This is a genomic window from Streptomyces sp. NPDC037054 (assembly GCF_055606745.1).
Genome location: NZ_JBVJSJ010000006.1, coordinates 57,672 through 115,342, shown reverse-complemented (window position 1 = coordinate 115,342; position 57,671 = coordinate 57,672). Strand labels below are relative to the sequence as shown.

Sequence of the window (57,671 nt, the reverse complement as noted above, 5' to 3'; positions counted from 1 at the left end):
CGCGCAGGGCACGCAGGATGCCGGGGCCGACGGCCACGTAGTACCGGGCGAGGTCCAGCTTGGTGTAGCCGCGCTCCGGGAAGAACACCTTGTCGGGACTGGACAGGCGTACCGTGCGCCCGCCCGCTTCCAGTTCCACCGCGTCACCCATGCGGCCACGGTAGGCGCAGGGGACGGACCTCGCACACCGGGCGGACGGGATGCTTCGGGCGCAGAATCGGACCATGGATCTCCCGGTGATGCCGCCCGTGAAGCCGATGCTCGCCAAGTCCGTGCCGAGGATTCCCCCGGACATGCACTACGAGGCGAAGTGGGACGGGTTCCGCGCGATCGTGTTCCGCGACGGGGACGAGGTGGAACTGGGCAGCCGCACCACGAAGCCGCTGACGCGGTACTTCCCGGAGCTGGTCGCGGCGCTGCGGGAGCGGCTGCCCGGGCGGTGTGTGCTGGACGGGGAGATCGTGATCGCCCGGGAGGGGCGGCTGGACTTCGACGCGCTGACCGAGCGGATCCATCCGGCCGCCTCGCGGGTGCGGACGCTGGCGGAGCGGACCCCGGCCTCGTTCGTCGCGTTCGACCTGCTGGCCCTGGACGACGAGTCGCTGCTGGACGTGCCGCTCACGGACCGGCGGGCGCTGCTGGTGCGGGCGTTGTCCGGGGTGACGGCGCCGGTGCACGTGGCGCCGGCGACGACGGACGCGGCGGTGGCGGAGCGGTGGTTCGAGCAGTACGAGGGCGCCGGTCTGGACGGGGTGGTGGCGAAGCCGCTGGGGGTGCGGTACCTCCAGGACGAGCGGGCGATGTTCAAGGTCAAGCACGAGCGGACGGCGGACGTGGTGGTGGCGGGCTACCGGCTGCACAAGAGCGGGCCGGTCGTCGGTTCGCTGCTGCTGGGTCTGTACGACGACCGGGGGGCGTTGCAGCACGTGGGGGTGTCGGCGGCGTTCTCGATGAAGCGGCGCGCGGAGCTGGTGGCGGAGCTGGAGCCGCTGCGCATGGACGACGTGGCGGGGCATCCGTGGGCGGCGTGGGCCGAGGAGGCGGCGCACGAGACGGCGCGGCTGCCGGGGGCGCCGTCCCGCTGGTCGGGGAAGAAGGACCTGTCGTGGGTGCCGCTGCGGCCGGAGCGGGTGGCGGAGGTGGCGTACGACCACATGGAGAACGGGGCGCGGTTCCGGCACACTGCGCGCTTTCGCCGCTGGCGCCCGGACCGCACCCCGCAGAGCTGCACGTACGCGCAGCTGGAGGAGCCGGTGCGCTACGAACTGGCGGAGATCTTCGCCCCGCCAAAGACCCGCTGACCGCCGGCTCCGGCCGGCTCAGGGTTCCATCAGCACCTTCACCGCGCCGTCCTGCTTGCGCTGGAACATCTCGTACGCGTGCGGCGCGTCCGTCAGGGGCAGCCGGTGGGTGGCGAAGTCGTCGACGCCGAGCGGGTCCTCGTCCGTCAGGTAGGGCAGGATGTCGTCGCTCCAGCGGCGCACGTTGGCCTGGCCCATACGGATCTGGAGCTGTTTGTCGAACATGGTGAGCATCGGCATGGGGTCGGCCGTGCCACCGTAGATGCCGACGAGGGAGAGGGTGCCGCCGCGCCGGACCAGTTCGATGGCGGTGTACAGGGCGGCGAGCCGGTCGACGCTGAAGCGCTCGGCGAGCGGTCCGCTCAGGCGGCGGGGCATCATCGCGGCGGCCTGCTGGACGAGGCGGGCGGCGGCGCTGCCGTGGGCCTCGCTGCCGACGGCGTCGATCACGGCGTCGGGGCCGCGGCCGTCGGTCTCGTCCTGGATGGCGGCGACGAGTTCCTTCTCGTTGTCGAAGGCCCGCAGGTTGTACGTCTCGACGCCCCGGGCGCGCGCCCGGCGCAGGCGTTCCGGTACGAGGTCGATGCCGAAGACGCGTCCGGCGCCGCGCACCTGGGCGATGCGGCAGGCCATGTCGCCGATGGGGCCGAGGCCGAGGACGGCGACGGTGCCGCCCTGGGGGACGTCGGCGTAGGCGACGGCCTGCCAGGCGGTGGGCAGGACGTCGGAGAGGTAGACGAAGCGGTCGTCGGGCGGGCCCTCCGGGACCTTGATCGGGCCGAAGTGGGCCTGCGGGACGCGCAGGTACTCGGCCTGGGCGCCGGGGACGGCGCCGTACAGGCGGGTGTAGCCGAAGAGGGGGGCGCCCATGCCCTCGCTGGTGACCTGGGTGGTCTCGCACTGGGTGGGCAGTCCGGTGGAGCACATGAAGCAGTGCCCGCAGGCGATCTGGAAGGGGACGACGACGCGGTCGCCGGGTTTGAGGTTCGTGACCTCGGCGCCGACCTCCTCGACGATGCCCATCGGCTCGTGTCCGAGGATGTCGCCGGGTGTCATGAACGGCGTGAGCACCTCGTACAGGTGTAGGTCGGAGCCGCACAGGCCGGTGGACGTGATGCGGATGACCGCGTCCGTCGGCTCCTGGATCTTCGGGTCGGGCATGTTCTCCACGCGCACGTCCCGCTTGCCCTGCCAGGTCACTGCCCTCATCGCGCCCGCTCCCTCCGCCGGCGTCCGGTTCCGGTCCTCGGTCCTCGGTTCTGAGGTCCTCGGTTCTGCGGCGGCACCCGGGTACCCGGCGCCCCGGCACCGAACCTCTCCGCCCGCCGGACCCGCCGTGGGCCGTTCGGCCCATCCACCGGGCGCGACCGAAACCGATCGGGTATGGCCACTTTTGACCTGACAAGCGCACAATCAAGGGACCAGGACAGGGTGGGCGACGGTGGCCAAGGGACGAGGGACGCGCTTCGGGCGCGCCAGGACGACGGCGGTGCTGGCCGCGGCGGTGACGGCCTCGCTCGCGGCGGGCTGCACCGCGGGCCCGGGCCCGGCGGACGACGGCCGGGCGTCGAGCCGCGCCCCGTCGCGCGGCACGGCGGACACCGCCGCCTCCGTCCTCGCGGTGAAGATCGACAACGCCCGCGCCGCCCGGCCGCACACGGGTCTCGACGCCGCGGACGTGGTGTACGTGGAGCAGGTCGAGGGCGGGCTGAGCCGGCTGATGGCCGTGTACGCGACGAAGCTGCCGGAGGCGGTCGGGCCGGTGCGCAGCGCGCGCGAGTCCGATCTCGAACTGCTGGCGCAGTTCCGGCGCCCGACGCTCGCCTACTCGGGGGCGCAGGGCAAGCTGAAGCCGCTGATCGAGGACGCCCCGCTGCGGGACGCGTCACCGGCGCGGGAGAAGGACGGGTACTTCCGCGAGCGCGGGCGGGCCGCGCCGCACAACCTGTACGTGCGGCCGGACCGGCTGGTGCCGTCGGCGCCGGGTGCGGACGCGCTGACGACCGGTTTCCGGTACGGGGCGGCTCCGGCGGGCGGCCGGGCCGAGGACTCGCTGACGGTGCGCTACCCGGCGGCCCGCTTCACGTTCACCTGGTCCGGGGGCCGGGGTGGCTGGCTCGTCGGGATGGACGGCGCCGCGGCCGCGCGGCAGCCGGCTCCGGCGACCGTCGTCGTGCAGTACGTGACGGTGCGCCCGTCCGGCTTCCGGGACTTCCTCGGCAACAACACGCCGTACACCGAGACGGTGGGCTCGGGGCGGGCGACGGTGCTGCGCGACGGGCGCGCGCACGAGGTCGCCTGGAAGCGGCCGTCGGCCACGGCGGGAACGTCGTTCACGCAAGAGGACGGCACGCCGGTGAACTTCGCCAAGGGCCAGGTGTGGGTGGTGTTCGCGCAGGCTCCCGGCGAGCGGTGAGCGGTGAGCGGTGAGCGGTGAGCGGTGAGCGCAAGCGGGTATGTCGTCGGGCGGCGCCCGGCGGGCGTTCGGGTCAGGGCCGCGCGGCGAAGGGCTCGCCGGGGTCGCGGAGCTTTTCGGCCGCGTCGGCCACGCGGCGGACGCCGGGACGCGGAAGCGAAGGAGCCAAGACCCGCCCCGCCCAGGTCAGTGCAGGCCCGCCCCGCCCGAGTCAGCGCAGGGCCGCCCCGGCCGCCAGGAGTTCCTCCGCGCGGGCCACCAGTCCGTCGGCGCCGCAGGAGCGGGCCAGTGCCAGGCCGCGCTCCAGCTCGGCCGTCGAGCGGGCGGCGATGCCGTACTCGACCCTGGCCACGGCGTGTTCGTACTGGCAGGGCGAGGCCTCCAGGCGGGCGACCGCCTGCCCGGCGAGCTGCACCGCCCGCCGGCCCGACTCCAGGGCGGCGGCGCAGCGCAGCGCCTCCCCTATGGCGGTGTCGGTGCCGAACCGCTCCGCGTGCCGGCGGGCCTCCAGGGCCAGGTGCGCGGCGCGGGCCGGGTCCTCGACGGCCAGCGCGCGGGCGAGGTCCGCGGCCCACGGCATGAGCACCGGGTTGTGGTGGCCGCGCGAGGCCGCCGCCTTCCCGGCCGCCTCCAGCTCGTTGACGCCCTCCTTCGTGCGGCCGGTCGCCAGCAGCAGCCTGCCGCGCACCGAACGCGGGTCCGGCATCACGATCGTCGACGGGTACGGCGGGGCGAACTCGTAGCGCTCGGCGATGTCCCAGGCCTCGTCGACGTGGCCGCGGGCGAGGAGCGTGTCGACGAGGTTGCAGGTGGCCGACCAGTACAGGGGCAGGCCGCGGCCGACGCTCTCGGCCAGGCGCAGGGACTCGCGCAGCGACTGCTCCGCCTCCCTGAGACGGCCGCGCCTGCGGTGGCCGAGGCCGACGTAGGCGTGCGCGAGGGCGAGGTGGCCGCCGCGCCAGCCCGCCGACTCGTAGGCCCTGAGCGCCTCGTTGTAGAGGCTCTCGGCGCGGTCGAGGCGGTCGGTGTAGGCGTAGGCGGTGGCCAGCATCAGGGGCAGTTCGATGCCCCACTCGGTGTCCGTCCAGCCGAGGCCCGGTGCCAGGCGGCCGTTGACGAGGGCGCGGTCGCACAGTTCGGCGACCTCCTCGGCGTTCTCCCCGTGGGTCATCGCGTCGAAGCCGCGCAGCATCAGCAGGGCGCGCTCGGAGTTGTCGCGGCCGAGGCAGGTCGCGGCGAGGTCGGCGAGCCGCTCGCTGCGGCGGGGCGAGGTGACCTCCCCGGCGTGGATGCCCTCCCACATGAAGTGCACGGCCTGCAGCCGCATCCGGGCGGGGCCCGGTTCGTGCCGGGCGGCCTCGGCCTCGACGGTGCGGACGGCCTCCTCCACCTGGTTGTTGTGGAGCAGCGCCTGGGAGAGGCGGACGACGGCGTCCACGCGGGCCTCGCCGTCGAGTCCGGGCATGCCGAGCGCGGTCCGCAGGTGGCCGATGGTCTTGGCGGGCGCGGTGAGGAGGGTGGCGCAGCCGAGTTCGTAGAGGACGCGCGCGTGGACCTCGGGGCGGGGCGGTTCCGCCAGGGCGCGTTCCAGGCAGCGCAGGGCGGCGTCGGGGGCGCCGACGGCGAGGTGTTCGCGGGCGGCCTCCCGCAACTGCTCGACGACTTCCTCGTCGTCGTCCGGGTGGACCTCCAGCAGGTGCCGGGAGGCGGCGGCGACGCCCCGGCCGGAGTCCAGCAGGAGTTGGGCGGCGATGCCGTGCATGGCGGTGCGCAGCGCGGCGGGGATCGACTTGAGGACGTCGGTCGCGATCAGCGGGTGGACGAACTCCAGGTCGCCGTCGTCCACCGGGCCGTTCGCCGGGTCGGGCGGGGTCAGGATGCGGGCCTCGGAGAGGAGTTCGGCGCAGCGCAGGGCGTCGGCCCTGGTCATGGTGGCGAGCCGGGCCGCCAGGTCGACGGTGATGCCGTTGCCGAGGATGGCGGCGGCCCAGGCGAACCTCGTGGCGTCGATGCCGAGTTGCTCCAGCCGGGCGACGAGGCCGCCGCCACGGGCCGCGCGGTTCAGGGCGCGCAGTTCGGCGGCCTGCGCCTCGGTGGGCTGGAGTTCGCTGTCCCGGACCTTGGCGAGGAGTTCGACGGTCTCGTACGGGTTGCCGCCGGTGACGGCCCACACCTCGCGGCAGAACGCGGCGTCGGCGTGCTCGCCCAGGGTGGCGCGGGTCAGGCCCGCGGTGGCCTGCGGGGTGAGGGCGCTCAGCGCGGCGCAGGGCCGGTCGGAGACGGCGGTCACGGCCTCGAGGTGGCGGGCGCTCTCACCGGCGGCCTCGCCGGGGCGGCGCGCCACGACGAGCAGCACGGACAGGTCGGTGACGCGCTCGGCGAACGCGGCCAGCCAGCGCAGCGTCTCCTGGTCGGCCCAGTGGGCGTCGTCGATCAGCAGCACCAGCGGCCAGTCGCGCCGGGCGAGCCGCCGTACGGCGACGACGAGGCCGTCGCACACGGCCTGCGGGTCGGCCTGCCGCTCGCCGGGTTCCGCTATGCCGAGGGCCGGTCCGGCGATGTCGTACCAGTCGCCGAGGTACTCGCGGGCCTCCTCGGGGAGCATCGACACGAGCGCGGGCTGGAGCAACTGCCGTACCACGTTGAAGGGGACGGACTTCAGCGTCTCGCCGCCGCGCGCCGACCACACCGTGCATCCGCGGGCCTCCGCGATGCGGCGGGTCTGTGCGAGCAGGGCGGTCTTGCCCAGTCCGGCCTCGCCCCGGAACACCAGCACGCTGCCCGACGAGGAGCGGTCCGCGCACAGGATCCCGACCGCCTTCTCCACGGCGGCGACTTCCTCGTCGCGCTCCCACAGGGAAGCCGAGGCGGCGGCCGTGGGCCGTACCTCCGTCATCCCGCTACCTCCCCAAGTCGCCCGAACGACGTACAGAACCCGAGCGTAGCCGCCCGATCGGCCCAGTGGTGCGTCCTCCGCGCAGCAGTTGCCGTGACGGGTGACACCTGGTATCGGCGAAGCGACGCCCCCGGCTCACCACCAGGGGGCCCGGATTCCGGGTTCCGCCAACGGGCCCCGCCCCGCCGGGGGTTGGCGCGGGACGTTCACGAAAGCTTCACGGGTGAGGGCCAGGGGGACCCGGAGAGGTCTCGGGGGTGGTCTCGGGGGTGGTCTCGGGGGGTGGGGCTCTCATCCGGCTTTCACCGTCGCCTCATACGGTGGGGCCATGACGCAGGCGACTCCTCCCGGGTGGTACCCCGACCCCGGGCAGACAAGTGACGGTCCGGCCACCGAGCGCTGGTGGGACGGCAACGCATGGACGGCGCAGACCCGGCCCGCGGGCGGGGCGGCCGCGTGGGGTCCCCCGGGGCAGCCGCAGACCGGCGGGGCGTATCCGGTGCATCCCGGGTACGCGGGGTATCCCGTGCGCCCGTCGTCCCGGCGCGGGCTGCGCGCCGGGACGGCCGTGGTGCTGGCCGTGGTGGTGCTGGCGTGCATCGGCGCCGGTGTGTACGTGCTGAACGACGACGGCGGCACGGGCGGCGGCACCGCCGCCTCGCAGGGCCCGGACGGCCGGCGGCCCGGCGACACCGGGGGTTCCGGGGGCTCCGGCGGCGACGGCGGGAAGGACGGTCCGTCGCCCGACGGGTCCGAGCCGCCGAAGGTCGAGAGCGGCTCCGTCACCGACGCGATGAGCGGGATAAGCCTGCCCATACCCGACGGCTGGTACGGCCAGGCCCTCGACGTCGGCGCGTCGGTGACGTCCGAGGACGCGTACGAGTGCCCCGGCGACACGTCCAAGACGTGCACCAAGGGCGGCGCGTACTCGGCGCCCGCGATCGCGCTCGGCACGAGGGGCGACACCCCGGAGGAGGTCGCCAAGGCGGACATCGCGAAGAACGCCGAGGAGTCCTACGGCGGCAAGTCCTACGGCGCGATCACCTCGCACGACGTGCTCGCCTCCAAGGCCGTCGCCGTCGCCGGGCAGAAGGGATACCTGGTCCGCTGGAAGGCGGTCACCAGCAAGGGGGCCGACGGCTACGTGCAGTCGCTGGCGTTCCCCTCCCCCACCGTGCCCGGGAACATCGTCGTCGTCCGCTTCGGCGTCGACACCGACCAGTCCGAGGCCGTGATCGACGAGATCACCGAGGGCATCGAGAAGGCGTCGGGCGGCGGCAGCGGCCAGGAGGTCTGAGGACCGTGCCGTGAGGCCGCCGTCGGCCGGTGGCGGCCGGCGGCAGCCGGCGCGCTACTCGGTGGCGGTCGCCGGGTCGCTCACGCCCGGCCGGCCGTTCTCGACGTGGCCCGCGAACCGGCGCAGGAAGGACGGGTCGGAGTCCGACGTGACCGTGAGGTCGTACCAGCGGCGGCTCGGGGCGAGGCCGACGGTGTGCCGCACGGTGGCGCCGGGGCGCACCGCGACCGTCGCCGGCGCGCCGCCGTAGCCGTTGGTGATCCTCAGGCGGACCGTGCCGGGGCCCGTGTTGGTGAGCGTGAGCCGGATGTCGTCGCCGCTGGGGCGGGCGGTCGCCTCGGGGCCCGCCGCGCGGCCCCGGCCCCGGAAGGCGCGCAGGAAGCCGTTCGGGCCGTGCACGGTGAGGTCGTGGACCCCGTCCGAGAACGCCGAGTTCCACGTGTCCGAGACCGTCCGGCCGGCGGCGGTCGTGTACGTCCAGGGACCGTCCGCGCGGTTGCCGGACGTCACGAGGAACGCGGCGCCCGCCTCGGCGCCGGAACCGAAGGTGAGCGTCAGCGTCCCGGCGCCGGCGTCGGCCGAACCGTCCACGTGCGGCGCGTACTTCAGCGGGCGAGCGGGCCGCAGGCCGCGCTCCTGGCGGGGCAGCCTCGGGTCGGCGGGCGGCGTCGGACGGTAGTCGGGGTGCCGTTCGCGGTCCGGCGGCTCGTACGCGTCGGTGTCCGGCAGCGCGGCCGGCCTGCTGTCCTTGCGGGAGAAGTCGAACGCGGACGTCAGGTCGCCGCAGATCGCCCGCCGCCACGGCGAGATGTTCGGCTCGCGGACGCCGAACCGGCGCTCCATGAACCGCAGGATCGAAGTGTGGTCGAAGGTCTCGGAGCACACGAACCCGCCCTTGCTCCACGGCGAGACCACCAGCATCGGCACCCGCGGACCGAGCCCGTAGAAGCCCTCCACATGTGTCCTGCTGCCCGGGAAGACGTCCAGGGAGACGTCGACCGTGGACCTGCCCCGCGCGGCGGACTTCGGCGGCAGCGGCGGCACGACGTGGTCGAAGAAGCCGTCGTTCTCGTCGTACGTGATGAACAGCGCGGTCCTCGCCCACACCTCCGGGTTGGCGGTGAGCGCGTCGAGGACCTGCGCGATGTACCAGGCGCCGTAGTTCGAGGGCCAGTTGGAGTGCTCGGAAAACGCCTCGGGGGCGGCGATCCAGGAGACCTGCGGCAGCGTCCCGGCCGTCACGTCGGCCCGCAGCCGGTCGAAGTAGCCGTCGCCGCTCTTCACGTCGGTGCCCGTGCGGGCCTTGTCGTACAGCGGGTCGCCGGGCCGGGCGTCGCGGTACTTGTTGAAGTACAGCAGGGAGTTGTCGCCGTAGTTGCCGCGGTAGGCGTCCTCGATCCAGCCCCAGTGGCCGGCGGCGTCCAGGCCGTCCCCGACGTCCTGGTAGATCTTCCAGGAGACCCCGGCCGCCTCCAGACGTTCGGGGTACGTCGTCCAGTCGTAGCCGAGTTCGTCGTTGCCGAGGACCGGGCCGCCGCCCTCGCCGTCGTTGCCCGTGTGCCCCGACCACATGTAGTAGCGGTTGGGGTCGGTGGAGCCGATGAACGAGCAGTGGTAGGCGTCGCACACGGTGAACGCGTCGGCGAGGGCGTAGTGGAAGGGGATGTCCTCCCGCGTCAGGTACGCCATGGTCGTCGTGCCCTTCGCGGGCAGCCACCTGTCGTACTTGCCGTCGCGGTAGGCGGCCTGGCCGTCCGGCCAGCCGTGCGGGAGCCCTTCGAGGAACTGCATGCCGAGGCCGTCGGCGTCCGGGTGGAACGGCAGCACCTCGCGGCCGTCCTGCTCCTGGTGCCACACCGACTTGCCGCTGTCGAGCCGCACCGGCCGCGGGTCGCCGAAGCCGCGGACGCCCCGCAGCGTGCCGAAGTAGTGGTCGAACGAACGGTTCTCCTGCATGAGGACGACGATGTGCTCCACGTCCTCGACGGACCCCGAGCGGTGGTTCGCCGGGAGCGCGGCGGCCCGCTGGATGCTGGCGGACAGCGCGGAGAACGCCGCACTCGCGCCCGCGACCTGGAGAAAGCGACGCCGGTTGACTTCGGGCATGACGGAGGACCTCTCGCCGGGTAGGGGGACGGGACCGGCCGGGTGTGACGGAACGCGCGCGAAAGGAGTGTTCCAGGAGCACGGAACGTCGGGAAAGGGCGCGATGGCGTCGGCGTGAAGGTCGTCGGTACGGCGTGTGCCGTGCCGGTTCACGGCACGGGTCTCGTCGGCGCGGCGTGTGCCGGGCCGACGGACCGGGTCACTCCGAGGGGACGACCCTGAGGTGCGTGGCGGCGCGGCGGGTGCCGCGGTCCCTGGAGGCCGGGGCGCGGCGGGGCTCGCGCAGGACCAGCGTCAGGCGCGTGTATCCCATGTCCCGCAGTGCCGCCGGTGTCTCGACGACGATCCGGCACTCGGTGCTGCCCCAGCGCGGGTCGGGGTGCACCAGCGGGCGCACCGCGCCGTCGTGCTCGACGGCACCCTTGCCCACGGCGCGGATCCAGTGCGGCAGGCCCTGCCGGTAGGCGGCCTCCATGATCGGGTCCTGGGCGATCTCGCGGCGCACGGCTTGCAGGACGTGGTCGTGTCCGTGGCGCTCCACGGCGTCCGCGAAGTGCGCCAGCATCGGCAGGCACCAGCTCGACTCGTGCTCGCCGAGGACCGTGCCCGCGTCCGGGTGGAAGAGCACGAACCGGAGGAAGTTGTCGCCCGGCATGGCGGTGGGATGCGGGCCGATGTCACGGAAGAGCGACCGGAAGGCACCATTGGCCAGGACCACGTCCCAGCGGTGGTCGACCACGAGGGAGGGGAAGGGCACGGCCTCCAGATAGCCGGCGTAGTCCCGCACGTACGCCTGGTCCTCACAACCGTCGGGGACGGGCCGCGGTGCCGGCCGCTGCCCTCCTGCCTGAAACGCCATCGGGAGGTCACCCCTCTTGCCTATGCGGCCTTCACGCGGCGCCCCGATCCTGCTGCCCAGAAGCTTGCCATGTCAACTATCGTGGCATTTCATGCCCGTTGACGGCTGGAATTGGCCACAGTTGTGGCGAGACCTGGATGTGAGTTCGAGACACGGGCTACTCTCCGGGAAGTTCACGGCAACCGCTTGTGAGAAGCCTGTGAGAGACGTAGGAGATCTGGCGGTGACGGATGGCTTCGAGGGTCCGGGCGTCACGCCCTCGGCCGCGCTGACGGCCGTCGTCACCCGCGTCACCGCACTCGCCGACCGGCTCGGGGTGCCGCACGCCGAAGTCTTCGACGTCGGCCGTCTGTCCGTCGCCTCCGGCGTCCCGGAGTCCGTCGTCAAGGCGCTGCTCGCCGGCCGGGACGCGGGCGAACCCGATGTGCAGGCCCGCTTCCTGCAACGCCTCGACCTGCTGCGCCGCACCCGGCTGAAGCCGAACGGCCGCAAGTACACCCAGCAGGAGATAGCCGACGGCGCCGGCATGTCGCGGCAGCAGGCGGGCGCCCTCATCAACGGCGACCGGCGTCCCACCATGGAGCACTGCGACGCCATCCAGCGCTTCTTCCGGGTGCACGCCGGTTTCCTCACGGCCGAGGACCCCGAGGCGCTCACCGGCGCCCTCCAGCGCACCGAGCAGGAACTGCTGCAGAAGTTGGCCGACACCGAGCGCCGCGCCGCCGCGGTGGCCGACGACCCGCTGGAGAGACTGCTGCAGGACCACGGCGTCCGCGGAATAGCCTGGCGCGCCGCGCAGTTGCCCACCGACCAGCACCGCGACAAGGTCGCGGAGTGGCTGGACATGCTCCTGGAGAGCGTCAAGCGGCCCGAATCCTGACCGTGGGGAGAAGTGTGGGAACCGCAAGGGAAATGCGCCGCCTGTGCGGCGAGTTGGTCGCGGAGCTGACGCTTCCCGCACCGGCGCGGCCGAGCGACCTGTACGGCGCGCTGTGCGACGCGATGAGCAGACGCCGCGGCCGTCCCGTGCTCTTCCGAACCGCCGCCTTCCCGCCCGGCACCGCGAGCGGGCTGTGGCTCGACATGGCGGAGCAGGACCTCGTCGTGATCGAGGAACGCACCGCGCCGGACCACCAGTTGGTGATCCTGGGCCACGAGCTGTGGCACATGAAGGCCGGGCACTGCGCGCACCACGTGGAGGGCGCGGCGGTCGCGGCCCGGCTGCTGGACGACGACGCCGATCTGCACGCGACGGTCCTGAAGGTGGCGGCGCGCACCCGGTTCGACGAGGCGGACGAGAAGGAGGCCGAGAGCTTCGGCCTGCTGCTGGCCAGCAAGTGCCGTACGTGGCTCGCCGGTTCGTCGCTGCGGGCGCCGGTGCAGCGGGACCGGCTGGCCGGCCGCATCGAGGCTTCCCTGGGCTACCTGGGCCGCCAGCAGAACTGAACGGGGACGGTTCAGTGCGCGTCGGCGCCTATCTCGCCCATCCGCGGCCGGGGAGCTTCAACCACGCGGTGTTCGACGCCGTCGTCGCCGAACTGCGCGACCGCGGCTGCCAGGTGCTCGCACACGACCTGTGCGCCGAGGGCTTCCCGCCGGGTGCGGACGTTCTACGACCGGTCCCAGAAGATCGAAGAGGTGCTGTCCGCCGACGGGACGGAGACCGTACGGGAGGCCGCCGACGCCGGTGACGAGCCGGTGGCACTGCACCGTGGTCGCGACGCTGGACGCGCTGGTGTTCGTGCACCCCAACTGGTGGGGCATGCCGGCGCGCCGTGCTCACCGGCTGGGTGGGAGGCGGCGGCGCTGATCTCCTGACGGGGCCGGCCCGGCGGGAGGGCGGTGGACTGGGGGCGCGAGGGCGGGAGGCGGTGCCCCGGGGGTGCGGGACGGCTGGAGGTCTCAGGTCCGGGGCCTGCGGTTCCGCAGGGGCGCGTGGCGTGGTCGCGAGCCGTGTCGCGCTGCCGTGAGCCCCGGCGCACTGTTCCCCGGGGCGTTTCAGCTCGGCTGAGCGGGCGAACCGACGTGCAGCGCGGCCGGATTGTCAGTGGTGGGCGGCAAGCTGGGAGTGCGCCGCCGTACGGAGGCGTACGCGCCACGGCGCGGGACACGACGACGCCGACACGGGGAGAGCCGACCGATGCCCACTGCCGTACTGACCGACCGCGAGCGCACCGCGGTCCAGGCCTACCTCCGACTCCTGCACACGGTGCGAGCCACCCTCGACGCGGCATCGGGCCCGCCGGACCCCCGTCACGGGCCCGGCGCCGGGCCCGACGTCCCGATCCCGCCCGTGGTTCCTCCCGTGGTTCCCCCCGTCGTCCCGCCGTCGGTCCTCGCGGAGGCCGAACTGGCCCTGGCGGAGGCCGGTCTGAGCGGAAACGAGGAGGCGTTCTTCCGGCTGCTGCGGGAGTGGTGCCCGGAGGCCTGACACGCGGGGTCGGGCAGGTCGGGCGGGGCACCGCACCCGGCGGTGAGACGGCGCTCGGCCCGGCCCGCCAGGCCCTGCCCGCCAGGCCCGCTGGTCTCCGTCCGTCAGGCCGGTGTGATGGACACCGCGGTGGCCAGCAGCCCGTCCCGGTACGTCCAGCGGCCGTCGAAGTGGTCGACGCGGCGGTCCCCGACCCACGGGCCCGGGACGAGGAGCGCGGCGCGGAAGGTGCCGCTCGGGCGGTCGCCGGGGTCGACGGAGATCTCGATGTCGGCCTCGCTGAAGTCCAGCCACTTCCGGGTCAGCGGGAACCACGCCTTGTAGACGGACTCCTTGGCGCTGAACAGCAGCCGGTCCCAGTGCACTTCGGGCCGCTCGGCGGCCAGCCGGCGCAGCCGCTCCGCCTCGGCGGGCAGCGCCACGGCGGGCAGGACGCCGTCGGGCAGCGGCCCGGCGGGCTCGGCGTCGATGCCGAGGGAGGCCAGGTCGCCGGCGCGGGCGAGGGCGGCGCCGCAGAAGCCGGCGCAGTGGGTCATGCTGCCGACGAGGCCGTCCGGCCAGCGGGGGGCGCCGCGTTCGCCGGGCAGCACCGGCTGCGGCGGCACGCCGAGCTTCTCCATGGCACGGCGCGCGCAGGACCGTACTCCCGCGAACTCCCGGCGGCGCTTCTCGACGGCCCGCGCGACGAGCGCCTCCTCCTCCGGGTACAGCGGCGCCTCGCCGCCCTCGCCGCCGTGGGCCTCCACGACGACGGCGGTGTCCGGCAGCAACTCCTCGATCACGGCGTCTCGTCCTCTCCGGGCAGGATGCGCTTGAGCCGTCCCGGCGGCTGGGGCCGCTTGCGCCACTCGCGGGGGTATCCCACCGACACCTCCTCGAAGCGGACGCCGTCGCGCCAGGTGGTCCGCGGGATGTGGAGGTGGCCGTAGACCATGGTGTGGACGGGGAACCGGCGGTGCCAGTCCGCGGTCAGCCGGGTCCCGCACCACATGGCGAACTCGGGATACCAGAGGACCTCCGTGGGATGCCGGTCCAGCGGATAGTGGTTGACGAGGACGACCGGCAGGTCGTCGGGCAGTTCGGCGAGCCGGCGTTCGGTCGCCTCGACCCGTGCCCGGCACCAGTCCTCGCGGGTGGGGTACGGGTCGGGGTGCAGCAGGTACTCGTCGTTGCACACGACACCCGTGCCGTGCGCGTAGGCGAGCCCCTCCTCCTTGGTCGTGGACCCGGCCGGCAGGAACGTGTAGTCGTACAGCAGGAAGAGCGGCGCCACGGCGACCGGGCCGCCCGGGCCCTCCCAGACGGGGTACGGGTCCTCGGGGGTGACCACGCCGAGGTCGCGGCACATGTCGACGAGGTGGTCGTAGCGCTCGACGCCGCGCAGGGCGACGGAGTCACTGGGATGGGTCCACAGTTCGTGGTTGCCGGGCGCCCAGACGACCTTGCGGAAACGGCCCGCCAGGGTCTTCAGCGCCCAGCGGATGTCCGCCACCTTCTCGGAGACGTCACCCGCGACGAGGAGCCAGTCGTCGTCCGAGGCGGGCCGCATCCGCTCGACGATCTCGCGGTTCTCCGGATAGCCGATGTGCAGGTCGCTGACGGCCCACACCTGTCCCACACCGTCGGTCGTCGACGTCACGCCCTCGCCCCCTCCGAGCACACGTTCGGCATTACGAGATCACATCCCGCGCCCCCGGACAAGGTCGGCCGGACGCCTCGGCCACAAGGTGCAACGACACCGCGCGATCTCCTGGAGAGAGCCCTGGGGAAAGCCCTGGGCAAAGCTTTGGAGAGGGCCCGGGGAGCTCCTGGGGAGAGCCCCGGCGGCGACGCCCGGGAGCGGCACGGCGCGATCGCGTGAATCCGTAACACACGCGTTGCACGCGGCACCCCGCGAACCCCTATGATCGCCCCAACACCACCGTCTCGATTTGCCATCGCGCAGGGCGGTTTGGTGTACCTCCATTCGACCTGCCCGGGCACGGGCCGCTCAGCCCTGCCCGCGAACCCTGAAAGGCGGCCTGCATGGTCTCTCGCGTACGCGTCTGGCTCAACCGCACGTACGCGGAGAACGTGTTCTTCATGGATCAGCTGCGGAGAAATCCCAGCGACCGGGCCGTCGAGATCCATGCCACGCACGGCGACGCCGACTCACCCGTGCTGGCCGCCGCCGACACCGCCGAACTGGAGCCCGAGGGCCTGTCCCCGGCCGCCTACGTGGAGTTCGCGCTCGACCAGTGCACACGGCGCGGCATCGACGTGTTCGTGCCGCGGCTGCACCAGGCCGCGATCGTGGCGCACCGCGCGGAGTTCGAGTCGGCCGGTACGGCGCTGCTGGCGCCGCCGCCCGAGGCGGTGGCCGTCTTCCAGGACAAGGTGGTCGCCTACGAGGCCGTGCAGGCGATCGGGGTGCCGGTGCCGCCGTGGTGGCGGGTCCGGTCCGCCGACGAACTGCTCGCCGCCGTCGAGGAGTTGGAGGCGAACGGGCACCGGGCCTGCTTCAAGCCGGCGTCCGGCGCGGGCGGCGTGGGCTTCCGCGTGATCACGCGCACCCCCTTCTCGATGACGCACCTGAGCGGCTTCCCGAGCCCGCACGTGCCGCTGGACCTCGTCCTCGACGCGCTGCGGACGGCCGACGAGCCGGTGGACTGGCTGGTGATGCCGCGTCTGGAGCAGCCCGAGGTGTCGGTGGACTGCCTGACCGGCCCCGACAACCGCGTCCGGATGGCCGTCGGCCGCACGAAGAACGGCCGGCGCCGGGGCTTCACCCTGCACGAGCGCTGGCTGGAGCCGGCCCGCCGCATCGCGGAGGGCTTCGGGCTGCACTACCTGTCCAACATCCAGTTCCGGATGTACGGCGACGAGCCGGTGCTCATGGACGTCAACACCCGCCCGGCCGGCGGGCTGCACCAGCTGTCGCTGTGCGGGATCAACGCACCCTGGGCGGCGGTGCGGCTGGCCCTCGGCGAGGACCCCGGCGAGGTGACGCCGCCGTTCCTCGGGCCGGACTACACGGTGGTCTCCGGACCGCGTCAGCTGCGTCCGGTGTCGCTGCCGCAGCAGCACCGCGAGGAGGACACGGGCCACCTGCTGCCGGCCCTCCCGGCCCCCGCCGACTCGGTCGAGCCGAACACGGCGCAGGCGCTGCCGCTGTAGCCCACGGCAACCCGTCAACTGGTGCTCCTCCTGGCAGGAAGCCGCCCGTGCTCCGGACCACGCGGGGCACGGGCGGCCCTCAGGCTGATCGGCCCGCCCTCTCCGAGGCGACCACAGGGGTCTCGCACCTGGCCGGATCACTCCGCGCCTCAGCCCTCACCGACCGCCAATGGCGTCGGCCGCGGCTCAGGGACAGATGTGGTGGTACGCGATTCCGTCGGGAACGTAGCGGTCCCATTCCCGTTCGGTCAGGGACCTGCCCGCGATCGTGCACGCCCGGTCGGTGAGAACGGCGAGGTCGCGGAAGGCGTGGGTGTCCCACAGCCGTACGGTCAGATCGGAGCTTCCGGTGACGAGGGTCTTGCCGTCCGGGGAGAAGGAGGCCGAGTCCACGGGACTGGTGTGACCGGTGTACAGGGCCAACTGCCGGTGGGTCTCGATGTCCCAGAGGCGAATGGTGCGGTCGTCACCGAACGTCGCCAGGGTCCGTCCGTCCGGGCTGACGACGGCCGACCAGACGACGCCGGTGTGGCCCGTGAGGGTGGCGAGCCGACGGTGAGTGCGCGCGTCCCAGAGTCGCACCGCGCCGTCCCGGCCACTGCTGACGAGGGTTTTCCCGTCCGGGGTGAAGGAGACCGACTGCGCCATGTCGGTGTGCCCCTCGAGCGTCGTCGTGAGGCGGCGACTGCTGACGTCCCACAGCCTGAGCCTGCCGTCACCGCTCGCCATGGCGAGGGTGCCGCCGTCCCGGCTGAAGGCGACGGAGTGGATCGACTTGTTGACCGCGTCGAGGGTGCCGAGACGGCGGTGGGTCCGGACGTCCATCAGGAGCACGGACGAGGACTGAAAGCCACCGGTCACAAGGATCCTGCCGTCCGGGCTGAAGGCCGTCCAGCCGGCCCCCGCGGCAATGGACGCCAGCTCCGAACGGGTCCGTACGTTCCACAAGCGGGTCGTCCCGTCGATGTAACTGCTGGTGGCGAGAGTGCGGCTGTCCGGGCTGAAGCTGACGGACTGCACAGGCCTGCTGTGGCCTGCGAGTGAGGCGAGGCGACGATGCGTGCGCGCGTCCCACAGGACGACATCCGGACTGTCGTGGCCGCTCGCGGCGACGAACCTGCCGTCCGGGCTGAACCGTACGGAGCTCACCTCGCCGCTGTGCCCGGTCAGCCGGCCCAGCAGGCGCCGCGTACGGGCCTCGTACAAGCGGACGACCCCGGTGTCGTCACTGACCGCCAGCACCTTCCCGTTCGGGCTGTACACGGCTTGCGGTGGCGAGATCACTTTCTGTCGTGGCGGACTGTCCGTGGCTATCGTGGTGAGCGGTCGCCCGACCCGCATGCCCCACAGCCGGACAGTGGCATCCGCGGACCCGCTGGCCAGTATGGCGCCGTCCGGGCTGAACGCGAGTGCGTTCACAGCCCCGGTGTGGCTGTTCAGCACGGTCACGGCCGCGCGCTCCGCCACGTCCCACAGCCAGATGGAACGGTCATGGCTTCCGCTCGCCAGGGTCCGGCCGTCCGGGCTGAACGCCACGGCCCACACGGTGTTGCTGTGGCCCGTGAACGTGGCCAGTGGGCGGTGGCCACGGACGTCCCACAGGCGCGCCGTGGAATCGCTCGCCCCCGTGGCCAGCATCTGGCCGTCCGGGCTGAACGCCAGCGAAGTCACCTGTGCCGTGTGGCCTTTCAGCGTGGCCGTGCGCCGCTTGTCCCGCACGTCCCAGAGCTGAACCTCGGACTGGTCGCTCTTGCTGGTGCGGAAGCCGAAGACGGTGACGGCGAGGGTCGCGCCGTCCGGGCTGAACGCCAGGTGGTGGGGCAGGGCGCCGTCGTCGCTGCGGTGCACCCGGAGTTCGTCGATCTTCCGATGAGTACGGGCGTCCCAGAGCAGGACCTTTCCCCGATCGCCTCCGGTGGCGACCGTGCCTCCGTCCGGGCTGAAGAGGACCGGGCTTCCGGCGCGGGCCAGGACGGCGTGCGGCTTTCGGGTGCGGGCGTCCCACAGTCGTACTTCCCACCCGTCGTGGCTGGTGGCGAGGGTCCTGCCGTCCGGGCTGAACGTCACCGTGTGCACCTGGCTGCTGCGGCCGTCGAGCGAGGCCCGTTCCCGGCGCCCCGCCACGTCCCACAGCCGTGCCGTGCCGTCGTCACCGCTGGTCGCGAGGGTCTTGCCGTCCGGGCTGAAGGCGACCGACTCCACCGCTTTGGAATGCCCCGTGAGGGTCGTCCGCACGGGCGAGTACACCGTGGACAGGAGCTGCGCACGGGTGTGCGGAGTCGGGGAGATGTGCTGAGCGGCCAGGGCGAGGCGGGCCGCCAGGGCCGGGTCGGCGTTGGCCTGCTGCCGGCTCTGCTCCGTCAGGCTCCGGCCGGCGGCCAGGGCTCGCTGCTCACTGCTGTCGCGGGCGTTGCGGGTGGCCAGAAGGACCGCCACAACAGCCAGTACCGTGAGCACGGCGAAACCCGCGAGGGACAGCCGGCGCCGACGGGCGCGACGCTGCTGGACCTGAGCACTGGCCTCGACGAACTCGGTTTCTTCGACGGGTACTTCGGCGCCGCGTTCGCCGATCCACCGCCGCGCCTGCGTGATCTGTTCCCGGCTGAGCGCCAGTGCCTGCGGGCGGCCCTGCTCCTGCCATGCCCGCAAGGACCGGCGCAGCCCTTCCTGCCATCTGCGGAACTCCCCGTTCTCCTCGACCCAGCGTTGCAGTTGCGGCCACTTCTCCACCAGTGCCTGGTGGGCGAGTTCCGCGGTGTCCCGCCCCGTCGGCCGGCGCGTGACCACGACCAGCCGCGTACTGGCCAGCCGGTGGATCAACGCCCAGTCGCTCTCGGAGAATTCGGTGCGGGCGGCGACCCTGCGGGTGTCCGGGCCGCGCTCGCCGGCGTCCAGTTGCTCGCCGGGACGTACCAGCTGGATGAAGATCCGCTCCAGCGCCTGCCGCTCGGCCCCGTCCACCCGGTCCCACAGCCTGCTGTCCGCGTCCTTCGCCAGGGCTCCCTCCACGCCGCCGAGTTCCTGGTACGCGGCGGTGGTCAGCCACCCGCGCTCCTGCCGTTCCCACAGACGGCTCAGGGTGTACTCCAGCATCGGCAGCGCGGCCGGACCGGGCGGGGTGTCCTGCAGCAGTCGCTCGACCAGGCCGTCGGCGAACCGGACCCCCGCGTGCCTCTCCAGCGGACGGGTGATCGCCTCCCGCAGCTGCGTCCGCGTCATCGGCTGGACCACCGCGGAGGTGGCGTCCCATGCTGCGCGGAGATGCGGGAGCCGCTCGATCTGCGAGAGGTAATCGATCCGGGCCACCACCACGGCCTGGGCGGAGCGACTGCCGTCCGTGCGACGAGCAGTCAATACCCCGAGTACGGCGTCCAGCCGCCGTGCTGTGTCGGGCGCGTCCGCGAGCAGCGTTTCGAACTGGTCGGCCACCAGCAGCAGCCGGGAGCGCCCGCCGCGGCGGGCCAGTATCCGCTCCACGGCAAGACGGATGCCCTGCTCGTCGGTGAGCTGCCGGGCCAGCGCCGACCAGTGATCGTGCCATCCCGTCTGCATGGTGTCCGCGTCCCCCGCCGAGGCGAGGGCCCAGGCCAGCAACTCCTCGGCGGTGAGGCGCAGCCCGAGGGGCAGGCGGGCGATCACGTACCGGTCGCTGTCGAGGTGTCCGAGCAGGCCGGCGCCGACCAGCGAGGACTTGCCGACGCCAGAGGGTCCGAGCACGGGCAGGACGGGGACCTGCTGTTGCTCGAGGAGTTCGATCAACCGCTGTGTCTCGTTCGTACGGCCGTGGAAGACGGCGCGGTCGCGCTCGGTGAACGACAGCAGTTCGCGGTACGGGCTGTCCGCCAGCAGCCTTCTGCGGAGTTGGGGCCACTCCCGGGTGAGGGACTCCACCGTGAGGGCGTAACCGGTCCGGCGCCGCTGGTCTCCCTCGACGGCGACGACGACGCCGATGACACCGCCGTATGCCTCGTCCCACACCGGCGCCCCGCTGAAGCCTCCGGCGAGCGGGAAGGGCACGTCCGCGTCGCAGGTCAGCTGCCACCAACCGGTTCCCTCACGGCCCTCGACGGTGCCCCGGCTCCAGATCCCGGCATCCTTGCTGCCGCCCCGGCCCGGAAATCTCGGGAAACCGAAGGCCCGCCAGCGGTGCCCGGCCAGGTCCTCCGCCTCCACGATCCGCAGGGGTACGGCACCCGACGGGGGCTCGTCGTCCAGTTGCAGGACGGCGACATCGCCGCTGCTGTCATCGGCGACGGGCACGCTGAAGTGCACGGAGGCCCGCGCCGCGGGCCGCCCTGGCAGCAGTGGGAAGTCGAGCGTGACCGGAAGAAGATCCGGCAGCGGTTCGTCAGCCGGGAGCCCCGCGGTGGAGGCGACGACGTGGGCGCACGTCAGCAACAGCCTGTCGGGGATCAAGAACGCCACCCCGACCGGGCAGCCGTTGTGCAGGACCCGGGCCGTCCCGCGTTCCCACGCGGAACCCGGCTCGCCCCTCGGCGTCATGTGCCGCCTTCCGGGCGGTTCCACTCCAGTTCCAACCTGATGTGCGCCTCCCCGGATCCCTTCGCCACGACCAGGCCCGCCTCCGCGGTCACCCGTAGTCCGAACTCCGCACGGACGTGATCGGGGCTGCGCGGCAGATCCGCGAGCCGCTCCAGCATCGTGGCGGCCACCCGCTGCACCCGGGCCATGCCCGACTCGAACGTATCGGCGGAGGTCTCGAAGAGGTCGTCACCGCGACTCGCCCGGATCACCCCGGAACCCTGTTCGTCGGACAACTCGACGACGAAGACCTCGCCGTCCTCGAAGGGGACGCTCAGGTACACGACGACCTCCCTGTCGCACCGTCAGATCGCTTGCGAGGCAAGGCACTTACGCTGCCCTTCCCGGCCTGACATGGTAGCCGCGGACTCCGAACCCCGTCAGCGAAGCGCGTTGGGGCGAGCGACGTAGCGGGCGAGCTCCTCGGCGGAGCCGTGGGGCAGGTCGGCCAGTGCTGCCTCCGGCAGGGTTTTCATCACGGTGCGCAGCCGTGTCGCGAGGTCCGGGAACGGAGCCCAGGCCGAAGCAGGGACGTTCACCGTGGCGAGCAGCAGGTCGCCCTCGTAGTAGTGGGCGTCAAGCATCGGCTCCTCGAGCAGCAGGCGCACCGCGAGGGGAAGGACGTAGGGCAGTGCCACCTGCTGGGAGATGAGCGTACGCAGATCCGCCGGCCCCAGTTCGCCCAGCGGAATCCGCCGTAGCTCATGCACTCTTCGCACCAGACCCGTTGCATCCGAGCCAGGAGGCGCCCAGCGAGGCGGGTCCAGTTCGTCGAGCGTGCGGTCGAGGTGCAGCAGGCGGTCCATGGGAGTTCATTGTCGCCGGGGGGGAGGAAAGCTCCGACTCGGATCACGAGTCATGGTCATGGGTCACGGGTCATGGGTCACTTCGCCCCGTCGTCCGGATACCCCCACACCCGCGCCAGTTCCCTCAGTCGCGCCGGAAGCACCGCCGGGTCGGCCGTGCGGGCGGCCTGGATGCGGCCGGACCTGATGGTGCTGGACCAGTCGCCGAGCTGCGGGCGGAACGTGCCGTGGTCCTTGCTGCCGTAGTCGAGCATGCCGGGCTCCCAGGGGACACCCAGGTAGTCGCAGAGGCCCCGGGTGACCCGTTCCGGTTCGGCGGTGAGGTCCTCGTAGGTGATGACGTGGGGGGCCAGGGCGCGGCGGGCCTCCTCCAGCTTCTCGCTGTAGCGCAGGACCTCGTCGAGGATGGCCGCGTGGTCGGGGTCGGCGCGGCGGTCGGTGAGGGAAGCGACGACGGCGGCCGGGTGACGCAGCAGCAGGACGTAGCGCGCGTCGGGCCAACATCGCTGCAGCCGGGGCCAGATGAGGGTGTTGGGCGGGGTCTTGTCGACGATGACGTCCTTGCCGCTGCGAGTGAGTTCGAGGTGCAGCACCCGGTCCCACAGCACGTGTTCGAGCTCGTCCTTGTCGAGTTCGAGCGCCCGCATGGCGTCGGCGGTGAAGTCCCTGGACAGGTGGACGTGCACGGTGCGCAGGTGCATCTCGTGCGGGGCGCGGACACGGCTGTGGCTGTTGAGCAGGACCCGCAGCAGGGTGGAGCCGGAGCGTACCGAGGACAGCACGAACACCGGGGACTCGACCAGGCGCGGCGCCCGGGGCGCGGTGTAGCGGCCCTGGGCGGCGTCCTGGGCGCGGCGGGGTCCCGGGACGGCGTCGAGGGTGCGGCGCGGCGGGCTGACCGCCTGCATCATGAGCCTCCCCCGCCGCTTGAGGCCCTTCCCGATCGCGGACATACGCGGGTCTCGCACCGTGCCACCTCTCTCTCGCACCTTGCTTCCGCATCCCAGGCGCGCCGGGCGAACCGCGAATGTCGGGCAGGCGAACGAAAGACGTCAGGACGAGCAGAAACCCCATGCCGACCTGGAGGTTTCCCGGTTCCTTAATTCTTCGTGGGAATCCCGGTCACAGCATCCGCACAACTCGCTTCCGGGTTCCGGATACTCCACCGGGAAGGGGCAGGGACCTCCGCCGCGTCCACGGGGTTCATCGCCTGAACCCGCCCACCCCGCACAGGACTTTCTCGGTTTCACCTCTTGACGACGGGGCCGCCCGGGAGCACATTACTCGCGTTTGAGAGCGCTCTCAGTCAGCGCTGCAGCCGTAAGACACCCTGCACCTGAACCCGCATCCACACTCCCCGCACCCGCATCCCCCGCACCCCCGTACCCGAAAGGCGCCCCCACATGAGCGATTCTCCCGGCGCGCGCGGCAGACGGCGGTCCTTCCGCCGTGCCCTCGTCGCCGCCGCGACCACCCTCGGCCTCGCCGCCGCGGCGGCCACGGCCGCCTCCCCGACCGCCATCGCCGCCGCGCCCCCTCCCCCGTCGGGCTGGACGCAGGTCTTCGTCGACGACTTCAACGGCGCGGCGGGCTCCGGCGTCAACACCGCCAACTGGCAGTACGCGACCGGCACCGGCTATCCCGGCGGCCCCGCCAACTGGGGCACCGGCGAGAAGGAGACGATGACGTCCAGCACGAGCAACGTCTCGCTGGACGGCAGCGGCAACCTCCGCATCACCCCGCGCCGCGACGCGGCCGGCAACTGGACGTCGGGCCGCATCGAGACCAACCGCACCGACTTCCAGCCCCCGGCGGGCGGCAAGCTGCGCGTCGAGGCCCGTATCCAGGTCCCGAACGTGACGGGTGCCGCCGCCAAGGGCTACTGGCCGGCGTTCTGGATGCTCGGCGCGCCCTACCGCGGCAACTACTGGAACTGGCCGTCCGTCGGTGAGCTGGACATCATGGAGAACACCAACGGGATGAACACGGTGTTCGCCACGATGCACTGCGGCACCTCGCCCGGCGGACCGTGCAACGAGACCTCCGGCATCGGCGGCAACACGACGTGCTCCGGCACGACCTGCCAGGCGGGCTTCCACACGTACCGCATGGAGTGGGACCGCTCCTCCAGCGTCGAGGAGATCCGCTTCTACCTGGACGGCGTCAACTTCCACACGGTGCGCGAGAGTCAGCTCGACGCGACGACGTGGGCGAACGCCACGAACCACGGCTACTACATCATCCTCAACGTCGCGATGGGCGGCGGTTTCCCGGACGCCTTCGGCGGCGGCCCGGACGCCGGCACCCAGCCCGGCCACTCGATGCTCGTCGACTACGTCCAGGTGCTGTCGGCCGGTGGGAGCGGTACCACGCCTCCGCCGAGCGGCGGCAGCCGGGACGCGTACGGCACCGTCCAGGCCGAGTCGTTCGACAGCCAGTCCGGTCTGATCACGGAGGGCACCAGCGACACCGGCGGCGGGCGGAACATCGGCGCGATCGCAGGCGGCGACTGGGCCCTGTTCAAGGGGGTCGACTTCGGCTCCACGGCGGCCCGGCAGTTCAGCGCCCGGGTGGCGAGCGGTGCCGCGTCCGGCGTCAGCGGTCTGGTGGAGGTCCGGCTCGACAGCCGCAGCAACGCGCCCATCGGCAGTTTCGCGGTGGGCAACACGGGCGGCTGGCAGTCGTGGCGGACGATCCCGGCGAACATCAGCTCGGTGACGGGCACGCACGACGTCTATCTGACGTTCACCAGCGGCCAGCCCGCCGACTTCGTGAACGTCAACTGGTTCACTTTCGGCCGCTGAACGGCCGGTTGCCTTCCTCCTCGCGGTACGGCGCCGGGGGCGGTCCTCACACCGAGGGCCGCCCCCGGCGCCATGTGCCCGCACCCCCCGCCTCCCCCTGGCCCCTGCCTCGCGCACCGCCCCGCCTCCCCCACCACCCCTGCCTCGCGGACCGCCCCTGGCGCGCAGCTCCGTGCCCGGCCGCCCGTGCCCCCGCCCCCCGTCCGGCCGGGCTCACCTCCCCCGCAGCTCCGCCCGGAACACCGCCGGCGTCGCGTCCGTGTGCTGGTGGAAGAACTTGGAGAAGTTGGCCGCGTCCGGGAAGCCGACCGCCGCGCCGACCCTGCCGATGGGCAGGTCGGTGTGGGCGAGGAGGCGTTTGGCCTCCAGGACGACCCGCTTGTCGATGAAGGCCTTGGGCGTCTCGCCGGTCGCGGCGCGCACCGCGCGGACCAGGGTGCGGCGGGAGTAGCCCAGCCCGTCGGCGTAGGCGCTGACGCTGTGATTGCTGGCGAAACCTTCCTCCACCGCGTCCCTGAACAGCGTGAACGTGGTGTCCGCCCGCCGCCGTTCCGCCTCCGCCGAGCTGGCCGCGAGGTGGGCGAGGCGCAGCAGGAACGCGGTCAGCGTGTGCCGCAGTACCGCCGTGTGCAGGCTGAGGGGCAGCGTGCCGGCGTCCTCGTACTCGCGGCGCAGCTGGGCGAGGCCGTCGCGGAGCCCGGCGAGCTGCGCCTCGTCGGGGCGGAGCAGGGGCGGCAGGTCGTAGCGGTACAGGCCGGTGGCCTCGACGGTGGAGCGGGGCAGGAAGCCGGGTTGCATGGTCAGGACGGTTCCGCGGTACTCGCCGCCCGTGGCGAAGCGGTGGACCTGTCCCGGGCGGATCCACAGCAGTTCGCCGGCCCGTGCCTCGTACTCGGCGAAGTCGATCATGTGCCGTACGGGTCCGGCGTCGATCAGCATCACGACGTGGAAGTCGATGCGGTGCACGCGGTCCAGCGGCGCGTCGGCGTGCCACCGGTGGTCGCCCATCGGGGCGACCTGCATGCCCACGCCGCACACGCTCCGGTCGACAGGGAAGGGGAAGGTTCTGATCCCGGCGCCGTCGTCGCCTTGCGGGTTTCTGTCCGCCATGTCGTTATCGTGCCGCCTCGGTCGCGCAGTCGGTGTCCCACTTTCACCACAGGCTGACACAGGCAGACCTTCCCCCGAAAAAGTCAGACTTTTAGTTTTGAACGCAAAAGACGAGTACACGGCCGTGATCAAGGATCTCTTGAAGATGAGCGCGCAGAGCCCGGCTCAGAGGCAGCGGGTCGGGAACGGGCACCCCGGCACCGCGACGAGCGTGGCTCCCGCCACGTACACGATCTTTCAGGAAGTGATGCGTCACGACCCGGCCGATCCGGAGAGGGCGGGCCGTCGCGCATACCGCGACCGGGTCCTTCCGCCGTCCGTGCGGGCCCGCGTTGCGGTCGGGCCGGGCGTGGCCCTGACGTGGTACCGGTTCGTGGGTGACGCAGGACGGATCGTTTCCCTCGAGCACTTCGGCGCGTCCGCGGACACCGCCACCCTGTGCGCCGAGTACGGGTTCCCCCCCGAGAACGTCGTCGCGGCCGCCCGGGAATCCTTCGCCGCCGCGCGCGGTTGATCCGATCGCCAGAAAGAAGATGATCACTGTGACCGAAGCGACCGCGAGCGCGGGAGCCCTCAGGAGCCTGGCCGACGAGGGCGTGTCGATCTGGCTGGACGACCTGTCGCGCAGCCGCATCACGTCCGGCAACCTCGCCGAGCTGATCGAGCGCCGCCAGGTGGTCGGCGTGACGACCAACCCGTCGATCTTCCAGGCCGCGATCGGCTCCGGCGAGGGTTACGAGGAGCAGCTCGCCGACCTGGCGGTGCGGGGCGTGACCGTGGACGAGGCCGTCCGCATGATGACGACCGCCGACGTCCGCGCCGCAGCCGATGTCCTGTATCCGGTATACGAGGCGACGGACGGTCGTGACGGCCGCGTGTCCATCGAGGTCGACCCGCGCCTGGCCCACGACACGGCGGCGACGATCGCCGAGGCCCGGCAGCTCGCCTGGCTGGTCGACCGCCCCAACGTGATGATCAAGATTCCGGCGACGCGGGCCGGGCTCCCGGCGATCACCGAGGTGATCGGCGCCGGCATCAGCGTCAACGTCACGCTGATCTTCTCGCTGGAGCGCTACCGCGAGGTCATGGACGCCTACCTCGCCGGCCTGGAGAAGGCGCGGGCCGCCGGCATCGACCTGGCGGGCCTGCACTCGGTGGCCTCCTTCTTCGTCTCCCGCGTCGACAGCGAGATCGACAAGCGGCTGACGCTGCTGGGCACGGACGAGGCCCTCGGCCTGAAGGGCCGGGCGGCGCTGGCGAACGCGCAGCTCGCCTACGAGGCGTACGAGGAGGTCTTCGCCGGCGACCGTTTCACCGCGCTCGCCACGGCCGGTGCCAACCGGCAGCGTCCGCTGTGGGCGTCGACCGGGGTGAAGGATCCGGCGTACAAGGACACCCTGTACGTGGAGGAACTGGTCGCGCCCGGCACCGTGAACACGATGCCGGAGGCGACGCTGAACGCCACCGCCGACCACGGCCGGGTCCGGGGCGACACGGTGACCGGCGGCTACGCGCAGGCCCGCGCCGACCTGGCGGCCGTCGAGCGGCTCGGCATCTCCTACGAGGAGGTCGTCGCGCAGCTGGAGAACGAGGGCGTCGCCAAGTTCGAGGCGGCGTGGCAGGAGCTGCTGGACGCGGTCACGAAGTCCCTGAACAGCAAGGGAGTTGACGCGGAATGAGCAAGAAGCCCACCGAGTCCGGGGCCGCGAAGGCCGCCGGCACGACCAGGGCTGCCCAGGGCCGGAAGGCCGGCTCCGGCGCCGAGGCACCCGCCGGCGCCGCATCGCCCGCCGTGGCCCAGCCGTCGGCGACCGGCGCGGCCGGGGAGAGGCCGGAAGTCGTCCCGGCGGGGGCCCGGGTGAACCCGCTGCGCGATCCGCGCGACCGGCGGCTGCCGCGGATCGCCGGGCCGTCCGGGCTCGTCATCTTCGGCGTCACCGGCGACCTGTCCCGCAAGAAGCTGATGCCGGCCGTGTACGACCTGGCCAACCGGGGCCTGCTGCCGCCGGGTTTCTCCCTCGTCGGGTTCGCCCGGCGGGACTGGGAGAACCAGGACTTCGCCGAGGTCGTGCACGACGCGGTCCGCGAGCACGCCCGTACGCCGTTCCGCGAGGAGGTGTGGCAGCAGCTCGCGGAGGGCATGCGGTTCATCCCCGGCGACTTCGACGACGACACGGCGTTCAAGCAACTGCGCTCCGCGGTGGAGGAGTTGGACGCCTCGCGCGGCACGAGCGGCAACTACGCCTTCTACCTGTCGGTGCCGCCGAAGTTCTTCCCGAAGGTCGTGCAGCAGTTGAAGAAGCACGGTCTGGCGGACGCGCCGGAGGGTGCGTGGCGGCGCGCGGTCATCGAGAAGCCGTTCGGTCACGACCTGGACAGCGCCTGCGACCTGAACGCGATCGTGCACGAGGTGTTCGAGCCGGACCAGGTGTTCCGCATCGACCACTACCTGGGCAAGGAGACCGTCCAGAACATCCTGGCGCTGCGGTTCGCGAACCAGATGTTCGAGCCGATCTGGAACCGGTCGTACGTCGACCACGTGCAGATCACGATGGCCGAGGACATCGGCATCGGCGGCCGGGCCGGCTACTACGACGGCATCGGCGCCGCCCGCGACGTCATCCAGAACCACCTGCTGCAGCTGATGGCGCTCACCGCGATGGAGGAGCCCGCCTCCTTCGACGCGGCGTCGCTGCTCACCGAGAAGCTGAAGGTGTTCCGGGCGGTGAAGCTTCCGGACGACCTCGGACTGCATACGGTCCGCGGTCAGTACGCGCCCGCCTGGCAGGGCGGCGAGCAGGTGCGCGGCTACCTTCAGGAGGAGGGCATCGACCCGGCCTCCACGACGGACACGTACGCGGCGATCAAGCTGCACGTCGACAACCGCCGCTGGGCGGGAGTCCCGTTCTACCTGCGCACCGGCAAGCGGCTGGGCCGGCGGGTCACCGAGATCGCGGTGGTGTTCCAGCGGGCCCCGCACTCCCCGTTCGACTCCACGGCCACCGAGGAACTCGGGCAGAACGCGGTCGTCATCCGCGTCCAGCCCGACGAGGGCATGACGGTCCGGTTCGGTTCGAAGGTGCCGGGCACGTCGATGGAGATCCGGGACGTGACGATGGACTTCGCCTACGGCGAGTCGTTCACGGAGTCCAGCCCGGAGGCGTACGAGCGGCTCATCCTGGACGTCCTGCTGGGTGACGCGAACCTGTTCCCGCGTCACCAGGAGGTGGAAGAGTCCTGGAGGATCCTCGACCCGGTCGAGGAGTACTGGGCCGCGCACGGCAGGCCCGCGCAGTACGCCTCCGGCACCTGGGGTCCCCGGGAAGCCGACGAGATGCTCGCACGAGACGGACGGAGCTGGCGCAGGCCATGAAGATCGATCTGACCGACACCACGTCAAGCAAGATCAACAAGGCCTTGGTGCAGGGCCGCCGCGCCATCGGCACGCCCGCCGTGGGCATGGTCCTGACGATGGTGATCGTCACGGACGAGGAGAACGCCTACGACTCGATCAAGGCCGCGGAGGAGGCCTCGCACGAGCACCCCTCCCGCACCCTGGTCGTCATCAAGCGGCACGCCCGCACCCCGCGCGACCGCACCCGCTCCCACCTGGACGCCGAGGTGCGCGTCGGCGCCGACGCGGGCACCGGCGAGACCGTCGTGCTGCGCATGTACGGCGAGGTGTCGGAGCACGCCGACTCGGTGGTGCTGCCGCTGCTGCTGCCGGACGCGCCGGTCGTCGTGTGGTGGCCGGTGGACGCGCCGGAGAACCCGGCGAAGGACCCGCTGGGCGCTCTCGCGCAGCGACGCATCACCGACATGTATGCGGTCGAGCGTCCACTGGACGCACTGGAGGCGCGGCTGCGGTCGTACGCGCCCGGTGACACCGACCTGGCCTGGACGCGTCTGACGCCGTGGCGTTCGATGCTGGCGGCCGCCCTCGACCAGGCCCGCATGGAGATCACCTCGGCGGCCGTGGAGAGCGAGGCGGACAACCCGAGCGCCGAACTGCTGGCCCGCTGGCTCGAGGCCCGGCTGGGCGTGCGCGTGGACCGGGTAGAGACCGCCGGACCGGTGGTCACGGGCGTCCGGCTGGGCACCGCTCGCGGCGAGATCGTCATCGACCGTCCCGAGGGCCCGCTGGCCACGCTGGCCCTGCCCGGCCAGCCTTCGCGCACCCTCGCGCTGAAGGTCCGCACCACCTCCGAACTGATCGCCGAGGAGCTGCGGCGCCTCGACGCGGACGAGATGTACGCCGTCGCCCTGCGGGGCGAGGGCACCAAGGAGACTCCCGCACATGTCTGACACCCCCGAGCTCACCCGGCGCCCCGAGTGGACGGCCCTGGAGGACCACCGGGCCGGGCCGCTGCTCCACCCGGACCTGCGTGAGCTGTTCGCGGCGGACCCCTCCCGCGCGGAGCGGTACGTCGTGCACGTCGGCGACCTGCGCGTCGACTACTCGAAGAACCTCGTCACCGACGAGACGCTCGCCCTGCTCCAGGAACTCGCCGCCGCGGCCGACGTGTTCGGGCTGCGCGACGCCATGTTCGACGGCGAGCGGATCAACACCACCGAGGACCGCGCGGTGCTGCACACCGCGCTGCGCGCCCCGGCGGACGCCGTGATCGAGGTCGACGGCGAGAACGTCGTGCCGAAGGTCCACGCCGTCCTCGACCGGATGACCGGCTTCGCGGACCGGGTCCGCTCCGGCGAGTGGACCGGCCACACCGGCCGGCGGATCAGGAACGTCGTCAACATCGGCATCGGCGGCTCCGACCTCGGCCCCGCCATGGCCTACGAGGCGCTGCGGGCGTACACGGCCCGGGACTTGACGTTCCGCTTCGTGTCGAACGTGGACGGGGCCGACCTGCACGAGGCCGTGCGGGACCTGGACCCGGCGGAGACGCTGTTCGTCGTGGCGTCCAAGACGTTCACCACGATCGAGACGATCACCAACGCGACGTCGGCCCGCTCCTGGCTGCTGGACGGCCTGGGCGGCGACGAGAAGGCGGTCGCGAAGCACTTCGTCGCCCTGTCGACCAACGCGGAGAAGGTCGCCGGGTTCGGCATCGACACGGCGAACATGTTCGAGTTCTGGGACTGGGTCGGCGGACGCTACTCGTTCGACTCGGCGATCGGCCTGTCCCTGATGATCGCCATCGGCCCGGACCGGTTCCGGGAGATGCTCGACGGCTTCCGCATCGTCGACGAGCACTTCCGCGCCGCCCCGGCGGAGGCCAACGCCCCGCTGATCCTCGGCCTGCTGGGGATCTGGTACGGCAACTTCCTGGGCGCCCAGTCGCACGCGGTGCTGCCGTACAGCCACTACCTGTCCAGGTTCACCGCCTACCTCCAGCAGCTCGACATGGAGTCCAACGGCAAGTCGGTGGACCGCGAGGGCCGGCCGGTGCAGTGGCAGACCGGCCCGGTCGTGTGGGGCACGCCGGGCACCAACGGGCAGCACGCCTACTACCAGTTGATCCACCAGGGCACCAGGCTGATCCCGGCCGACCTGATCGGCTTCGCCCGCCCCGTCGCCGAACTGGGTGACGAACTGGCCGCGCAGCACGACCTGTTGATGGCGAACCTGTTCGCTCAGGGCCAGGCGCTCGCCTTCGGCAAGACCGCCGACGAGGTCCGTGCCGAGGGCGTGCCCGAGGAGCAGGTGCCGCACCGCACGTTCCGGGGCAACCACCCGACGACCACGATCCTGGCCCGCGAGCTGACGCCGTCCGTCCTCGGCCAGCTGATCGCGCTCTACGAGCACAAGGTGTTCGTGCAGGGCGCCGTCTGGAACATCGACTCCTTCGACCAGTGGGGCGTCGAGCTCGGCAAGGTCCTCGCCAAGCGCGTCGAACCCGCCCTCACCGAGGGCGCCGACGTACCGGGCCTCGACCCGTCCACCGCCGCCCTCGTGGCCGCGTACCGCACGCTCAAGGAAGTGAACTGACATGCAGCTGGGTCTGATCGGTCTGGGCAGGATGGGTGGCAACATGCGCGAGCGGATCCGCCGCGCCGGCCACACCGTCGTCGGCTACGACCGCAACCCCGACCTCTCCGACGTGGGCAGCCTCGCCGAACTCGTCGAGCGGCTCGACGCGCCGCGCACCGTGTGGGTGATGGTCCCGGCCGGCGCCGCCACCCAGTCCGTCGTCGACGAACTCGGCGGCCTGCTGGAGCCCGGCGACACCGTCGTCGACGGCGGCAACTCCCGCTGGAGCGACGACGAGAAGCACGCCGCCGAACTCGGCGCCAAGGGCATCGGCTTCGTCGACGCCGGCGTCTCGGGCGGCGTGTGGGGCCTGGAGAACGGCTACGCCCTGATGGTCGGCGGCGACACCGAACACGTCGACCGGCTCCGCCCGGTCTTCGACGCGCTCAAGCCCGAGGGCCCCTACGGCTACGTCCACGCGGGCAAGGTCGGCGCCGGACACTTCTCGAAGATGGTCCACAACGGCATCGAGTACGCCATGATGCAGGCCTACGCCGAGGGCTGGGAGCTGCTGGAGAAGGTCGACTCCGTGACCGACGTCCGGGAGGTCTTCCGCTCCTGGCAGGAGGGCACCGTCATCCGCTCCTGGCTGCTCGACCTCGCGGTCAACGCCCTCGACGAGGACGAGCACCTCGACAAGCTCCGGGGTTACGCACAGGACTCCGGTGAGGGACGCTGGACGGTGGAGGCCGCGATCGACAACGCGGTCCCGCTGCCCGCGATCACCGCGTCCCTGTTCGCGCGGTTCGCCTCCCGCCAGGACGACTCGCCGCAGATGAAGATGATCGCGGCACTGCGCAACCAGTTCGGCGGCCACGCCGTCGAGTCGGCGAAGGAGTAGCCGCCGTGGGGGACCTTCTGCTGGTCCGCCACGGTGAGACGGAGTGGAGCAGGTCGGGCCGGCACACCGGCTGGACCGACCTGCCCCTGACCCCGCGCGGCGAGGACCAGGCCAGGTCCCTCGCCCCGCTGCTCACCGGACGGGCCTACTCACTCGTCCTGACCAGCCCGCTCGCCCGCGCCCGGCACACCGCCGAACTCGCGGGCCTGGCAGGGGCGTTGGTCGACCGGGACCTGCACGAGTGGGACTACGGCGCCTACGAGGGCATCACGACCGCCGGCATCCGCCGCGACCGGCCCGGCTGGGACCTGTGGACCGACGGTGTACCGCCCGGCCCGGAGGGCCGGCCGGGCGAATCGCCCGAGCAGGTCGGCCGGCGCGCCGACCGGGTCCTCGCCCGCGCGGTGCCCGCACTCGACGACGGCGACGTGCTGCTCGTCGCCCACTCGCACTTCCTGCGCGTCCTCACCGCCCGCCGGCTCGGCCTGCCGCCCAGGGAGGGACGGCTGTTCCGCATCGAGACGGGCACCCTCAACCGGCTGTCGACGGAACACGGCAGGCCCGTCGTCACCGGGTGGAACATCAAGCCGTAGGCGCGAAACCGCAGTTGACAGTCGTGGCGCGGCCGGGTCAGAGTCGCCGCTGATGGAGATCACCGACCTGACACCGGCCGAACTGCGCGTGTGGCGCGCCTTCCCGCGCGGCGAGTCCGTCGACTTCCGCGACCCGGAGCACGAGGACACGCAGGACGCCGCCCGAGGCGTCGACCGGGGCGCCGACTGGGGTTCCGAACGCACCGTGCGTGCCTCGGTGTTGCGGCATCTCCTCGTCGACTGCCCCCAGGAGGACGGGGAGATACCCCTGCTCAGCCTGGCCGGGGCCCGCGTCACCGGCATACTCGACCTCCAGTACGCCACCGTCGACCAGCCCGTGCGCCTCAGGCACTGCCACTTCGAGGAGGCGCCCCGCTTCTACGGCGGCCGGTTCCGCGAGCTCAACCTCAGCGAATCCGTGCTGCCCGGCCTGGTCGCCCACGCCATGACGGTGGACGGCGTGCTGCGGCTGACCCGCTGCCGGTTCCTGGGCTGGGTGCGGCTCGGCGGGGCGCAGATCTCCGGCAGCCTGTACCTGGAGAGCGCCGCCTTCGCCGCCCCGGACGCCCCGGAGGCCGCGGCGCCCGTGCTCCAGCTCAACCAGGTCGTCGTCGGGGGCGACCTGTGGGCCCCCGGACTGCGCGCCGACGGACCGGTGCGGCTCAACGGCGCCAAGATCACCGGCTCGGTGAACCTCTCCGATGCCCGGCTCCACAACGCCGGCGGCTGTGCCCTCGACGCCGAGACCCTCGCCGTCGAGGGCGACGTGCTGGTCAGGAGGGCCGACGTGAACGGCTGGCTGGGCCTGCGAGGCAGCCGCGTCACCGGCCGCCTCGACCTGTCGTACACCCGGCTGTCCAACCCGGGCGGCACCGCACTGCGCGCCAGCAGCGCCACCATCGGCGAACTGTGGCTGCGCCGCGGCCCCGCCCTGGAGGGCACCCTCAACCTGCGCCGCTCCCAGCTCGAAGTCCTCTTCAGGGAACCGGATGTGACACCTGATCAGGTGCTGCTCAACGGGCTCGGCTACACGACGCTCACCCCGCACGAACCGGCGGCGCGCCGCCTGCCGATGCTGGAACGCGACCGCGACGGCTTCGTCCCGCACGCCTACGAGCAGTTGACCGCCGCCTACCGCCGCATCGGCGACGACGACGCGGCCCGCCTCGTACAACTGGCCAAACAGCGCCGGCACCGCCGCACCCTGCCGTGGTACGCCCGGCTGTGGGGCGTCGTGCAGGACGCCACCGTCGGCTACGGCTTCCGGCCGCTGCGCGCCGCCGGCTGGCTGCTGTCCCTGCTGACCGCGGGCTCCGCCGCCTACGCCCTCGACCACCCGCGTGCGCTGAAGGCGTCCGAGGCGCCCGAGTTCAACCCGGTATTCTACACCCTCGACCTGCTGCTGCCGGTGATCTCCTTCGGCCAGGAGGCGGCGTTCGCGCCCGACGGCTGGCGCCAGTACCTGTCGTACGTCCTCGTCATCACCGGCTGGATCCTCGCCACCACCGTCCTCGCGGGCGTGACGCGCACCGTCAGCCGCCAGTGACGGCCCGCACCGCGTGCTGCGCGGCGAGCCGCACCGGCCCGCCCTCCGGGCTTCTACAATCTCCGCCACTGGCCCCTCGCCCGCAGCCGAAGGAACCCGATGACCAGCGTCGACGAACCGGCACGACAAGGCGGACGCATTCGTGACGCCGCCCGCACCAGGGCCGAGATCCTCGACGTGGCGACGCAGGAGTTCGCCCGGGCCGGCTACGACGGGGCCCGCGTGGACGAGATCGCCGCCCGCACCCGCACCACGAAGCGGATGATCTACTACTACTTCGGCGGCAAGGAGCAGCTGTTCACGGCCGTGCTGGAGCGGGCCTACGGCGTGATCCGGGACGCCGAGCAGCAGCTCGACGTCGACCACCTCGACCCGGTCGCGGCCATCCGAAGCCTCGCCGAGGCCACGTTCGACCACCACGAGCAGCACCCGGACTTCATCCGCCTGGTCGGCATCGAGAACATCCACGGCGCCACCCACATCGCCGGCTCCGAGGAGCTCGGCCGCATCGGCTCGCCCGCGCTGGACGTGATGCGCCGCATCCTGGCGGCCGGGCAGGAGTCCGGACTGTTCACGGCCGACGTGGACGCCGTCGACCTGCACGCGATGATCAGCGCGTTCTGCTTCTTCCGGGTCTCCAACCGGCACACGTTCGGCGCCCTGTACGGCCGCGACCTTGTCGACCCCGCCCAGCGCGACCACTACCGCGCGATGCTCGGCGACATGGTGATCGCCTACCTCACCGCGCCGCGGGCCGCGGACGGTTGATGCGCCGGGTCGCGCCCGCCACGGCCGACGCGGCACCCCAGGGGTCCGGCACTTTCTCCCCTCGGCGCCCTCCGCCTGCGGCGGAGTCCTCCGAAGGGGCTCCCGTCTGCCGTTTCCTGCGTCACGATGAGGTCTGAGGGGGCCCGCGCGCGGGTATGCCGGACCGCACCTTGGAAGGTGACGGAGGAGAACGATGGGACAGCTGCGACAAGAGGTGGACCCGGGTGAGGTGGGTCTGGACGCGAAGGCGCTGGACCGCCTGGACCGGCATTTCGCCGGCGCGGTGGACGAGGGCCGGCTGCCCGGCTTCCTGGTGGCCGTGGCCCGCGGCGGGCGCGTCGCCCACCTCACGACGCACGGCATGCGGGACGTGGCGGCCGGCCTGCCCGTCGAGCCGGACACGCTGTGGCGGATCTACTCCATGACCAAGCCGGTCACCGCGGTCGCCGCGCTGATGCTGATGGAGGAGGGCCGGCTGTCGCTCGACGACCCGCTCGCCCGGCACCTGCCGGTCTTCGCCGACGCCCGGGTGTACGAGGGCGGCTCCGGCACTGACGTCCGGACGCGGCCCGCCGCCGAACCGATCCTGCTGCGCCACCTGATGACGCACACCGCGGGCCTGACCTTCGGCTTCTACCACACCCACCCCGTCGACGCGCTGTACCGGGCGGCGGGACTGGAGTCGTCGGTGCCGCCGGGCAAGGACCTGGCGCAGACGATGGACGTGTACGCGAGCCTGCCGCTGCAGTTCGACCCCGGCACCGAGTGGAACTACTCGGTCGCCAGCAACGTCCTCGGCCGGGTGATCGAGGTGGCCTCCGGGCAGCCGTTGGACGAGTTCCTCGCCGAGCGGATCTTCCGGCCGCTCGGCATGCCGGACGCCGGGTTCCACGTCCCGGACGACAAGGCCGGCCGGCTGGCCGAGTTGTACGGCGAGACCGACGGCGGCGGCATCGAGCCGATCCCGGGGCTGCCGCTGCGCGGCCGGCCCCGGTTCCTGTCCGGCAGTGGCGGCATGGTGTCGTCCGCATACGACATGCACCGCTTCATGGAACTGCTGCGCCGTCGCGGCGAACTCGACGGCGTCCGCCTGCTCACCCCCGGCACGGTGGACCTCATGACCTCCAACCACCTGCCCGGCGGCGCCGACCTGCGCGAGGTCGGCAGCCGCCCCGCGCACGACGAGCCCGGCAACGAGGGCGTCGGCTTCGGGCTCGGCGTGTCCGTGGTGACCGACCCGTCCCGCACCCAGTCGCCGTCGGGCCTCGGCACGTACGGCTGGAGCGGCGTCGCGACCACGACGTTCTGGGTCGACCCGGGCCGCGACCTCACGGTCCAGTTCATGACGCAGGTCCGCCCGAAGTCCTCGCACACGGTCTTCCGCGACCTCAAACGCCTGGTGCACGAGGCGATTTCGGACTGAGGCGATCGCGGACTGCGGACCGCTGACTGCCGACTGCCGACTGCTGACTGAGCGGAAGCGGCGCACGGGCGACGCCGGCCCGTGCGCCCGTCCGTGTCAGGACCAGTGGGCCACCGTGTCCAGGTGGGGCAGGTGGTGGTCGAGGCGTTCCCGTTTGGTGCGCAGGTAGGTGATGTTGTTCTCGCACGGCGGGATCAGCAGGGGCACCTGTTCGGCGACCTGGATGCCGTGGCGGAGCAACGCCTCCCGTTTGCGCGGGTTGTTGGACATCAGGCGGACGGAGCGCACGCCGAGGTCGTCGAGGATGCGGGCGGCGACGCCGTAGTCGCGGGCGTCCACGGGCAGGCCGAGGGCGAGGTTCGCCTCGACCGTGTCCAGGCCCTCCGCCTGAAGCGCCATCGCGCGCAGCTTGGCCAGCAGGCCGATGCCCCGGCCCTCGTGCCCTCTCAGGTAGACGACGACGCCGCTGCCCTCGGCGACGACGGCGCGCAGCGCCGAGGCCAACTGGTCGCCGCACTCGCAGTGCTGGGAGCCGAACGCGTCACCGGTCAGGCACTCCGAATGCAGCCGGGTCAGAACGTCGCCCGAGCCGATGTTCCCGTAAACCAGCGCGACTTGCTCGTCACCGCGGTCGTGATCGAGGTAACCGACAGCCTGGAATTCTCCGTACACCGTGGGCAACGGGGCATTCACGACGCGTTCGACGCCCGAGCGCGGTGCTGACTTCTTGCCGATGACGCCAAGGTTTTCTGTCATGATCTGAGTTCCTCAACAGAGACGAAAGGCCGTGAAGAAATGAGTGGTTCGGGAACGCGGTCGGCAAAGACAGGCGCGGCACCGGCACGGGGGCCGATACCGGCGGCGAACGGTGCCGGGCCGGCGCACGGTGTGGTGCCCACCGACACCACCGCGGACGTACGCGAGCGGGGCGCCCGGGTCGGCACGCAGGTCGCGGTGCTGCCGGTCGGGAGCTTCGAGCAGCACGGCCCGTATCTGCCGCTGGCGACCGACACGCTCGTCGCCTGCGCGATAGCGAGGGAGATCGCCGCCCGGTACCCGGTGCACCTCCTTCCTCCGGTGACGGTCTCCTGCTCGCACGAGCACGCGGCCTGGCCCGGGACCGTCAGCATCTCGTCGGTGACCCTTCACGCGGTGATACGGGACATGGGGGATTCGCTGCGCCGTTCCGGTGTCGACGTCCTGGTGCTGGTCAACGGGCACGGCGGCAACTACGTCCTGGGCAACGTCGTTCAGGAGGCCGGTGTGCGCGGCGAGCGGATGGCGCTGTTCCCGGCGGCCGAGGACTGGGAGGCGGCGCGGCTGCGGGCCGGGGTGGCCACGTCGCTGCTCACCGACATGCACGCGGGGGAAATCGAGACCTCCGTCCTTCTGCACGCCCATCCCGAATTCCTCCGGCCCGGTTATGAGACCTGCGATTTCGTCGCCGACGACCGGCGTCATCTGCTCACTGTCGGAATGTCCGCCTACACCGATTCGGGTGTCATCGGCCGTCCTTCCCTGGGCTCCGCGGAAAAGGGCGGGGAACTCCTGGCGAGCCTCGCGGATTCCTTCGGCGCGTATGTCAACCTGCTGACGTCCGACGACGATCCCTCTCCCGCCCGGTCTTGACCGTCGGCGCGGCGCAGGCCCTCGTACCAGCGGGCGACGAGCACCGCCAGCCCCGGCATCCCGGCGACGAAACTCAGTACGCCGTATACAACGGCGACCGTGAGGCCGCTGCCCGCCCCGAGCCCGGCCGCGCCGAACGCCCACGCGGTGACGCCCTCCCGAGGGCCCCAGCCGCCCACGTTCAGCGGCAGTCCCATCGCCAGCAGCGCCAGCACGGCGAGCGGCAGCAGCACCGCGACGGACGCGGCGGAACCGGCGACGCGGGCCGCCACCACGAACATCGCCAGATGCCCGGCCAGTACGACGACGGACGACACGACGACACCGGGCCAGCTGCGGCGGGACAGCAAAGCTTCGCGCGCCTCACCGAGCGTCGCGCGCAGGACGCGCCCGCGGCGGGCCGACGGCCGGTTCATGCGGACGGCGAGGACGACGGCGAGCGCGCCCATGAGCCCGAGCGCCACGAGCGGGGCGGCGTGCCGGACACCGGCCAGGACCGGGGACGGCAAGGTCAGCAGCACCACGGCGCCGACGACGGCCAGCGCGACCTGCCCCGCGGCCCGTTCGAGGACGACGGCCCGCACGCCACGGCCCAGGTCACCGGCACTGCGGCCGTGCCGCACCGCGCGGTGGACGTCGCCGAGGACTCCGCCGGGCAGGGCGGCGTTCAGGAACAGGGAGCGGTAGTAGTCGGCGACGGCCGGGCCGAACGGCAGCCGGATGCGCAGCCCGCGGGCGACGAGCGCCCAACGCCAGGCACTGCACACCGTGGTGACGCCCCCGATGCCGAGCGCCACGGCCACACTCGCCGCATCGATCCGCCGCAGCCCTTCCAGGAACACTCCCGTCCCGAGCCGCCACAACAGCACACCGAGGATGACGACACCGGCGGCCGTGCCGAGGTGGGTGCGCAGACGCCGCGCGGCGGGACGGGGTCGGGCCGTCCCGGCCGGTGCGGTCAGCCGAGACGCTGTCCCGTCCGGTGCCGTCGGCCGAGGCGCTGTCCCGATCGGTGCCGTCGGCTGGTGCGCTGCCCCGTCCGGCAGCGCCAAACGGCCCGCCGCCCCGGTCGGCACCGCCAGCCGACCCGCCGCCCCGGTCGGTACCGCCAACCGGCGTGCCGCGAACGCGCCGTTGCTGCCACTCCGGCCCCGCACCGCCTGCCCGTTCACGACGCGCCGCCCGTCGGTCCGGGCAGCGCCAGCAGGTCGGTGTGGTGGACGACGACGCCCAACTCCCCCGCCGCGCAGGCCGCGAGCCGGTGTTCCAGGTAGGGGTCGGCGCGTTCGCGGAGGTCCGGGCGTTGTTCGACGGCGGCGGCGACCCAGCCGCGCAACCACTGTGTGGCCAGGGCCCGTTCACCGGGGCCGAGCCGCCACGGGCTGGGTTCCAGGCGCACCGTGGCGCCCCGCGCGGTGAACGCGTCGCAGGCCGCCGCGACCGCGTCGGGCCCGAGCAGACCGGACCGCCGCTGGTGGTCGTTGAACGCCTCGGTGAGTTCCGCGTCCAGCGGGTCGGACGGCGTGAGTTCGACCCGGCCGGCGACGGACAGCGTGAGGAGGGCCGGGCAGCCGGCTCCCGCGCAGGCGGCGGCGAGGGTGTCGATCTCCTCGCGGGTGAGGACGTCGAGCAGCGCGGACGCGGTCACGAGGGAGGCGCCGGCGAGGGCGTCGGGGGTGAGGCGGGCGATGTCGCCGCGGCGGGTCTCGACGGTGACGGGGCTGCCGTCGGCCGCGGCGCGCGGCGAGGCGACGGCCGCGAAGTGCAGGAGGTAGGGGTCGTGGTCGTGCAGGACCCAGTGCTGGGCGCCGTCCAGGTGGGGCGCGAGCCACCGGCCCATGGAGCCGGTGCCGCAGCCGAGGTCGTGGACGACCGAACCGCCGCGCCGGTGCGGGGAGTCGGCGAGGTGGACCCGCAGCGCATCGAGCAGGTCCCGCGACCGCGCCACCGCGTCCGGCGCCTCCCGCGACTCCAGCCACTCGGGCGCGTAGCGGGGGGCCTCGCGGGGCCCGTCCTCCCTCAGCCGTACGGTGGGGCGCTCGCCGGGAAGGGTGACGGGCCCGGCGCCGGGGACGACGACCGCGGGTCCCGGGGCGAGGTTCCGGTCCGCGCCGCCCGCTCCCTTCCCGGTGTTCTCGCGGGGTCCGGGCGGCGCGGGGATCCCGCCGCCGTCCCGCTGTGCCGACGCCGTGTGCCTCATGCCGCCCTCCTCGGTTCGTCCGGCAGCCGGCGCAGCACCCCGGCCAGGCTCCGGGCCGTCGTCGCCCAGCCGCGCAGCGCGGCCCGTCTGCCGCGGGCGGCCGCCTTCAGCCGGCGCCGTACGTCCGCCTCCTCGAACCAGCCGCGCAGTGCGGCGGCGAGCGCTGCCGGGTCCTCCGGCGGGACGAGAACGCCGGGCACCTCGCCGTCGGGCGCCCGGCCGAGCGCCTCGGGCAGACCGCCGACGTCCGTGGCCAGCACGGGGATGCCGCGCGCGAGTGCTTCGGTGACCGCCATGCCGTATGTCTCGGCGTACGAGGCGAGGACCATGAGGTCGGCGGCGGCGTAACTGGCGTCGAGCGCCGCCCCGGTGCGGGGGCCGGTCAGCTCGAACCGGTCGGTCAGGCCGTGCCGTTCGACGAGCGCGCGCAGGTGGGCGACGTAGTCGGGGTCCTGGCCGAGTCCGCCGACGCAGGCGCACGTCCACGGCAGGTCCGCGACCTCGGTCAGTGCCTGGACCAGCCGTTGCTGACCCTTGCGGGGCGTCACCGCGGCCACGCACAGCAGCCGCGACACCCCGTCGGTGCCGGGCGCGAGCGGCGCGATGTCGGCGCCGGGCGCGGCGACGTGGACGCGGTTCGGGTCGAGACCGTGGTGCGCGGCGAGACGCCGTACGGCCCAGTCGCTGGTGGCGACGACCCTCGGCACCGCGCGCAGCACGGCGCCTTCCTTCGCGTCGAGTTCGGCGGCCACGGCCGGCAGGAGTCCCGTCTCGTCGCCGAGCGGCAGGTGCACGAGCACCGCGATCCGCAGCCGCTGCGTCTCGGGTACGACGATCTCGGGCACGCCGCACGCCACCAGGCCGTCCATCAGTACGACGACCCCGTCCGGCAACTCTCGTAGGGTGCGGGCGAGTTCGGTGCGGGCGGCGGGCCCCGGGCGGGGCCAGTCGCCGGGCACGGTGTGTGCCCGCGCCTGCCAGCCGAAGCCGGGCAGGTCGAGGCCGACGCGCCGGTCGTAGGCGTTGCCGCCGCTGGGTGCGGCCGGGTCGTCGACGCCACCCGGCATCACGAAGTGCACGGTGCGCAGGGACATGGGGATGATCCCGCCGTTCCCCGGGCCCTTCGCCGGCGCGGGTGGGCGCGCGGGCCGGGCCCGGTCGATGGTCGCGTCGGTCACAGGCCACGCTCGTAACTCGCCCACGCGATGTGGGACTCGTGCAGAGTGACGGTGAGACCGGCGATGCCCTTGGCGCCCTCGCCCAGGGCGCCCTTGTGGATGCGTTCGGCGAGCCGGTCGGCGACGACCTTCGCCAGGTACTCGGTGGAGGTGTTGACACCGGCGAAGTCGGGCTCGTTGTCGAGGTTGCGGTAGTTCAGCTCCCCGACGACGGCACCGAGTTCACGCGTGGCGAGGCCGATGTCGACGACGATGTTGTCCTCGTCCAGCTGCTCGCGCCGGAACGTGGCGTCCACCAGGAAAGTGGCTCCGTGCAGCCGCTGAGCGGGCCCGAAGACCTCGCCGTGGAAGCTGTGGGCGATCATGATGTGATCGCGGACGGTGATGCTGAACAACGGACGACCCTCCAGGTGCGGCGCGTCTGGTCCCCCGCTGATCACCGCGGGGGATGCCGAGTAGTACGGCTGACTGCCTTCCCTTGTTCAGCCTGTCTACGGGATCCCGCCGACGGGATGCTGTCGCGCGGCGCGCTTCAGACCGGATACCGGACCCGGTGGCACAGCGCCGGGATCTCCCCGGAGGCGATCCCAGGCAGCACCTCGGGCAATTCCTCGAAGGCGCACTCGCCCGTCACCAGCGCGTCGAGGGCCGGGTCGGCGAGCAGGTCGAGGGCGAGGGCGAGCCGGTCGCCGTAGCCGCGGCCGGCGCGGGCGGCCGGGGAGACGGTGCCGACCTGGCTGCTGCGGATGGTGAGCCGCCGGGAGTGGAATGCCTCCCCCAGCGGCAGGGCCACCTTCCGGTCGCCGTACCAGCTCAGTTCGACGACCGTGCCCTCGGCGGAGAGCAGTTCCAGACTGCGGGCGAGGCCGTGTTCGGTGGCGCTGGCGTGCACGACGAGGTCGCAGTCGCCGAGGGCGTGCTCGGGGGACGCGAAGCGGACGCCGAGGGCAGCGGCGACGTCGGCGCGGGCCGGGTCGGCGTCCACGAGCTGGACGCGTACGCCGGGGAAGCGGGCGAGCAGCGCGGCGACCGAACAGCCCACCATGCCGCCGCCGACCACGGCGATGCGGTCGCCGACGAGGGGCGCCGCGTCCCACAGGGCGTTGACGGCGGTCTCCACGGTGCCGGCGAGCACGGCCCGCCCGGCGGGCACGGTGTCCGGCACGGGGGTGACGGCGGCGGCCGGGACGACGTACCGCGTCTGGTGCGGGTACAGGCAGAACACCGTACGGCCGACGAGGTCCGCGGGGCCCTCCTCGACCTCCCCGACGCTGAGGTAGCCGTACTTCACCGGGCCCGGGAAGTCGCCCTCCTGGAACGGTGCGCGCATCGCCGCGTACTGGCTCCGGGGCACCCCGCCGCGGAACACGAGGGTCTCCGTGCCCCGGCTCACCCCGGAGTACAGGGCGCGCACCAGCACCTCGTCGGCGGCCGGTTCCGGCAGGTCCACGTCCCGGATGCCGGCTCGGCCGGGCGAGTCGAGCCAGAAGGCGCGTGCGGTGCGGCTCATCGGATTCCTCCTGAACGATCGGGAAGCTGCTCACGTACCGAGAGGGTGCACAGGCCGCTCACCACGCAGCGGCGCTGATCGACTCTGTCACACGGCCGGAGGGTGTTCGGTGGCCCTGAACAACACGTACGACGCGAGGCTCGTCCAGCAGGAGACCGCGGTGGGGGCGGGCGCGCAGGTCCTGTTGCTGGCCCTGATCGGGGTGGCGATCGGGATGGGCCCGGCGGGCTGGCTGACCGGCCTCGCGTTCGCGTTCGCCACCTGGGCGGTGCTGTCCCGGGCCCTGTACCGCTCCCGCCTGCGGTCGTTCGGCCCGGCCAACCGGGTCACCCTGGGCCGGGCCACCCTGGTCGGCGGCGTGACGGCGCTGGTCGCGGACTCCTTCCAGGACTCGCCGCCGGTGTCCCTGTTCGTCGGCCTGACGGCGGTGGCGCTGATCCTCGACGGCGTGGACGGCAAGGTGGCGCGCCGCACGGGCACGTCGACACCACTGGGCGCCCGCTTCGACATGGAGGTCGACGCGTTCCTCATTCTGGTGCTGAGTGTCTACGTCGCCACGCAGGTGGGGCCGTGGGTGCTGCTGATCGGCGGTATGCGGTATGCGTTCGTCGCGGCGGCGCGTGCGTGGCCGTGGCTGACGGCCCCGCTGCCGCCGAGCACGGCCCGCAAGACGGTGGCCGCGCTGCAGGGCGTACTCCTGCTGCTGGCGGGGGCGGAACTGCTGCCGCGGGCGGCGAACACGGCGGTCGTGGCGCTGGCGCTGGGGTTGCTGATGTGGTCGTTCGGGCGGGACGTGTGGTGGCTCCAGCGGGTGGCGCGGAGGTCGGGAGCGGCGGGGGCGACCGGCGCGGCGCCGGTCAGGCGCCCCGCTCCGGCCGCGGCAGCAGCACCACACCCACGAGGGTAACGACGGCCAGCACCACCCAGGGCACGGCGGGCGGCAGCCCCAGGTCCAGCAGTGTGCCCGTGGCGGAGCTGCCGATCAGCACGATGAGCCCGGACACCGACGACAGCGCACCGGTGTACAGCCCGAGCCGGCCGTCCTCGGCGAGGTCGGGAAGCCACGCGCGGGCGACCGGTGCGATGAGCATCTGCCCGACGGTGAGCAGGACGACGAACCCGGCGGACGGCAGCAGCCCCGCCGTCCCGGTCCACGCGAAGGGACGGGCCGCGGCCACGACGGCGAACCCGACCGCGACGAGCACGAGCCCGGCACCCATGGACCGGCGCGTCGTGAGCCGCTCCCCCGCCCAGTGGGTGACCGGCAGCTGCGCGGCCACGACCAGCAGCGACGACAGCGCGAACAACCACGCCAGCGGCGCCTGTGAACTGCTGGCCCGCTCCACCTCCTCGGGCAGAGCGAGATACAGCTGGTTGTATGCAAGAAGGTACGAACCGTAGACACAACACAGTCCGAGGAAGGCCCGGTTGCGCAGCAGCCGTCGCAGAGCGCCGCCGCCCGCCACGCGCGCCGGGAGCGGCTGCGCGTCGGCATGCCCGGGGATGTGCTGAGGCAGAAGCAGCGCGTGCCCGGCGAGGACGAGTACGAAGACGCCCGCGCCCGCGAGGCAGACCGTGCGGAAGCCGATGGACAACAACAGCGCACCCAGGAGCGGACCGAGGAACGCGCCCGCCTGTCCGGCCACAGTGAACAGCGCAAGCACCCGGGCACGCGGGCCGCCTCCCGCGTCCTCCCACAGGACTGCCTGCCGGGTCACCTCGGACTCCACGGCGGGCGAGAACAGCGCGGCGGCGAACCCGATGAGCAGCACCGCGCCGATCACCGCCCAGGTGCGCCCGGCGAACGCGAGCCAGGCGAACCCGGCGATCCTGAGCGCGCACCCGGCGAGGACGACGGGCCGTACGCCGTACCGGTCGGCGAGCGCGCCGCCCACCACGAACAGCCCTTGCTGGCTGAACGTCCGCAGCCCGAGCACGAACCCGACGAGCCAGCCCGCCATGCCCAGGGCCCCGCCGAGGTGGTCGGACAGGAACGGCAGGACGGCGAAGAAGCCGATGTTGAAGGCGAGTTGGGTGAGGATCAGCAGCCGCAGCAGCGGACTCAACGGGGTACGGCCGCCGCCGCGTCGGGCCGCGACCTCGGGCACGGGCGCGGGCACGGGCACGCCACCAACCCCTTGTCGGTTTCGACGGCGCCCTCAACGGCATCACGCCGCACGACCGGTGTCCGGCATCGTCGGCGTCGTCGTCGGCGGGGTCCCGTGCCCGCCCCGGCGGAGACGGCGAGGGCGCCGAGCAGCGCGAGGACGGCGGCGGGGGCGAGGACGGCCCAGGGGGCGCGTTCGGCGTAGGGCTGGTTCTCGGCGAGGAGGAGGCCCCATTCGGGGGCGGGCGGCTGGGCGCCGAGGCCGAGGAAGCCGAGCGCGGCGAGGGACAGCGCGACGCCGGGCAGCCGGAGCAGGGCGTGGCGGGAGACGGACGGCAGGACGGCGGGCAGGAGTTCGCGCAGGACGAGGTGCAGGTGTCCGGCGCCGAGCGCGCGGGTGGCGGTCAAGTGGCCGGTGGCGCGTTCCAGGTGCAGCAGGGCGGAGGTGTGGGCGGCCAGCGGTGCCCAGGCGACGGCGGTGACGGCGAGCGCGGGGGTGGCGGGGCCGCTGCCGGCGGCGGCGGTGACGAGGAGGGCGGCGAGGACGGCGGGCAGGGCGTTGACGGTGTCGACGAGGGGCGTGGACAGCCGGGGCAGGAAGCCGAGCAGGAGCCCGAGGCACAGTGCGCCAGCGGTGATCGCTCCGGCGAGCAGCAGTGTGTCGAGTGCGCCGTGCGCGACGCGCGCGAGCAGGTCGCGTCCGAGCGCGTCGGTGCCCAACGGGTGTGCCATGGAGGGCGGTTGAAGTCGTGCCGCGGTGTCGAGGGTCAGCGGGTCACGGGGCAGTCCCGCCACGACGACGGCGGTGAGGGCGGCACCGAGCACGGCGGAACGACGGCCGCCGCCGGGGCCGTTCACCGGTCCGTGCAGTGAGGTGGCCGACCGGTCCTCGGCCGCGGGTCCGGCGATGCGGCGGGCGGCGAGCCGACAGAGCGCGGTGGTGAGGGCGGCGAGGATCAGCAGGGCGAGGGCGCCGGCCTGGAGGACGGGCAGATCCTGGGCGAGGGCGGCCTGGAGGGTGGTGCGGCCGAGGCCGGGAATGTCGTAGACCTGCTCGACGGCGACCGCGCCGCCGGTGAGTCCGACGGTGAACAGGCCGAGGTTGGGCAGCAGTGCGGGCAGGCAGCGGCGGAGGGCCTGTCGGGCGAGGCGTCCGGCGGTGAGGCCGCGTGCGGCGGCGGCGAGCGCCCAGGGTTCGGCGAAGCCGCCGGGCAGCAGATCGTCCAGGAGTCTGCCGAGGACGGCGCCGGTGGGCAGGCCGAGGGCGATCGCGGGCAGGATCGTCCACTGCGGCCCGTACCAGCCGAGGGCGGGCAGCCAGCCGAGTTGGACGCCGACGACGGTGGCGAGGACGGAGGCGAGCAGGAACTCCGGCAGGGCGGCGAGGACGGCGGAGCCGGTGCCGCCGGAGCGTCGCCCGGGGTCGAGTCGGCGGTGGGCGCCGCGGTGGAGCGTGCGGGCGCAGATCAGCCCGGCGGTGACGGCGGCCACGAGCAGGGCGACCGCCATCAGCAGCAGGGACGCGCCCAAGGCCCGCAGGAGATCGGGCAGTACGGGCGCCCCGGAGATCCACGACCGTCCGGCGTCGCCGTGCGCGAGCCCGCCGACCCATTGCCCGATGAGCGCCAAGGGCCCCTGGTCGAGGCCGAGTTGGGAACGGACATCGGCGAGAACGGCAGGGGTGGGCTCGCGGTCGGCGGAGCGCGCCTTGAGGACGGTGAGCGCGGGGTCGGTCCGGGCGAGCCACGGCAACAGGCCGAGGCCGCACACGAGTCCGGCGGCGAGCAGTACGCGCCAGGCGAGGGCGGCGAGGTGTCGGCGCATGGCTCAGCGCCGGGTGCCGGCGCCGACGAGGGTGCGCTCGTACGGGTCGAGCAGCACGCCGCGCACGGAGTCGGCGACGCCGGTGATGACGCGCTGGTGGACGAGCGGTACGACGGCGTCGGTGCCGAGGATCTTCGCCTCGGCGGCCATCGCGGCGTCCTGGCGCTTGCCGGGGTCGGCGGTGCGTTCGGCGGCGGCGACGGCGCGGTCGACGTCCTTGTCGCACAGCCGGGCGAGGTTGTAGTCGCCGTCGCAGGTGTGGTCGGAGGCGAGGACGGCCACGGGGTCGCCGGTGTCGATGAGGGTGTTGCGGGCGAGGACGACGGCGTCGAACTTCCCGGCGAGCGCGTCGCTTTCCATGCGCGCGTACTCCCGCACCTGGAGCGTGACCTCGAATCCGGCCCTCTCCAGTTGCTGCTTCACCACCTGGGCGACTTCGGGGAGTTCGGGCCGGTTGTCGTACGTCGCGAGGGTGAGGGCACGCCCCTGCGGCGCGGCGGCGCGCGAACGGCCGTCAGGGTTGCGGCGCTTGCTCTCGGCCCAGGTGACGGCGGGGCCGTAGATGCCGGTGCCGGGGTCGGCGTGCCCTTCGTAGACGCCGTCGGCGAGGGCATCGGGGTCGACGGCGGCGCGGGCGGCGGCGCGCAGGGCGGCGTTCTCGAAGGGTCCGGAGGAGGAGTTGAGGAGCAGGCTGGTGGTGCGCGTGGTGGCCGTCTCGCGCCGCGTCCCCTTGTCGAGGGAAGCGGCCTGGGCGACGGGTACGGCTTCGGCGATGTCGACCTCGCCGGTGCGCAGGGCGTTGGTGCGGGCGGTGCCGTCGGCGATGAAGCGGGCGTCGATGCCGGAGGCGTGGGCGCGTCCGCCCCAGTAGCCGTCGAACCGGGTGAGGCTGGCGGACGTGGTGCCGTTCACCTTGGTCAGCTCGAAGGGGCCGGTGGCGGCGCCGACGGGGTCGACGCGCTCCCCCTCGTAGGCCTTCTTGGCGAGGACGGCGAGGCCGGGACTGGCGAGCCGGAGTGGCAGGACGGGGTCGGGCGCCTCGGTGACGACCTCGACGACGCGCGCGCCATGGGCCTTGGCGGTGAGTGTCACACCGGTCAGGGCGGCGGGGACGGGCTTGGCCCGCGCGGCACGAGCGAGACAGGCGGCGACGGCACCGGCGGTGACGGGAGTGCCGTCGTGAAAGGCGGCGTCGCGCAAAGTGAACTCCCATTCTTTACCGCTCACTTGACGCCAGGAGGAGGCGAGCGCCGGGGTGGCGGCACCGTTGGCGTCGAGCCCGGTGAGCCCTTCGGTGACGCCGAGCCGGCTGAGGAGGGTGGCGTCGCCGCCGTACGGGGAGAGCCCTTCGGTGGGCGGGAAGGCGAGGGCGACGCGCAGGCGGGAGCCGTCGCCACGGCCGCCACCCGGAACGCTGTCACCGCCGGAGGCGAAGCAGCCGGCGAGGAGGGGCGCGGCGAAAAGGGCGGCGAGAGGGCGTCGGGCACGCGGTATCCGGGCGGGCTTCACCGGCCGACCCCCTCTGCACCGGCGTACGCGCCTTCCCTGACCAGGGGCAACTCGAAGTGCATGACGCCGTTCCCGCCTCCGGGGTCGTCCCGCTCGTCGTGGACCAGGTGGCCGAGGGTCCGCCAGAAGGCCTCGGCGCCGGGGACGGCGGGGTCGGTGTGCAGATACGCGGTGCGGTAACCGCCGTCGGCGGCGGCGAAGTCGAGGAGCGCGCGGACGAGACGGCGGGCGATGCCGTGCCGCCGGTGCTCGGGCCGGACGTAGATCCGCCGCAGTTGGGCGGTCGCGCCGGACGGGAAGCGCTCGGCGACCGTCAGGGGGTTCGGCGGATGCGCGGGCCCGCGCGAGTCGAGCGCGCCGGTGCCGACGACCGTGCCGTCCCGCTCGTCGACGGCGACGAGCAGGGTGTGCCGCGCCGGGACGAGGTAGGCGGAACCGGGGTCGACGATGTCGCCGTGCCAGTGGGGCACGTATCCGGTACCCAAGTCACGGTAGACGGTATCCAGCATGACGGCCCTGGCGCCGTCGAGGTCGTCCGGGATGGCAGTCCTGATGCAGTACTCACGCACTTGCACATCATATGCATTAACCCTGACCCGAAACGATCACCCCTCACACGGACCCGACCCCACCCACCGCTCCCACCCGGCACCACCCGGCCCCACTCGGCGAATTTGACACGCCACCCGCCACACCCCTACACCTACCCACATGACATTCATTTTCACCAATGGGGAGCGGTAGTGCGCGTCGCGTTCGTGGGCAAGGGCGGCAGCGGCAAGACCACGCTGTCGGCCCTCTTCTCCCGCCACTTGGCAGCCTCCGGCGCACCGGTCCTGGCCGTCGACGGCGACATCAACCAGCACCTGGCCGAGGCACTCGCCCCCGACGAGGAGCCCGTGCCGCCGGCGCCGCTCGGGGCGCACCTGGGTGAGATCAAGGACTTCCTGCGCGGCACGAACCCGCGCATCGCCTCGCGCGAGGCGATGACCAAGACGACGCCGCCGGGCCGCGGTTCACGGTTGTTACGGCTGCTGGGCGACGACGAACTGCACGCGCGGCACGTCGGCCACGCGGGCGGCGTGCCGCTGATGGTGACGGGCGAGTTCGAGGAGAGCGACCTGGGCGTCGCGTGCTACCACTCCAAGCTGGGCGGGGTGGAGCTGTACCTCGGGCATCTGGTCGACGGCCCCGGCGAATACGTGGTGGTCGACATGACGGCGGGCGCGGACGCGTTCGCGTCGGGCCTGTTCACACGGTTCGACATCACGTTCCTGGTGGCGGAACCGACGCGCAAGGGCGTGTCCGTCTACCGCCAGTACCGTGACCACGCAAGGGAGTTCGGCGTCCGGATCGCGGTCGTCGGGAACAAGGTCACGTGCGAGGACGACCTGCTGTTCCTCAAGGAGGAGGTCGGCGACGACCTCCTCACCCACCTGGTGCACTCCCCCTGGGTCCGCGCCGCGGAACGGGGCCGCCCGCAGGACGGCGGCCTCACGTCCCTGGAGGCCCACAACCGCCACGCCCTGAACATCCTGCGCGAGACGGTCGACGCCCACCCCCGCGACTGGGACCGCCTCCACGCCCACGCGGTCGAGTTCCACCTGCGCAACGCCCGGGCGTGGGCGAACGAGGCGACGGGGGTGGATCTGGCGGAGCAGGTGGATCCGGGGTTTGTGCCGGGGGTGATGGCGGTTGACTGACTTCCAGGTCACTCGTTGACGGTCCAGGCTGCTGTGTCGGAAGCCGGCGAAGGCCCCGCTTGGCCGGCCGGCCAAGCGGGGCCTCGTGGCATGCATCAACCGCGGAAGGCCACGCAGTCCCTGAGGAAGGGCTCCAGCCGCAGCACACAGCCGTCGCGATCGAAGACCTGAAGGGCGTCGAGACAGGCGACGATCCAGTGGGCCTCGTCCTCGTCGACCTCGCCGGCGAGGGCCACCACAGTCACCGCGCCCTCCCAGTCGAACGGGCCGTCCTGGAATTCGGCGGCCAGCGCCCGGTATCCGGCAGCGAGCAGCGGGTCCCCGAATACGCCTGTGGCATCGATGAACTCGCGGACCCTGACCCGGTCCGTGCGCAGACCGGCGAGGCGGCGCAGCACCTCGTCGGGGTCGCCCAGTTCGGTGTGCAGCCGGTGCGCCTCGTCCACCAGTAGCGGCCAGCCGCCGGTCAGCTCGTGGAGCCGGTCCAGGCGTTCCTCCGTGTGGAAGACCTGCACGCGCTGCACCCAGCCCCGCAGGCTGTTCCGGTCGTGGCGGCGCAGCACCACTGGGGCGGCCGAGGTGTGCTCGGTGCCGGTCAGCAGGGGGCGCCACAGGGCCAGTTGATCGGGTCCGGTGACGAGGACGACCGCACGGGTGACGCCGGGCGTGGCGGGCAGCATCGTGTCCGCCTGGTCGACGGCCTCCCTGCAGGTCTCGGACCGGACGGGGTCCCGGCGGTTGACGAAGTCGCTGATGACGACGCGTCGTTCGCGGGGGCGTCCACCGGTGAGTTCCTGCTTGTAGACGCTGGGCCTACCGATGGGCGGCAGGGTCCAGTCGGCTATGCCCGAGGTGAGGATTCGCAGGGTGTCGGTGACGGCGCCGACGCCGGTGGCCCCGGTACCGAGGACAACCCTCGTCTGGTTGGTGCGCCGGCCGAGGAGGTCGTCCAACTGGGCGTTGGTGAGAGGGGCGGGGCGACCGTCGGGCAGCTCCGGGCGGCCCTCCAGGACGAGGCTCTCCTGGAGTTCGCACTCGTCGTCGGCTCGGAGCAGCCGTGCCTCCACCTCGTCGGACGTGCCGATCATGCGCAGGGCGTTGGGGCCGCGCAGGTGCCAGCCCAGGCCGTCGTGGTTCGGGGCGAGGATGCCGAGGCCCACCATCTCGGAGAGGTAGGCGCGGAAGCCCTCGGTGTCGAGCTGCTCGAAGCCCTTGCGCCAGTACGTCTCGCACTCCTCGCGCAGCTCGGTGTCGCTCAGCCGTGCCTCCAGCCCGCGGTGGCGGGCGTGGTAGGCGAGCACGTTGGCGATCACGTCGTAGCGGTGGTCGAGGCTGAGGGTGTCCTTGAACGCCGCCGAGATGCTGTCCTTCAGGTCGGCGTCCGACTCCACCACTTCGATGTCGGCCTGCTCCACGTCGTACGGAGGGCCGTCGGCTCCGCGTCGTGTCCGTTTGCGGTGCATCACCTCGACCAGCCGGTGGCCGAACATCTGGAGCAGGAAGGGCTGGTAGGAGCAGTAGCCGAGCACGCGGTTGACCAGGTCCACGTCCCTGAACTCGAAACCGAGTGCCCGCATCGGGTCGACGAGCAGTTCGGCCGCGGACTGCGGGGCGAGCGGACCGATCACCGTCGGCGTCTGCGCGAGGTGGCCGAACGGCCCGTTGCTGGCGAGCTTCGAGAACCGCTGAACGGAGTGCAGACCGGCAAAGACGACCTTGGCGCGGTCCTTGGTGTCGTCACCGAGCCCCTTGAGCCGCTTCGTCTGGTTGAACCGGGGGGCGTCGGCTTCGAAGAACTGATCGCACTCGTCGAGCAGGATCAGCAGCCGGCGCAGCGGGTCCGCGTCGGTCCAGGCCCGGATTCCCGCGCGTACGCGGTCGGAGATGTCCTTGCCGGACGGCTTGCGGCCCTTCGGCGGGTCCAGTACCCGAGCCTCGGTGAGCTTGCGGTCCAGGACACTCCACAGCGCCTCCGGACCGAGGGAACTGCCCTTGCCGATGTTCTCCTGGTCGAGGTTCACGTACACGGCCTGGTGGTGGCCGGGGCGGAGCTTGGTGAACCGCTCCCCGGCGTCGGCGAGCAAGGCCGACTTGCCGAGGCCGCGGCCGCCGAAGATGACCTGGGTGCCGTGTGGCTTGATGATGTTGCTGCGTTCGGCGTCACGGCCGTAGAACATCTCGCCGCCGATCCGGCCGCGCTTCTCCCTGATGTACGGGTTGACGCCGGAGAACGGCAGTAGCGTCTCGGTCGCCGTGCTGACCTGCCGGTTGCCGCGCGCCGCGAGGTACGCGAGGGCGGCGTCGTCCGCGACCAGCAGCGGCTGGGACAACTTGTCCGCACCGACGGCGAGTTCGCTGCGGTCCTTGCGGCTCAGCGTACCGAAGTACAGCACGAGGAGACTCGTCCCGTTGGTCTCGCGCTCCGCCCTGCTCATGACGACCTTCGCCGGGGGCCGGCCCCAGACCATCATGACCCGAAGGTTGCCGCCTTGTTCCTGGATCTGGGAGCCGAACGCGGGCACCTTCGCCCTGCCGTTGATCTCCACGTCGGTCGCCTCGAACAGGCGGTATTCGCGTCGGTGTTGGGAGCGTTCGTCGAGCTGGCGGGCGCTCTTCGCGTCGTAGCCGAGAAGCTTGAGCAGGGGCGGCACCCTCCGGGTCGGCGCCACCTGGAGGCGCTCCTTCGGCTCCGCGGTGCCCAGTTCCCGCCACTCCTCGAGGACGTCCGCGGCCAGCGCCGCTTCTTCGCTGGACAGGCCGCCGTAGTCGAGGACCGGGATGGTGGGGTGCTTGCCGCCCGAGCGGACGAGTTCCACGAGTTCCCGGTCGATCCCGCCCGGCAGGCCGTCGGGCACCGCCGGGAAGAATTCCACCAGGTGCCGCTCCCCGTCCTCGATCTCGGGGACTTCCTCGCCGATCTCCAGGAAGTACACGAGGTCGGCGGCGGTGGCCAAGCCCCCGGTGTCGAGGTGGCGCAGCACTTGGGCGCGCTCCTCCTCCCTGACGTCCAGGGCATCGAGCCGGGCGCGGATCCGGTCGGCCGCCTGCCGTCGGAAGGCGGGGAGGTCGCCGCGGACGGTGTCCAGGGCGCGGCGCACGTCCCTCAGGTCGTGGGCGCCGGAGCCGTCGAGCCGTGCGTGGGCGTCGGCGAGTTGCTCCTGCAGGCGCAGGTCCTGGTCGTCGGTGACGGCGCCGTCTGCCTGCGCACGGTGCAGCTCGGCCAGCAACTCGTCGTGGTCGCGGCGCAGTTGGGTGCGCCGCTCGGTCTCTCGCCGGTCGATGTCGGCGAGCGTGGGCAGGGGCCTGTCATCGGCGCGCCCGGCAGGCAGCAGCCCTTGCTCGGCCAGGTCGACGAGAGTGCGGGCCGCCCGGAACGCGTCCCGGTCGAGCCGTTCCGTCAGGGCGTCATGCCAGGAGCGGTCGACCGCCGGGAGCAGCCGGTCGAGCGAGGGCTGTTCCCCGGGTGTGTCGCACACCTTCAGCAGCTCCGCGTCCAGCACGTCCTCCGGGGCGAGGGCCCTTCCCCCACGCGTGACCGGGGCTTCACCCGCCAGCAGTGCGAACAGTTCCTCCATCGAGGTGCGCGCCGCCCACGCCGTCGCCGCGGTCACGGCGTCCGCCCGGCGAGCCGACGGCTCCAGGAGCGCCAGCACGGCCTCCCGGCTGTCCAGCAGCGACTGGCGCAGGGCGGAAATCTCCTTCGCCGCCCGGTTGCCGTCGGAGCGGTCGGCGCGGCGGATGTCCTCGACGGCCAGGCACCACTCCTTGACGAGTGCGACGACCCGTTCCACGAGGTGTACCAGGTCCTGCCTGCCGGCACCCTGGAGCGGCTTGCCGCTCGACTTGCGGTGCTTGCGGTCCATGCGGTCGATCTCGTTGTTGATGTCGGCCAGCTTCGCCAGGCGGTCGGCCTGCTCCCTGGCCTGTGCCACGGCGGTGCGCCGGTCGTGCGTCACCGTCGTGAGCAGCGAGCCGAGCATCCCGTCGTCGGGTGCCAGCCAGTGCTTGGCAATCTCCGTCGCCCGGGCGAACCGCAGCCTCGGCGGCACGAGCAGGTCACGGCACTGCTCCCCCAGTTCCCGCAGCCGGACCTGGGCCGCCGAGGCATCCGGGGCCAACGGGGAGGCGACCAGCAGCGCGCCGCTGAGGGCCCGGTCGGCGACGGCGGTCGCCACCTCACCGAGCTGCTCCGGCAGCCGGGGTACGAGCGCCTTGAGCTGTGCGCCCGCAAGGTGGTCGCCCGTGATCAGAGCAGTCCGCAACAGGGCGGGGAGCAGGAGCAATTCGCTGCCCTCGGCCTCCGCGCCCGCGTAACCGCCGTACTGCTGCAGCAGGTCCGTGGTCAGCCGGGCGCTCCGGCTGTCACTGGACGCCAGCAGCGCGGCGGCGCCGGCCAGACGCAGGGCCGCCACCTGCGGTTCCGGGTGCGCGGCGGCGCGCGCCACGTGGTGTGCGAGCCCGAAGCGCCGTTCGACGATCAGCCGGGCCAGGGCGTGCTCGGCGGCGGTGGCGGTGTCGTCGACCTCGTCCTCGGGGGTCGCGTGGTTGTGGTGCTCGTCGCCGGTCCGAGCGGGCGTGTTCTCGTCGCAGGAGGACACGGGCACCGACTCGGCCCTGGCCGACGGGGTCGCGGGCCTCGGGTCGGTGTCGGCGGTGTGCGGCGGACGCAGCGGAGTGAGGCGGCCGGCGGTCTCGGCCGACGGAGGTGCCGCGGGCGCCGGGACCGCCGGAGCGGCGGGGGCGGTCCGGGCCTCGGCGGCCTGGGCGTCCGCACCGTCCACAACGGCGGGTGCGGTCGGCATGGTGGTGACCTGCGGAACCGGCGGCAGGTACGCCGCTGTCCCGTCGGCTCGGGCCCCCTGCGCCGGAAGCGCGGTGGCCGACGAAGCCTCGTCGGCCGGTTCCTGCCCCCGGGCGGGGTCGGGCGGCTCGCCGAGCTCGTAAGCCCTGTCCTGGGGGGCAAGGGCCTGCTCACCGTCGCCGTCCTCCGCGACGGTGGTGGCGTCGGCGCCGTCCGTCGACGAGCCCTCGGTCTGCTCGTTGCCTTCGTGCCTCGCACCGGGCTCGGAGATCTCGCGGGCCTCGGGCGGCAGCGTCAGTTCGTGCGGCATGACCACGGCCATGGCGCAGGCCGGCAGTACCTGGACGATCTGCGGCTGCAGGGCCAGGATCTCCGCCGCGGCTTCCGGCCGCCGGCCCAGCCGGATCAGCCGCGCCAGGGCAACGAGCGCAGCGCTCTCCTGCCGTTGCGTCTCTTCCCACACCGGCCGGTCCAGCAGGTGGCTCGCCGCCTCGCGAACGGCCTCGGCGGCGAGGGCGGCCGGGCTGTCCGGACGGCAGTCCACGCCCAGCAGGTCGCGCAGGGTCTGCCGCGACACGAGGTCCTGCTCCCGTGCCGCCCGGTGGGCCCGCGCGGCGCGCGCCATGTCCTCCAGGCGTCGGGCAACGCCGTGGATGCCGGCCTTCCGCAACACCGCGTCGGCATCGGCGAATGCGGCACCCAGGGTGGCCAGTTCGGCCACGTCCTCGTCCTCTGGAGGGCGGCCGTCGGCGACCGCTTCGGTCACGTTCGCCGTGGCCCTCCGGGCCTTCTCCAATGCCGCCTCCACCTGTCGGCATGCGCCCTCGGGGTCCGGCGTCGGCTCCTCGTCGTCCGTGTCCGTCCCGCCGGCGTCGGCGGCTGTCCCGGGCGGGGCGCCGGTGGTGTTGACATCCAGCGGCGGTGCATCGCCGCGCCCCGCCTGGGGCGCGTCGGGCGCGGGCGGCCCCTGGGCGCCCTCGGTGTCCTGCGGGGCCCGCGCGTCGTGCGCGGCCACGACGGCCCGCGCCGCGTCGGTGACGGCGGCGAACCGGGCCTCTTCCTCCTCGCGTGCCGCGGCCCCGAACCAGTCGTGCTCCGCCGCCCACAACCATATGCGTGCGTCGGCGACCGAGGCGTTGCACCAGGTGAAGACCGAGGCGCGGACCAGGCCCTCGCCCCACCGGGAGACGGCGTCGGACGCCGCTGCGCCGTCCCCCGTCAGGACGCACGCGACCACGTGGTCCCTCACCGTGCAGGTGAGGTCCTTGACCCCGCAGACGCAGTCGTGGTCCCGCCATTCCCGCCCCAACCTGGCGAGTACGTCTTCGCACAGGGCTCTGCCCGCCCGTCGTGGTGCGGCGATGCGGATGCCGAGGCGGGTCAGCAGCCTCTGCCGGTCCTTGGGCGGCAGGGAGTTGAACGCCAGCTCGACTTGTCCGGCCGTGAGATCGCTCAGGGCGGCGCCTGCCGGATGCTCCAGGGCGTTGAGTGCGGCGGCGAGATCGTCGAGTTCCTTCCTCAACATGTTGGACGCGGACGACGGTGGCCCCGGGATGACGCGGAAGCGGTCCTGCATGGACGCGTACTCCGTTTCTCTTGCGGTGGTGAGGTCCCCTGTAGGGGCCTCGGTGAGGAGGGCGTGGGCCGAGACCGGAGGCGAGGGCGGACGGTGGGAGGAGGCCGAAGGCCCGATACGCGTCCAAGCCGGCGGCCGGTTGGACCTGCCGCTACGGCTCAGGTGCCGCGCGTGTGCTCGGTGACGAACGTGTAGCCGTCGGGGAGTTCCCAGCTGTCCGCCTTGCCGAGCCGGCGGCAGTGCTCGCGGAAGGCGGCGCGCTGGGCGTCGCTCGGCGACCGGCCGGGAAGCAGTCGACGCAGGTGGCCGGGGACGTACTGCAGACGCATCGGCTCCATGGCCGGGCCTGTTCCGCCCCAGGGACGGATCTCACGGATCGTGGCCGGCCGGTAGGCGATGAGCGGGATACGACGTTCCCCCGGCCGGGCTGGGTAGTGCGGCCGGCCCATAACGTCACGACTGCCGACGGCTGGTTCGAGCCGTCCCTCGGCGAGGAGTTCGTCCGCCGCAGCGTCGAGCGCCGTGGCCTGGGAGCGCGCCGGCCACTGTCCGTACACGGCGACGGGCAGGCCCGCCCTGTCGAGCAGCGCGTGCCCGTCGAGCGTGAGGAGTCCGCAGCGCCGTACCACCCGCAGGACGAGTTGCCGGGGCGTGAGACCCGCGGCCGAGTCGCCGTTGCGGTCGCTGCCCGGAACGTCCTCGCGTGTGAGGACCAGCGGGTCGTAGCAGTGGTCCGTCGTACGGTCC

At 72.8% G+C, this 57,671-nt stretch carries 43 protein-coding genes and 3 pseudogenes (2 of these 46 cut by a window edge); 22 read left to right on the top strand and 24 right to left on the bottom strand.

The genetic code is table 11. From position 1 onward, the window contains the following. A protein-coding gene (gene ligD, locus ACZ7D7_RS16235) for a non-homologous end-joining DNA ligase (RefSeq protein ID WP_470824939.1) crosses the window boundary here: on the bottom strand, positions 1–151 show its 5' end (the start). The gene continues 878 nt to the left of window position 1, outside the view; 151 of the gene's 1,029 nt are visible here — the first part of the coding sequence; its start codon is at positions 149–151; its stop codon lies off the left edge, out of view. A gap of 73 nt (positions 152–224) precedes the next feature. Between ligD and ACZ7D7_RS16230 the strand changes: the two genes are divergently transcribed. Continuing rightward, complete coding sequence (locus tag ACZ7D7_RS16230) at positions 225–1,301, top strand: ATP-dependent DNA ligase (protein ID WP_470824938.1); 1,077 nt, start codon at positions 225–227, stop codon at positions 1,299–1,301. A gap of 18 nt (positions 1,302–1,319) precedes the next feature. On the opposite strand, the gene ACZ7D7_RS16225 is transcribed toward ACZ7D7_RS16230, so the two are convergent. Next, positions 1,320–2,510: a zinc-dependent alcohol dehydrogenase gene (locus tag ACZ7D7_RS16225; protein WP_470824937.1), complete on the bottom strand. Its 1,191-nt coding sequence runs from the start codon at positions 2,508–2,510 to the stop codon at positions 1,320–1,322. A 232-nt stretch (positions 2,511–2,742) separates the two neighbouring features. Here ACZ7D7_RS16225 and ACZ7D7_RS16220 point away from each other — a divergent pair, with 232 nt between their 5' ends. Further along, complete coding sequence (locus ACZ7D7_RS16220; protein WP_470824936.1) at positions 2,743–3,717, top strand: DUF3048 domain-containing protein; 975 nt, start codon at positions 2,743–2,745, stop codon at positions 3,715–3,717. A 211-nt stretch (positions 3,718–3,928) separates the two neighbouring features. Here the strand turns inward: ACZ7D7_RS16220 and ACZ7D7_RS16215 are convergent, their stop codons facing one another. Continuing rightward, a complete protein-coding gene (locus ACZ7D7_RS16215) occupies positions 3,929–6,613 on the bottom strand; it encodes an ATP-binding protein (RefSeq protein ID WP_470824935.1) in 2,685 nt (894 codons plus the stop codon). A 328-nt stretch (positions 6,614–6,941) separates the two neighbouring features. Between ACZ7D7_RS16215 and ACZ7D7_RS16210 the strand changes: the two genes are divergently transcribed. Then, complete coding sequence (locus ACZ7D7_RS16210; protein ID WP_470824934.1) at positions 6,942–7,910, top strand: DUF2510 domain-containing protein; 969 nt, start codon at positions 6,942–6,944, stop codon at positions 7,908–7,910. A gap of 54 nt (positions 7,911–7,964) precedes the next feature. Here ACZ7D7_RS16210 and ACZ7D7_RS16205 read toward each other — a convergent pair whose 3' ends face one another. Together ACZ7D7_RS16205 and ACZ7D7_RS16200 are read right to left on the bottom strand one after the other, a co-directional pair. Then, complete coding sequence (locus ACZ7D7_RS16205) at positions 7,965–10,016, bottom strand: phosphocholine-specific phospholipase C (RefSeq protein WP_470824933.1); 2,052 nt, start codon at positions 10,014–10,016, stop codon at positions 7,965–7,967. A 199-nt stretch (positions 10,017–10,215) separates the two neighbouring features. After that, positions 10,216–10,875, bottom strand: coding sequence for an MmyB family transcriptional regulator (locus ACZ7D7_RS16200; protein WP_470824932.1), 660 nt, complete (start codon positions 10,873–10,875; stop codon positions 10,216–10,218). Positions 10,876–11,098: 223 nt separating this feature from the next. Here ACZ7D7_RS16200 and ACZ7D7_RS16195 point away from each other — a divergent pair, with 223 nt between their 5' ends. From ACZ7D7_RS16195 to ACZ7D7_RS16185, 3 genes are all read left to right on the top strand, one after another. Then, positions 11,099–11,755, top strand: a complete 657-nt coding sequence (locus ACZ7D7_RS16195; protein WP_470824931.1) for a helix-turn-helix domain-containing protein — start codon at positions 11,099–11,101, stop codon at positions 11,753–11,755. Between the two features lie 32 nt (positions 11,756–11,787). Further along, entirely contained in the window at positions 11,788–12,321 is a 534-nt protein-coding gene (locus tag ACZ7D7_RS16190) for a toxin-antitoxin system, toxin component (RefSeq protein WP_470825336.1), read from the top strand. A 694-nt stretch (positions 12,322–13,015) separates the two neighbouring features. Next, the gene (locus tag ACZ7D7_RS16185) at positions 13,016–13,306 is read left to right on the top strand and encodes a hypothetical protein (protein WP_470824930.1); all 291 of its coding nucleotides are present in this window, start codon (positions 13,016–13,018) and stop codon (positions 13,304–13,306) included. A 104-nt stretch (positions 13,307–13,410) separates the two neighbouring features. Here the strand turns inward: ACZ7D7_RS16185 and ACZ7D7_RS16180 are convergent, their stop codons facing one another. Both ACZ7D7_RS16180 and ACZ7D7_RS16175 read right to left on the bottom strand, forming a co-directional pair. After that, positions 13,411–14,088 (bottom strand): 4'-phosphopantetheinyl transferase family protein, encoded by a 678-nt coding sequence (locus ACZ7D7_RS16180; protein ID WP_470824929.1) that lies wholly within the window; start codon positions 14,086–14,088, stop codon positions 13,411–13,413. After that, positions 14,085–14,945 carry a metallophosphoesterase family protein gene (locus ACZ7D7_RS16175; protein ID WP_470824928.1) on the bottom strand — a complete coding sequence of 287 codons (861 nt, stop codon included), beginning with the start codon at positions 14,943–14,945 and terminating at the stop codon, positions 14,085–14,087. The genes ACZ7D7_RS16180 and ACZ7D7_RS16175 overlap by 4 nt, the downstream gene beginning before the upstream one ends. A gap of 386 nt (positions 14,946–15,331) precedes the next feature. On the opposite strand from ACZ7D7_RS16175, the gene ACZ7D7_RS16170 reads away from it, so the two are divergent. After that, entirely contained in the window at positions 15,332–16,462 is a 1,131-nt protein-coding gene (locus ACZ7D7_RS16170; RefSeq protein ID WP_470824927.1) for an ATP-grasp domain-containing protein, read from the top strand. Between the two features lie 186 nt (positions 16,463–16,648). On the opposite strand, the gene ACZ7D7_RS16165 is transcribed toward ACZ7D7_RS16170, so the two are convergent. The 4 genes from ACZ7D7_RS16165 to ACZ7D7_RS16150 form a co-directional block, all read right to left on the bottom strand. After that, a complete protein-coding gene (locus ACZ7D7_RS16165) occupies positions 16,649–20,965 on the bottom strand; it encodes an nSTAND1 domain-containing NTPase (RefSeq protein WP_470824926.1) in 4,317 nt (1,438 codons plus the stop codon). After that, entirely contained in the window at positions 20,962–21,288 is a 327-nt protein-coding gene (locus ACZ7D7_RS16160) for a CU044_2847 family protein (RefSeq protein WP_470824925.1), read from the bottom strand. Before ACZ7D7_RS16160 ends, ACZ7D7_RS16165 begins: the two co-directional genes overlap by 4 nt. 96 nt (positions 21,289–21,384) lie before the next feature. Beyond that, positions 21,385–21,810, bottom strand: coding sequence for a contact-dependent growth inhibition system immunity protein (locus ACZ7D7_RS16155; protein WP_470824924.1), 426 nt, complete (start codon positions 21,808–21,810; stop codon positions 21,385–21,387). A 77-nt stretch (positions 21,811–21,887) separates the two neighbouring features. After that, the gene (locus ACZ7D7_RS16150) at positions 21,888–22,763 is read right to left on the bottom strand and encodes a sulfotransferase family protein (RefSeq protein ID WP_470824923.1); all 876 of its coding nucleotides are present in this window, start codon (positions 22,761–22,763) and stop codon (positions 21,888–21,890) included. A 450-nt stretch (positions 22,764–23,213) separates the two neighbouring features. Here ACZ7D7_RS16150 and ACZ7D7_RS16145 point away from each other — a divergent pair, with 450 nt between their 5' ends. Continuing rightward, a complete protein-coding gene (locus ACZ7D7_RS16145; protein WP_470824922.1) occupies positions 23,214–24,614 on the top strand; it encodes a glycoside hydrolase family 16 protein in 1,401 nt (466 codons plus the stop codon). A 213-nt stretch (positions 24,615–24,827) separates the two neighbouring features. On the opposite strand, the gene ACZ7D7_RS16140 is transcribed toward ACZ7D7_RS16145, so the two are convergent. Beyond that, positions 24,828–25,724 (bottom strand): helix-turn-helix domain-containing protein, encoded by an 897-nt coding sequence (locus tag ACZ7D7_RS16140; protein WP_470824921.1) that lies wholly within the window; start codon positions 25,722–25,724, stop codon positions 24,828–24,830. Here ACZ7D7_RS16140 and ACZ7D7_RS16135 point away from each other — a divergent pair. From ACZ7D7_RS16135 to ACZ7D7_RS16085, 11 genes and pseudogenes are all read left to right on the top strand, one after another. Further along, positions 25,636–25,998 (top strand): annotated as a pseudogene (locus ACZ7D7_RS16135) (hypothetical protein); the annotation flags it as partial. The gene ACZ7D7_RS16140 and the pseudogene ACZ7D7_RS16135 sit on opposite strands and share 89 nt — an antisense overlap. A 12-nt stretch (positions 25,999–26,010) precedes the next feature. Then, positions 26,011–26,238, top strand: a pseudogene (locus ACZ7D7_RS16130) (transketolase-like TK C-terminal-containing protein); the annotation flags it as partial. A 19-nt stretch (positions 26,239–26,257) separates the two neighbouring features. Beyond that, the gene (gene tal, locus ACZ7D7_RS16125) at positions 26,258–27,403 is read left to right on the top strand and encodes a transaldolase (protein WP_470824920.1); all 1,146 of its coding nucleotides are present in this window, start codon (positions 26,258–26,260) and stop codon (positions 27,401–27,403) included. Beyond that, complete coding sequence (gene zwf, locus ACZ7D7_RS16120) at positions 27,400–29,097, top strand: glucose-6-phosphate dehydrogenase (protein WP_470824918.1); 1,698 nt, start codon at positions 27,400–27,402, stop codon at positions 29,095–29,097. The genes tal and zwf overlap by 4 nt, the downstream gene beginning before the upstream one ends. Beyond that, the gene (gene opcA / locus ACZ7D7_RS16115) at positions 29,094–30,029 is read left to right on the top strand and encodes a glucose-6-phosphate dehydrogenase assembly protein OpcA (RefSeq protein WP_470824917.1); all 936 of its coding nucleotides are present in this window, start codon (positions 29,094–29,096) and stop codon (positions 30,027–30,029) included. Before zwf ends, opcA begins: the two co-directional genes overlap by 4 nt. Next, entirely contained in the window at positions 30,022–31,674 is a 1,653-nt protein-coding gene (pgi, locus tag ACZ7D7_RS16110) for a glucose-6-phosphate isomerase (protein WP_470824916.1), read from the top strand. Before opcA ends, pgi begins: the two co-directional genes overlap by 8 nt. 1 nt (position 31,675) lies before the next feature. After that, entirely contained in the window at positions 31,676–32,557 is an 882-nt protein-coding gene (gnd, locus tag ACZ7D7_RS16105; RefSeq protein WP_470824915.1) for a phosphogluconate dehydrogenase (NAD(+)-dependent, decarboxylating), read from the top strand. Positions 32,558–32,562: 5 nt separating this feature from the next. Continuing rightward, positions 32,563–33,150, top strand: a complete 588-nt coding sequence (locus tag ACZ7D7_RS16100) for a histidine phosphatase family protein (RefSeq protein ID WP_470824914.1) — start codon at positions 32,563–32,565, stop codon at positions 33,148–33,150. Positions 33,151–33,202: 52 nt separating this feature from the next. Then, entirely contained in the window at positions 33,203–34,696 is a 1,494-nt protein-coding gene (locus tag ACZ7D7_RS16095) for a membrane-associated oxidoreductase (RefSeq protein WP_470824913.1), read from the top strand. Between the two features lie 99 nt (positions 34,697–34,795). After that, positions 34,796–35,464 carry a TetR/AcrR family transcriptional regulator gene (locus tag ACZ7D7_RS16090; RefSeq protein ID WP_470824911.1) on the top strand — a complete coding sequence of 223 codons (669 nt, stop codon included), beginning with the start codon at positions 34,796–34,798 and terminating at the stop codon, positions 35,462–35,464. Between the two features lie 193 nt (positions 35,465–35,657). Further along, a complete protein-coding gene (locus ACZ7D7_RS16085; RefSeq protein WP_470824910.1) occupies positions 35,658–36,887 on the top strand; it encodes a serine hydrolase domain-containing protein in 1,230 nt (409 codons plus the stop codon). A 96-nt stretch (positions 36,888–36,983) separates the two neighbouring features. Here ACZ7D7_RS16085 and ribA read toward each other — a convergent pair whose 3' ends face one another. Continuing rightward, the gene (ribA, locus tag ACZ7D7_RS16080) at positions 36,984–37,643 is read right to left on the bottom strand and encodes a GTP cyclohydrolase II (protein WP_470824909.1); all 660 of its coding nucleotides are present in this window, start codon (positions 37,641–37,643) and stop codon (positions 36,984–36,986) included. A 39-nt stretch (positions 37,644–37,682) separates the two neighbouring features. Here ribA and ACZ7D7_RS16075 point away from each other — a divergent pair. Next, positions 37,683–38,402 (top strand): annotated as a pseudogene (locus ACZ7D7_RS16075) (creatininase family protein); the annotation flags it as partial. On the opposite strand, the gene ACZ7D7_RS16070 reads toward ACZ7D7_RS16075, so the two are convergent. From ACZ7D7_RS16070 to ACZ7D7_RS16050, 5 genes are all read right to left on the bottom strand, one after another. Further along, positions 38,372–39,526 (bottom strand): lysylphosphatidylglycerol synthase transmembrane domain-containing protein, encoded by a 1,155-nt coding sequence (locus ACZ7D7_RS16070; protein ID WP_470825334.1) that lies wholly within the window; start codon positions 39,524–39,526, stop codon positions 38,372–38,374. The pseudogene ACZ7D7_RS16075 and the gene ACZ7D7_RS16070 sit on opposite strands and share 31 nt — an antisense overlap. Before the next feature lie 158 nt (positions 39,527–39,684). After that, positions 39,685–40,716, bottom strand: coding sequence for a methyltransferase domain-containing protein (locus tag ACZ7D7_RS16065; RefSeq protein ID WP_470824908.1), 1,032 nt, complete (start codon positions 40,714–40,716; stop codon positions 39,685–39,687). Further along, on the bottom strand, positions 40,713–41,894 hold the full coding sequence (locus tag ACZ7D7_RS16060; RefSeq protein WP_470824907.1) for a glycosyltransferase family 4 protein: 1,182 nt from the start codon (positions 41,892–41,894) through the stop codon (positions 40,713–40,715). The genes ACZ7D7_RS16065 and ACZ7D7_RS16060 overlap by 4 nt, the downstream gene beginning before the upstream one ends. Continuing rightward, positions 41,891–42,289, bottom strand: a complete 399-nt coding sequence (locus ACZ7D7_RS16055; protein WP_470824906.1) for a 6-pyruvoyl trahydropterin synthase family protein — start codon at positions 42,287–42,289, stop codon at positions 41,891–41,893. The genes ACZ7D7_RS16060 and ACZ7D7_RS16055 overlap by 4 nt, the downstream gene beginning before the upstream one ends. 137 nt (positions 42,290–42,426) lie before the next feature. Continuing rightward, positions 42,427–43,404, bottom strand: a complete 978-nt coding sequence (locus ACZ7D7_RS16050) for a zinc-dependent alcohol dehydrogenase (RefSeq protein ID WP_470824905.1) — start codon at positions 43,402–43,404, stop codon at positions 42,427–42,429. A 109-nt stretch (positions 43,405–43,513) separates the two neighbouring features. Here ACZ7D7_RS16050 and ACZ7D7_RS16045 point away from each other — a divergent pair, with 109 nt between their 5' ends. Continuing rightward, positions 43,514–44,311, top strand: coding sequence for a CDP-alcohol phosphatidyltransferase family protein (locus ACZ7D7_RS16045; RefSeq protein WP_470824904.1), 798 nt, complete (start codon positions 43,514–43,516; stop codon positions 44,309–44,311). On the opposite strand, the gene ACZ7D7_RS16040 is transcribed toward ACZ7D7_RS16045, so the two are convergent. From ACZ7D7_RS16040 to ACZ7D7_RS16025, 4 genes are read right to left on the bottom strand one after another with little or no spacing between them, the layout of a single operon-like run. Then, positions 44,262–45,530: an MFS transporter gene (locus tag ACZ7D7_RS16040; RefSeq protein WP_470824902.1), complete on the bottom strand. Its 1,269-nt coding sequence runs from the start codon at positions 45,528–45,530 to the stop codon at positions 44,262–44,264. The two genes, ACZ7D7_RS16045 and ACZ7D7_RS16040, sit on opposite strands and share 50 nt — an antisense overlap. Then, entirely contained in the window at positions 45,467–47,335 is a 1,869-nt protein-coding gene (locus tag ACZ7D7_RS16035) for an ABC transporter permease subunit (protein WP_470824901.1), read from the bottom strand. Before ACZ7D7_RS16035 ends, ACZ7D7_RS16040 begins: the two co-directional genes overlap by 64 nt. Before the next feature lie 3 nt (positions 47,336–47,338). Then, positions 47,339–48,844 carry an ABC transporter substrate-binding protein gene (locus ACZ7D7_RS16030; protein ID WP_470824900.1) on the bottom strand — a complete coding sequence of 502 codons (1,506 nt, stop codon included), beginning with the start codon at positions 48,842–48,844 and terminating at the stop codon, positions 47,339–47,341. Then, a complete protein-coding gene (locus tag ACZ7D7_RS16025) occupies positions 48,841–49,413 on the bottom strand; it encodes a GNAT family N-acetyltransferase (RefSeq protein WP_470824899.1) in 573 nt (190 codons plus the stop codon). Before ACZ7D7_RS16025 ends, ACZ7D7_RS16030 begins: the two co-directional genes overlap by 4 nt. Before the next feature lie 174 nt (positions 49,414–49,587). On the opposite strand from ACZ7D7_RS16025, the gene ACZ7D7_RS16020 reads away from it, so the two are divergent. Then, complete coding sequence (locus tag ACZ7D7_RS16020; RefSeq protein ID WP_470824898.1) at positions 49,588–50,547, top strand: ATP-binding protein; 960 nt, start codon at positions 49,588–49,590, stop codon at positions 50,545–50,547. A gap of 95 nt (positions 50,548–50,642) precedes the next feature. On the opposite strand, the gene ACZ7D7_RS16015 is transcribed toward ACZ7D7_RS16020, so the two are convergent. Both ACZ7D7_RS16015 and ACZ7D7_RS16010 read right to left on the bottom strand, forming a co-directional pair. Further along, positions 50,643–56,924 (bottom strand): DNA polymerase III subunit gamma/tau domain-containing protein, encoded by a 6,282-nt coding sequence (locus ACZ7D7_RS16015; protein WP_470824897.1) that lies wholly within the window; start codon positions 56,922–56,924, stop codon positions 50,643–50,645. Positions 56,925–57,082: 158 nt separating this feature from the next. Beyond that, positions 57,083–57,671, bottom strand: partial view of a hypothetical protein gene (locus ACZ7D7_RS16010; protein ID WP_470824896.1) — the 3' portion only. It continues 1,679 nt past the right edge of the window; 589 of the gene's 2,268 nt are visible here — the last part of the coding sequence; the start codon falls outside the window, past its right edge; the stop codon is at positions 57,083–57,085.

Coding starts and splice junctions, on each gene's coding strand:
- ACZ7D7_RS16230 (WP_470824938.1), top strand. CDS start 225: ATGGATCTCCCGGTGATGCCGCCCGTGAAGCCGATGCTCGCCAAGTCC.
- ACZ7D7_RS16225 (WP_470824937.1), bottom strand. CDS start 2,510: ATGAGGGCAGTGACCTGGCAGGGCAAGCGGGACGTGCGCGTGGAGAAC.
- ACZ7D7_RS16215 (WP_470824935.1), bottom strand. CDS start 6,613: ATGACGGAGGTACGGCCCACGGCCGCCGCCTCGGCTTCCCTGTGGGAG.
- ACZ7D7_RS16210 (WP_470824934.1), top strand. CDS start 6,942: ATGACGCAGGCGACTCCTCCCGGGTGGTACCCCGACCCCGGGCAGACA.
- ACZ7D7_RS16205 (WP_470824933.1), bottom strand. CDS start 10,016: ATGCCCGAAGTCAACCGGCGTCGCTTTCTCCAGGTCGCGGGCGCGAGT.
- ACZ7D7_RS16200 (WP_470824932.1), bottom strand. CDS start 10,875: ATGGCGTTTCAGGCAGGAGGGCAGCGGCCGGCACCGCGGCCCGTCCCC.
- ACZ7D7_RS16190 (WP_470825336.1), top strand. CDS start 11,788: ATGCGCCGCCTGTGCGGCGAGTTGGTCGCGGAGCTGACGCTTCCCGCA.
- ACZ7D7_RS16185 (WP_470824930.1), top strand. CDS start 13,016: ATGCCCACTGCCGTACTGACCGACCGCGAGCGCACCGCGGTCCAGGCC.
- ACZ7D7_RS16170 (WP_470824927.1), top strand. CDS start 15,332: ATGGTCTCTCGCGTACGCGTCTGGCTCAACCGCACGTACGCGGAGAAC.
- ACZ7D7_RS16165 (WP_470824926.1), bottom strand. CDS start 20,965: ATGACGCCGAGGGGCGAGCCGGGTTCCGCGTGGGAACGCGGGACGGCC.
- ACZ7D7_RS16155 (WP_470824924.1), bottom strand. CDS start 21,810: ATGGACCGCCTGCTGCACCTCGACCGCACGCTCGACGAACTGGACCCG.
- ACZ7D7_RS16150 (WP_470824923.1), bottom strand. CDS start 22,763: ATGTCCGCGATCGGGAAGGGCCTCAAGCGGCGGGGGAGGCTCATGATG.
- ACZ7D7_RS16145 (WP_470824922.1), top strand. CDS start 23,214: ATGAGCGATTCTCCCGGCGCGCGCGGCAGACGGCGGTCCTTCCGCCGT.
- ACZ7D7_RS16140 (WP_470824921.1), bottom strand. CDS start 25,724: ATGGCGGACAGAAACCCGCAAGGCGACGACGGCGCCGGGATCAGAACC.
- tal (WP_470824920.1), top strand. CDS start 26,258: ATGATCACTGTGACCGAAGCGACCGCGAGCGCGGGAGCCCTCAGGAGC.
- zwf (WP_470824918.1), top strand. CDS start 27,400: ATGAGCAAGAAGCCCACCGAGTCCGGGGCCGCGAAGGCCGCCGGCACG.
- opcA (WP_470824917.1), top strand. CDS start 29,094: ATGAAGATCGATCTGACCGACACCACGTCAAGCAAGATCAACAAGGCC.
- pgi (WP_470824916.1), top strand. CDS start 30,022: ATGTCTGACACCCCCGAGCTCACCCGGCGCCCCGAGTGGACGGCCCTG.
- gnd (WP_470824915.1), top strand. CDS start 31,676: ATGCAGCTGGGTCTGATCGGTCTGGGCAGGATGGGTGGCAACATGCGC.
- ACZ7D7_RS16095 (WP_470824913.1), top strand. CDS start 33,203: ATGGAGATCACCGACCTGACACCGGCCGAACTGCGCGTGTGGCGCGCC.
- ACZ7D7_RS16090 (WP_470824911.1), top strand. CDS start 34,796: ATGACCAGCGTCGACGAACCGGCACGACAAGGCGGACGCATTCGTGAC.
- ACZ7D7_RS16085 (WP_470824910.1), top strand. CDS start 35,658: ATGGGACAGCTGCGACAAGAGGTGGACCCGGGTGAGGTGGGTCTGGAC.
- ribA (WP_470824909.1), bottom strand. CDS start 37,643: ATGACAGAAAACCTTGGCGTCATCGGCAAGAAGTCAGCACCGCGCTCG.
- ACZ7D7_RS16065 (WP_470824908.1), bottom strand. CDS start 40,716: ATGAGGCACACGGCGTCGGCACAGCGGGACGGCGGCGGGATCCCCGCG.
- ACZ7D7_RS16050 (WP_470824905.1), bottom strand. CDS start 43,404: ATGAGCCGCACCGCACGCGCCTTCTGGCTCGACTCGCCCGGCCGAGCC.
- ACZ7D7_RS16035 (WP_470824901.1), bottom strand. CDS start 47,335: ATGCGCCGACACCTCGCCGCCCTCGCCTGGCGCGTACTGCTCGCCGCC.
- ACZ7D7_RS16015 (WP_470824897.1), bottom strand. CDS start 56,924: ATGCAGGACCGCTTCCGCGTCATCCCGGGGCCACCGTCGTCCGCGTCC.